We start from the raw sequence: 56,321 nt of genomic DNA, 5'->3' as shown, positions 1-56,321 counted from the left end.
ACCATCACCACAGCCCGCACCAGCAACCCGGAACCCACCGCCCTCTTCGACATCGTCCGCAACAGCCGGCGGCTGTGGGAACGGCGCCGCGGCAACGAAGACTTCCTGCAGGTCCGGATCGGCTCCGGCGAGCGGATCAGCCGGCAGATCACTGTGAACGAACAGGGCCCCGCCACCGCGCAGCGCGACACCTTCATGGACAACGAGGTGCGAATCCTGCAGCGGCGGTACGAAAGGTCGCCGGACCTGCCGCTGACCCTGCCGCTGGACTCGGCCGGCAATGTCAGCATCATTGGTTCCCGCGAGTTCGTGATCAACGCTGCCCGGAACCTGCTCATCGAGGCCTGTGCCTTCCACTCGCCGGAAGACCTGCAGGTGGGCCTCGCGGCCCGCGAAGACCGGCTGCGCGACTGGGACTGGACCCTCTGGCTGCCGCATCTGGCCGACCAGAAGCAGACCCATGCCACCGGCCCGGTGCGCCGGGTGGCGCGCTCCGTGGACGAACTCGGCGCCGTTCTGGCCGACGAGCTGAACCGCCGCGCCGTGGTGGCGGCCGAATCGTCCAAGAACCTCAAGGGCGCCAGCCAGCACCTTCCCCGGCTGCTGGTGTTGGCCGACTGCTACGGCACCCTGCCGGAAGACCTGGTGCTGCCGGACCGGCACGCCGGGCTGGCCCAGCTGGGCATCACCGTGGTGTATCTGGTGGCCGACCGCGGACAGGAACCCGGCGAAGTCAGCGTGCGCGTCAGCCAGGACGGCGCCGCTGCGGACCGCGGCCCGGCAGGCTCCCGCAGCTACCGCGCGCAGGCCGAACGCAGCCAGGCCGGTGCCGGCGCCAGGCCGGGCCGCGCGGCTGGCGACGCAGCAGCGGAAGCTGACGCCCCGCCGTCGGACGCGGGTTTCCTGATCCAGAACTATCGCCAGGATCCGGTGGAACCGGTCGAAGAACGCGGCACCTTGGACGGCCTGGCCGTGGCCACCGCCGAGGCGCTGGCCCGCGAGCTGGCGCCGATGCGGCTTTCCGCGGACTCGCTGGAACACAACACCGCCGCCGGTTCGGACAGCTTCCTGGAAATGCTGGGCCTCAGCCCGGCACTGGACGAAGCGGACATCAGGCGGCTCTGGAAACCGCGCAGCGAGGTGGACTTCCTGCGCATCCCGCTGGGGCCGGACGACCGCGGCCGCCCCGCCCTGCTGGACCTGAAGGAGTCCGCTCAGTTCGGCATGGGCCCGCACGGGCTCTGCGTCGGCGCCACCGGTTCCGGCAAATCGGAAATGCTGCGGTCGCTGGTGCTGGGCTTGCTGGCCACGCATCCGCCGGAGTTGCTGTCCATGGTGCTGGTGGACTTCAAGGGCGGCGCCACCTTCGCGCCGTTCGCCGACGCGCCGCAGGTCTCCGGCGTGATCACCAACCTGGCCGACGACGCCAGCCTGATCGAACGCATCTACTCCAGCCTCAACGGCGAGGTGGTCCGCCGGCAGGAAGTGCTCAAGGCCGCCGGCAACATCGCCAACATCACCGACTACCAGCTGCACCGGCAGGAACGGCTGGCCCGCGGCGAGGCGATGGACCCGCTGCCGCACCTGGTGGTGATCATCGACGAGTTCGGTGAGCTGCTCACCGCCCGGCCGGATTTTATCGACCTGTTCCTGTCCATCGGCCGGATCGGCCGGTCCATCGGCGTGCACCTGCTGCTGAGCAGCCAGCGGATCGAAGCCGGCAAGCTGCGCGGGCTGGAAACCTACCTGTCCTACCGGATCGGCCTGCGCACGCTCTCGGAGTCCGAGTCACGCACCGTGCTGGACACCCCGGATGCCTTCCATTTGCCGCCGGTTCCCGGCTTCGGCTACCTGAAGGTGGACACCACCGTCTACACCCGGTTCAAGGCCGGCTACGTGTCCGGCCCGCTGGAAGACGTCCAGATCCAGGAAGCGCAGGAAACCGCCGACGACGACGGCCCCCTGGTGCTGCCGATGCCCACCTACGCGGCCAGCCTGGCGAAGGCGAACGACGGCGCCCTCTCCGCAGGCAAGCCGGCCCGCACCGGGGCGTCCAAGCGGACCACCGGCCCCACCGTGATGTCCACGCTGATGGACACCCTGGCCCGGTTCCCGCGTGCGGTGGATCCGATCTGGCTCCCGCCGCTGCCGGCCGCGGTGGCGCTGGACACCGCCGCCGGTTCGGTGACCAGCACCAGCCAGGGCATCCGGCTGACCAGCGGAGGGTCGCTGAAGATCCCGGTGGGCCTGCTGGACGATCCGGCCAAGCAGTGGCAGGGCGTCTGGGAGCTGGACTTGAAGTCCGCCGGCGGCAACGTGGCCATCATCGGCGGCCCGCAGTCGGGCAAGAGCACCGCGCTGCGCACCATCGCGGCCTCGCTGGCCATGACCCACAGCCCGCAGGAAGTAGGCATCTACTGTGTGGACCTGATGGGGAACTCGCTGATCCCGCTGGAGGGCCTGCCGCACGTTGGCGGGGTGGCCGTGCGCACCAACCGGGAGGTGGTCCGCCGCACGGTGGAGGAACTCCTCGCCATGCTGACCGTGCGCGAGAACGTCTTCGAGAAATACCAGGTGGACTCGCTGGCCACGCTGCGCAAACTCTGCGCCCAGGGCAGGATTCCGGAGCTGCCCAGCGCCGACATCGTGCTGGTGCTGGACGGCTACGGCCTGCTCACCGACGAGTTCGAGGACATCGAGCCTGCCGTGCACGCCTTGATTGCCCGCGGCGGCGGCTACGGCATCCACGTGGTGACCACCGCCAACCGGCAGAACGAGATCCGGCTGGCCCAGCAGTCCTTCTTCGGCACCAAGATCGAGCTGCGGCTGGCCGACCCGGCGGACTCCTCCTACGGCCGCAAGCTCGCCGAGACCATGCCCGCGGACCGGCCCGGCCGGGCGCTGACCGATGCCAAGCTGTTCGGCCACTTCGCGCTGCCGCGCATCGACGGCGTGGCCGACGCGGACACCGCCACCCAGGGCACCCGGGACATGGTGGCCGCCGTCGCCGCCTCCACCGACGCCCGCGCCATGCGGGTTCGCATCCTGCCGCAGCTGGTGGAAGCCGCCGAGATCGAGGTTCCGCCGCTGCCGGGCTTGCTGCCGCTGGGCCTGCGCGAGACCGATCTGGGCCCGGAAATGCTGGATGTGGTCCGCGGCGAACACCACCTGATCGTGATGGGCGACGAGCAGTCAGGCAAGACCAACGTGGTCCGCTCGCTGGTCTCCTCGCTGGTGGCCCAGTATCCGTCCCGGGACCTGGTCTTCGCGGTCTTCGATCCGCGCCGGGCGCTGGCCGACGTGGTGCCGGACGTCTATTTGGGCGGCTACGCCCCCAGCGCCGCGCAAGCCGAACCGCTGGCCAACGCCATCGCCTCCGAGCTCTCCAAGCGGTCCGCCGGCGGCGACGCCATGCAGGACAGCATCGGCGAGCCGGACAGCATTCCGCGGATCGTGCTGCTGGCCGATGACTACGACATCCTCACCGCCGGCGGCGCCGGGCCGCTGCGGTCGCTGATCGAGTACCTGCCGATGGGCCCGGAACTACAGCTGAACGTGATCCTCACCCGCCGCGTGCGCGGTGCCGGCCGCGGCATGTACGAGCAGTTCTTTGCCGCGCTGCGCGACTCGGGCAGCACCGGCCTAATCCTCTCCGGCGACCGTTCCGAGGGCGGCCTGCTGAACAACGTACGGGCCCGCCGGCTGCCGCCCGGCCGCGGCCTGCTGGTCCGCTCCGGCGGCCCGGTGCAGACCGTGCAGACCCTGTGGACCCCTATGGAGGCAACTGCCGATGTCTAACACCGTCACCGTCGTCGCCCTCGACGAGCCGAACCAGGACGTGGTCATGGTCTCGCTGCTGGCCGTGGTCCCGCAGGAGTACGTCCGGCAGGCCGCGGACAGCACCCTGCTGGAAGTGGAAGACGGCAACGGCACCACCATGTTCGCCGTCGAGCTTCCCCGCCTGATCCGGGTGCCCGGCGAGGTCTCCCGGCTGCTGGCCGGCGCCAGCGTGAATGCCGTCGAAGGTGCGCCGATCCCGTCCGTGTTCTCCGACGACCCGGACTTCGCCGCCGCGGAGCATCAGGACCTGTGGTGGCAGGAGATCACCATCCGCAACGGCATCCCGGACGGCGAGCCGCTGGGCTACCGGCTGGCACAGAACATCGCCGTGCGCTGCCGCGGCGCCGTCGTGGGCCACCAACTGCCCGGATCCGGAGAACAGGGATGACCACGCACGCCTCGGCCTTCGATTTCCACACCGACCGCACCGCCGTCGTCTTCCAGGACAAGCCGATGGCCTTCCTCTCCCCCGCCCTCACCCGCGCGTACGTGGCCGCGCGCGAATCCGAGCGCCAGTTCGTGGTGATGACGCCCAGCGCCAGCAAACTGACCCTGCCGCTGTACCAGCTGCTGCAGCGCGAGGGCTGCATCTGGATGGCCAGCGCGGCCGACGGCACGTTCTACAACGGCTTCACCGGCCAGCAGTACCGCTGGAACGGCGACGTCTTCGCCGCCGAGGAACAGCTCGCACCGGACTACCTGCAGGCCCCGGCCGGATCCGACGGCGTGGTCCAGGGCCGCGGCGAGATCCTGCACCCGGCCAGCGAATCCACCCAGATTGGCGCGTTCACCGCGGCCCTGTTCCGTGAGCTCACCGGTTCCGAGCCGGCCGGCTGGGGCATCCACGAGCCGGTCAGCGAGCCGTGGGACACCGCCGAACTGACCCGCTACTGCTACGAGAACGCGCCGATGACCAGCAACATCATCGTGGTCGGCCGGCCCCGCCCCGGCACCGAGGTGCCCTCCATCGGCGTGCTGACCGTGACCCGATCCTCTACCGGCGTGCATGAGTCCGTAGAACTGTTCTGCGAGTCGGTGGACCCGCTGACCGAGGACGAACTGGCCACCTTCGGCTCCGCCATGCACCGCGCCCACGCCCGCACCGCATTGGCCGGCCACACCATGCTGCTGGACCAGCTGGCGTTTCCCGCCCGCTTCACCGGCGTCAGCGTCCCGGCTTGCTCGTTCTTCGGGCCGGAGGCGCTGCAACTGGTAGGCCCGCAGCAGGCCCTGGCCGCGGCCGGCGAGCGCGCCCGGCTGGTGGGTGTTCCGCCCCTTCAGTCCCTCGCCGTCACCTACCACCGCGACCCGTCCGGCGGGCGCCAACATCCGCTCGACGAGTTCACCGAACTGATTGGAAAGCTGGCCGGCGGAAAGTTCTGACCGCGGCGGCCACCTCGGGATACCGTTGGCAGAGAACCCAGCGGAATAGAACCACGTGACCGGAGGTTGTCCCAGCGTGTCAATGAACGACGGCGGTGCCTCCTCCCAGCCTTCTGCCCCTGCCGCTGTGGCTGCCGAGGCTCGCGCCCGCCGCGGACCCGGCCCTTTCCGCAAGCAGGGCGGCCGCCCCAGCGAGACCGGCGCCGGCATCGCGTACGGGCTCGCCGCCTACGGCCTCTGGGGCACCCTCCCGCTGTACTTCACCGCACTGATACCGGCCGGTCCCCTGGAGATCGTGGCCAACCGGATTGTCTGGTCGCTGCTGTTCTGCTTCCTGTTGATCACGGCGCTGCGCGGCTGGCGCAGCTTCCGGGCAGCGCTCACCAACTGGCGCATCTTCGGAACCCTGTCCCTGGCCGCCGGGCTCATTGCGGTCAACTGGTTCACCTACACATTCGCCGTGCTCAATAACCAGGCCATCGAAGCCTCCCTGGGGTACTTCATCAACCCGCTCGTTTCCGTGCTGCTAGGCGTCATCCTGCTCAAGGAACGGCTGCGCCCGGCGCAGTGGGTGGCAATGGGCGTAGCGTTCATCGCGGTGCTGGTGCTGGCGTTCGGCTACGGCAACGTGCCCTGGATCGCCCTGATCCTGGCCCTCAGCTTCGGGTTCTACGGCCTGGTCAAGAACCGCGTGGGCGGACGCGTCGATGCCGTGACCAGCCTCAGCGTGGAGACACTCGTGCTGGCCCCGGTCTCCGTGGTGATCATGCTCATCCTGTTGGCCGGCAGCCAGGCAACCCTGCTCTCCGAAGGCGCCGGCCACTTCTGGCTGATGGCGGCCAGCGGCCTGATCACGGCCCTGCCGCTCTTGTTCTTCGGCGCTGCCGCCCGCCGGTTGCCGCTGAGCACGGTCGGCATGCTGCAGTATCTAGCCCCGATCCTGCAGTTCATCACCGCCCTGGTCTTCCTGCACGAGCCCATGCCGCTGGAACGCTGGATCGGGTTCGGCCTGGTCTGGCTCTCGCTGGCCATCCTGACTGCCGACATGGTTGTCGCCCGGAAGAGAGCCCCCAAGGCCCGTGCCGCAACCGCCGGCGTGACGTCGCACTAGATATCCCGAAGGCCCTAGGCGCCTCACCCCGAATGATCCCCGGTGGCCCAAGGTGGGTTACAGCTTTGCGGCATCAAGGCCTTCTGGTCTCCGCGTCCAACCGATAGTCTCTGGGCGTTCGGACGCGGCGTCGGCCGCTGACAGCCGCAGGCGTGCCGCCCGGGCAGGTCACAGCCAACCATCTTCAGCTCCAGCAAGAAGCGACACATGACTGACGACCAGGTGGCAGCAAATCTTCAAAGCATGGACACCCTCGATTTCACCGGCTGGAACATCGCCGACTGAAGCCTACGTAGAGTCTGCCGGCGGAAGGACGGAGCGATCGCCGAGGAGTGCATCTGGGCCTAGGCGTCCAACCGTGGCGTCCTCTTCCCTCACGTTTCACTGGCCCGCAGGCGTCCCTGCGGGCTAATAGCGGATCGCGTCGATGACCTTCACGCGGACAGCCACCAGTGCGGGGATCAGGCCAGCCAGCGCGCCGACGGCGGTGGCGGCTCCGATGCCGATCAACGCTGCCTCCACCGGGAACGGCGGCAGTTCGCTGATGCCCTGGGCAATCAGGTCCTGGATCCACGGGCTCTTCACCACCGCGACGGCGAGCATCACCCCGACCACACCGGCCACGAAGGTCGCCACCACCGATTCGAGCATGACGCCGAAGAAGATGCGCCCCGACGTCGCACCGAAGCTGCGCCTGATGCCGATCTCCCGCACCCGGTACTTGACCGTAACCATGGAGATGTTGAGCAGCCCCACTGCCCCCAGCAGCAGCACCAAGCCGGCGATGCCGCCCACCGCCCACTGAATGCCCTCGAACGGGTCACCCCAGGCGGCATAGTCGCTGCGGTAGACCTGCACGTGGGCGGCGGGGAATTGGGCCTGCAGATCACCGGTGATCGCTGCCGTCAGGCCCGGTTCGGCGTCGACCGGGAGCCACATCTCCAACGCGGGAGGAGGCCCTCCTGCCCCGCCCAGGCCCCAGCGTTCGTACTGGGCGGTGAGCATCATGGCTGCCGGCATGGCGTTCTCGTGGCCATCCGGCGTGACACCGACGACCGTGGCTGCGATCGGCCGCTGCTGGAAAATCTGCACCACCGGGTTCACGGCAAGATCGGGTTCGCCCAACTGGCGGTGGAACGCTTCGTTGATGATCACCGCAGGCGCCATCGCCGCGGCGTCGGCCTCGGTGAACCAGCGGCCGGTAGCCAAATTTACCCGCCGCATCTCGCCGTAGCTTCTGTCCACCACCGTGGTTTCGGTCGCTATCACGCCATGCGGAAATTGGAAGGAGACCTGGCCGAACGCGCGCCGGCTCGCGTACTCCACGGCGTAGCGTTCCAGCAAAGAGTCGAAGGCAGCCTTGAGAACGGCCGGGTCCTCATTCCCTGTCTCCGTGAAAACTTCAACCGACACAGTGGCCGCACGGCCGCCGGATTGCTCCTGCGCCTGCACCATGCCCTCCCGGGCCATGTTGCCGAGCCCGACGACGGTGGTCAGCGCCGCGACCGACAGCGCCACCCCGATCAGTGCCAGAAGGATCCTGGTTTTGTGGATGCGCAGCTCGGCCCACGCCTCGACCAGCAGGGCAACGACGCCGGTCATGCCGCCTGCTCCGGGGCGTTGAGGATGCCATCACCCAGCCGGTAGTGCCGCTGGGCCAGCGCGGCAACATTCGCGTCGTGGGTGATGGTCACCAGCGCCGCGCCCGATTCCAGCGCCACTTCGTCCAACAGCGCCATCACGCGCTGTCCGGTCTCGATGTCCAAGGCGCCGGTGGGCTCGTCCGCCAGGATCAGCTTGGGCGAACGCACCAACGCCCGTGCAATCGCGATCCGCTGCTGCTCGCCGCCGGAGAGTTTGTGCGGCTTCTCGCGCAGCCGGTCGCCCAAGCCAACCCGCTCCAGCATCCTCGCGGCCAACCGCTCGCGCTGCCAGAACTGTGTGCCGCGTGCATACAACAGGGGCGTCATAACGTTCTCCAAGGCGGTGCGGCCGGGCAACAGGTTGAACTGCTGGAAGATGAATCCCACCTGGGCGCCGCGGGCGACGGCACGCTGCTTCTCCCCCATCGAGGAGACCGGCCGGCCGTCGAAGTACAGCTCGCCGCTGGTGGGCACATCCAACAGCCCGAGGATGTTCAGCAGCGTCGATTTACCGGATCCGGAACGGCCCTGGATCGAGACATGGTCCCCGATACTGATGCTCAGGTCGATGCCCTGCAGGATGTGCAGCGGGTCGCGGTCCGGGATGTGCACGCTCCGGGTCACACCGTGAAGTTCCAGCAGCGGTGCGCCAGTGGCCGCAGCACTCATCCGCCGATCATCCCGAAGCCGCCCTCCATACCGGGCATCATTTGCTCCCCGGGAGCCCCCGGGATGAACTGCAGAACCATGTCGCCCTCGGCGAGCCCGTCGACGATCTCCACCTGCACGCCGTCGTTCAGACCCAGGGTGACTGAGCGCTCGACCGGTTCTCCGCCGTCGTTGCCCACCACCCAGACCAGCCCGGTGTCCACAGATCCTTGGACGGCGGTGGTGGGAACAACCACCACGTTCTTCGCGGTTCCTGCGGTGATGTCGATGGTGGCGCCCAAGCCGGCGAAAACCTTGACGTCCGCGGGTACGGCGCAAATGACCGTGCCGGTTGCCGCGGCCGCCGGGGCTTCCGGCCCGAACGGACCGACAGCCGCAGGCCCCACCTGCTCCGGCTCCGTGCCGCCCCCGTCCGGCGCTTCCCCGACCGTCACTGCCTTGCAGTCAAACGGCGCCGGGCCGCCGTTGACCGTCACCGTGGCCGAGCTGGGGCGGTCCAGCAGCCGGAACTGCTGGTCGGCGGTTAACGTCCCGGTGACCGAGAACGTGCCGGGCGAAATCGTTGCTGCGTCGGCACCGACCGAGACCTGCTGGTCCACCAGCACGGACAACTCGGTGAGCTTGCCAGCCGCAGGGGAAACCACGTTCACGTACGTGTACACGGGGGCGGGCGGCGGGGCCGGTTCCTCATCCGGATCCGGCTCGACCGCCACCAGGGTGGGGTCAGGTTCCACCAGTTTCTGCACTTGGAACAGCGGGTCGCCCTTGGACACGTTCGCGCCGGCGTCGACAAACAGGAAGTTGACTGTTCCCTCGGCGGTGCTGCGCACGTGCACGGCCGGGTCGCTGGCCACCGACCCCTCGAGCTGCACCACATTGGTCACCGTGCCCACTGTTGCCGGGACGCTGGGCGTGACCAACTGGGCCGTGGGCTGCTCGGTGACCGCCTCGGCGCGCATGCCGTCCACGAAGGCGAGCTTGAAGAGCGCGACGGCGATGACGGCGAAAATCGCCAGCCAAGCCACCGGAAAGACGTAGCGACGCAGAGCGCGCATGCGGAATCCCCTTTGTACGATGCACGCCACGGCGGACGAGACTGCGGGTCTTTCAAGACAATGCCTGCGACAAACTCCGCTTGTGACGGAGGCTACCATTCACCGACAGTGCCGCCGGGACAAGGACACGGCACCCGCCGCGATCGTTACGGCGGGAAACGGCCATCCATCAGCCCGCACTTCGGTATCGATTGATATTCGATAGGAAAGCAGCGATACTCGATGGATGCGAAAGACATATCTGGCGGTCACCGCCCTCAGGATCCTGCTGGTGGTGGCGTTCGCCCTGCTCCTCCTCTTCCAGGTGATGTCGCTGCCGGGCCAATTCGCCCACATGGCGGCGGAGTCTCCGCAGCTGGCCTACCTGCAGTGGCCGTTGACGGTGTTCTCGATCGTGGAGCTGCTGTGCGTCCAGGCGGTGATCGTCAGCACTTGGAAACTGCTCACCTTGGTCAAGCACGACCGGATTTTCAGCAAGGCATCCCTGGCCTGGGTGGACGTCATCGTGTGGGCCGTGGTCGCCGCCTGGATCCTGCTGCTTGGGGTCTTCCTGTTCGTCGGGTTCAATGCCGACGACCCCGGGATGCCGCTGCTGATGTTCCTGTTTGTGGTTGCCGGCGCGGTACTCGGGCTGCTGTTGGTGGTTTTGCGGGCCGTGCTGCGGCAGGCCATCACCCTGCGGACCGACATGGACGCGGTGATCTGATGCCGATCGTGGTGCGCATCGACGTCGAGCTGGCGAAACGAAAGATGAGCGTCGGGGAGTTCGCCGAGCGGGTAGGGCTCACCCCCGCCAACGTGGCAGTGCTGAAAAACGGACGGGCCAAAGCCGTGCGATTCAGCACCTTGGATGCGATGTGCCGGGTGCTGGAGTGCCAGCCCGGGGACTTGCTTGAGTGGGTTGAGGAGTGAGCGGCATCGGCGCCGCGGCCACCGCTCCGCCGCTTCCGGTGCTCCGGCGTGCCGCGTCCGCAACGGGCCAACTGCTCCGGTTCGCCTGGCTTCAGGTGCAGTGCTGCCTGTTCGCCGCCGCGATTTTTGCCGGCCTCGCGGTGAGTACGGCGGTGCCCTTGCCGCTCCCCCGCTACGATGCCCTGCTGGTTTACGGCTTGGCCCTCACCACCGTCTTCTACCTGCTGCGGCTGGAAACGGGCCGCGAGGTGGCGGTGATCTTCGGCTTCCATCTGGTCGGGTTGGCGCTGGAATTGTTCAAGGTCCAGATGGGCTCGTGGTCCTATCCGGAGGAGGCTTGGACCAAGGTCGCGGGGGTGCCGCTCTACGCTGGTTTCATGTATGCGGCCGTGGGCTCCTACATCTGCCAGGCGTTCCGCCGGTTCGACCTGCGGATCAACAGCTTCCCGTGGGTTCCGGCCGCGGCACTGGCCGTGGCAGCCTACGCCAACTTTTACACCCACCATTACCTGCCCGACCTGCGCTGGCTGATTGCTGCCGGCTTCGTCGTGGTGCTCTGGCGCAGCCGGGTGCTGTTCACCGTGGGGACGCGCCGGTATGCCATGCCGCTGAGCCTGTCCTTTGTCCTCATCGGCTTTTTCCTGTGGGTCGCCGAGAACGCCGCCACCCTGCTGGGCGCCTGGCAGTATCCGGACCAGTCCCAGATCTGGCAGATGGTGCACGTGGGCAAGTGGGGTTCCTGGGCTCTGCTGGTCAGCCTCAGCTTCGTTCTGGTCGCGGCCGTGAAATCGCAGGAGGGCCGCTTCTACGGCGGGGCCGGCGCGGTGCCCTCTGTTGAACCGCCACGCTGACGGTAGCCTGTTCACACAGGCGCGCCGCTGATGGCCGCCCTGCCATCAGGAGGGGCAATGCGCGGATCCGGCGGCATCACTGCTTTGATGTTCGGAATCATCCTGGCCATCATCGGACTGCAGGTATCCGGCCATGGGGACTGGGCCGGGTTCGGCATCCAGGGCCTGATGATCCTTGCCGTGGCGACGACCGTGGTCCGCGCGGTCCGGGGCCGCAAGCATAAACCGGTCCGTCCGGTGGCGGACCCGGGAAGCGAGATCAACGATCTCTACCTAGGTACCGTCTACCGCGGGCCGCGGATTGTCGCGCCGCCGCAAGCAAAGCACGTTGAGCTGGTCATTGACGACGCTGAACGCCAGCAGTTCCTCAAGGCTCTCGACGACGCCGACCCTCGGTCCGCGCCGGGACGCACCCACGATGGCAGCCTCTGAGCTGAGCACCACGGTTGGCCTGTCCGCGGCCGGTTTGGGACCATGAAGCATGGTTGACGTCACTACCGGAATGATGATCGGCGTGCCTCGGGAACGTGTTGCCGAGTATGCCTCCGACCCGGACAATGCCCCCGACTGGTACCAGAACATCGATTCGGTCCGCTGGGAGACTCCCGGGCCGCTGTCGGTAGGATCCAGCGTGGCCTTTGAGGCCGCCTTCCTCGGCCGGCGCCTCTCCTACACGTACCAGGTCGTCGAGTTCCGCCCAGCGGAAAAACTGGTCATGCGTACCGCCCAGGGTCCGTTTCCCATGCAGACCACCTACGAGTGGACCGAGGCGGGCAGCCACCGCACGCTCATGACCCTGAGGAACAACGGAGAGCCAGCCGGTTTCTCCCGATTCCTTGCTCCGTTCGTCGGCTTCATGATGAAGCGGGCCAACCGCAAGGACCTGGCGCGGATCAAATCGATCCTCGAGTCGGGCGGACCGACCGAACGCTAGTCCCGCAGTCCGTCGACTTCCCGCGGCACCACCACCATCGGCACCGGCAGTGAGCGGAGGACCTTGTGTGCGGTGGCGCCGAGGAACAGCCGGTTGTGCTGGGCCAGCCGGCTGGAGCCGACCACCACCAGCTCGCCTTCCTCCCAGTCCAGCGAGTCGATGGCCTCCTCGATGTTCCGCCCATGCGCCACGGTCACCGTGGCCTTGCCCGGAGGCAGTTCCGTGGCCGCCGAGGCGAGCACCGAGTTGGCATGCAGGTGGGCGCTGTGGATGGCCTCGCCGCTGTCGGAATCCTCGCGCGTATCCAGTGATACCAAGGAGACCAGCCGCAACTGCAGGCCGCGGCGGGAAGCCGCGTTCAGGGCCACGTCGCGGGCTGCCTGGGCGCCCTGCCGCTCGCCGATGAATGCGGTCAACCGGGTCAAGGGCTCCGTCCGCTGATAACCGCGCGGGGCCAGCGCCACCGGAATGGGCGAGGCATGCAACAGCGCGTTTGCCACGCTGCCCACCGTGAAGCGCTTGAACAAACTGCTGCTGCTGGCCCCGATGACGATCAGCCGGGCACCTGTTTCCTCGCCGGCTGCGATCAGCCCCTCGGCGAAAGAATCGGCCGACCGCACCTTAAATTCGGCATGCACGTCGGACGGAATCAATTTCAGGGCCTCGCGCCGTGCCCTGACGACTTCCTGCTCGCTGGCGCTGACGCGCTTGCCTTCGGGGTTCAGCGCGGCATAGGGAGCACTGTCGGCCACCACATAGACAATATCCAGCCCAGTGCCCTGGGTCCGGGCGATGGCCACGGCCAGCGCCACGGCATCGGCCCCCCGATCGTCCGGCTGGTAACCCACCACATAGCGCATGCGACAACCCCTGTCCGTGTCCATAGAGCAGCGGATGCGACGGTTCCGGCACATCCGCATCCGCTGAGGCGACTGTGGTTCCGACTTTAGTCCGCGAGCGCCCACGGCAACAGGGCGGCACCGCGCGGGAGCCGATACGCCCCTTCCGGACGAATATCCGTCCGGCAGGACGAAGGGATCCGGCAGCCGCCCCGGCGGGACGTAGCGAAAGGCTAGGCCGCAGCTACCTTGCGGATGGCTGCTTCCAGCACGTCGAGGGCGTCGGCCAGCAGCTCGTCGCCGATGACCAGCGGCGGCAGCAGGCGCACGACGTTGCCGTAGGTGCCGCAGGTGAGGATGATGACGCCTTCCTGCAGGCAGGCCGCGGCGATCTCCTTGGTGGCCTCGGCGTTCGGCTCCTTGGTGGTGGCGCCGGTGCCCGGCTTGACGAACTCCATCGCCAGCATCGCGCCGCGGCCCCGCAGGTCGCCGATGATGTCCACTTCTTCGGCCAGCTTCCGCAGCCGGCCCATGACCTGCTCCTCGATGTGGCGGGCCCGGGCGCTCAGGTCCTGGGTTTCCATGGTCTCGATGGCGGCCAGTGCGGCGGCACAGGCCACCGGGTTGCCGCCGTAGGTGCCGCCCAGTCCGCCCGGGTGCACGGCGTCCATCAGTTCGGCGCGGCCGGTGATGGCGGACAGCGGCATGCCGCCGGCAATGCCCTTGGCCATCGTGATGATGTCGGGCACCACGCCGTCGTGCTCGGACGCGAACCAGGAACCGGTGCGGCAGAATCCGGACTGGACCTCGTCCGCAATGAAGACCACGCCCTTCTCCTTGGCCCACTCCGCCAGCGCCGGCAAGAAGCCCTCGGCCGGGACAATGAAGCCGCCCTCGCCCTGGATCGGCTCGATCAGGATGGCTGCCACGTTCTCGGCGCCCACCTGCTTCTCGATCATGGTGATCGCGCGGCGGGCGGCGTCCTCTCCCTTAATCTCAGCTTCCTCGCGGTACGGGTAGCTCATCGGCACGCGGTAGATCTCCGGCGCGAACGGGCCGAAGCTGCCGGCCGGGCTGGACTTGTACGGGTTGGCCTTGGCTGTCAGTCCCATGGTGAGGTTGGTCCGGCCATGGTAGGCGTGGTCGAAAGCGACGACGGCGGTGCGTCCGGTGGCGATGCGTGCCACCTTCACTGCGTTCTCCACTGCTTCGGCGCCGGAGTTGAACAGCACAGAGCGCTTCTCGTGGTCGCCCGGGGTCAGCTCGGCCAGCTTCTCGGCCACCGCAATGTAGCCCTCGTAAGGGCTGACCATGAAGCAGGTGTGGGTGAACTTGGCAACCTGATCCTGCACTGCGGCGACGACGGCGGGGTCCGAGGCGCCGACGCTGGTGACGGCAATGCCGGAGCCCAGGTCAATGAACGAGTTGCCGTCCACATCGGTGATGATGCCGCCGTCGGCGTCCGCCACGTAGACCGGGACGCTGGAGGCAACACCACCTGCCACCACCGCGCTGCGGCGGGCAGACAGTTCTGCAGATTTGGGGCCGGGGAAGCCCGCGGACACATCACGCTTCTGTGCAAGCCGGAACTGGGTCGTCTGAGTGGTCATGGTGTGCCTTTCAGGTTGGGGTGGGGATGCCGTTGGCCATCTGGATGCCCGGCGCACGCATGTCACCGCCGCAGACCAAGGTAAAGGCCGTCCAGCCGGCGAACAGCGCGTGCCAAGGGAAGCCGTGCTCTACAGCGAGATTACGGTTTCCGCGGGAGTGCTGCCTATGGCGGCCCGCACAGCCAATGCGCCATCCCGCCGTGCAATTGGCCAGACATGCGGACGGTGGCGCCCTCCGGCACATCGGCCGGAGGACGCCACCGGGGGAAACGGCAGCCGGGTCAGAGTTCCGGCGCGTGCTCCGCCGGCATTGCTCCATCGTCCTCGGGGTGGCGGTTGAGGTTGACCAGTGCCAGCGCCAACCCTCCCCACACGGTGAGGATGGCGATAATCAACATCACGATCGCTGCGGTGCTCATCGTTGTGCCTCCTGCAAGGTTGCGGAATCCAGTTCCGGATCGTTGGCGGCCGAGTTCCTGCCCCACGGAATCAGCGAGAGCAGGAACGCCACGATGATCAGGCCGCCGGCCATTCCCCAGCCGAAGACACCAACAAACCAGTCGGGCATGGCCGGATCGCCGTACCCTTCCTGGATCCTCTTGATCACTTCGCTGATCAGGATGTAGCCCAGCACAATCGGCGAGACGATGCCGACCATGATCCGCCACCATAGCCCCAGCTTGATGGACGATACCTCGCTGACGTGTCCGCCCAGCAGCGGCAACTTGCGGAAACCATAGGTCACCAGCAGCACCGTCACCAGGGCACACGCCATGATGCCAAAGTTGTTGACGAACGCGTCGGTGACGTCCAGCAGGTTCAGACCGGTGGTAGTCGGGAACAGCAGGATGGAAATCAATGCCAACGGGATGCCCACGCACCAGGTGGTCTTGATCCGACTCATGCCCAGCTTGTCCTGCACCGCCGCGATGATGACCTCGATGATGCTGATCAGCGAGGTGAAGCCGGCGAACACCAGCGAGCCGAAGAACAGCACACCCAGCAGTCCGCCCAGCGGCGCCTCGGAAATGATGGTGGGGAACGCGATGAAGGCCAGGCCGATTCCGCCGGCGGCAACATCGCCGACCTCGGCACCGGAACTGAAGGCCATGAAGCCCACCGCGGCGAAAACACCGATGCCGGCCAGGATCTCGAAGCCGGAGTTTGCGAAGCCCACCACGAAGCCGGAACCGGTCAGATCCGTCTTGTGCTTGAGGTAGGACGCGTAAGTGACCATGATGCCGAAGGCCACGGACAACGAGAAGAAGATCTGGCCGTAGGCCGCGGCCCAGACCGTGGTGTTCGTGAGCGCACCCCAGTCCGGAGTGAACAGGGCATTCAGCCCATCTGCGGCACCGGGCAGGAACAGCGACTGCACCACCAGGATCAGGAACATGACAAGCAGCAGCGGCAGGAAAATGATGTTCGCCCGGCCGATGCCCTTCTGTACGCCGGCGGCCAGCACCAGCAAGGTCACTACCCAGACGATGATCAGCGGGATCAGGACCATGGGCACGAAATCGAAGCCGATGTTCACATCCTCGCTCACCTGAAGGAAGGAGCCTAGGAAGAAACCGGCCGGGTCGTCGCCCCACGCCTCCGTGACCGAGAAGATCATGTACATCGCGGCCCACGCGATAATCACCGCATAGTAGACGCAGATGATGAAGCAGATGGCCACCTGCCACCAGCCCAGCCCTTCGGCGCCGCGGGCCAGCCGGCGGTAGGCCAGCGGGGCGGAGCCACGGTGGCGGTGCCCCACGGCGTAGTCGAGGAACAGCAGCGGGATGCCCGCCGTCAGCAGGGCCACCAGGTACGGAATGATGAAGGCGCCGCCGCCGTTTTCGTAGGCGACATACGGGAAGCGCCAGATGTTGCCCAGGCCGACGGCGGAGCCGATCGCCGCAAGGATGAACACCTTGCGGGTGGACCACATCTCGCGCTTGGGCTTGGCGCCCGGCACGGCCTGCGGTGTAGGGGTACTCATGAATGGACCTCAAAGGGTAGGGATTTCGGTGCTGTGACGGCTGTTACGCCGCGGACCATCCTAGCGGCGCTGCCCCGCCGCCGGAAACCGCGAAGGCCCGCCCGGTCGCCGTAGGGCGACGAATCCTTTCAGCAAGCAGCTACTGCCCTGTGCCACAGCCGCGGGGCGCCAGCGCCTGCATAGTGCGTCTGCACAACGGGCAGCCGTATAGTGGCAGCATGGCTGTCACTCTCGCCAAACTCCTGGCCTCCCCTGCGCTGCACCTGAAACTGGTGGGCACCGCGCAGGGCGATCCGGACGCGCCCATCACCTGGGTGGCTTCCACGGAACTGGAGGATCCGCTGCCTTTCCTGAGCGGCGGCGAGGTGGTGCTGACCACCGGTCTGCGGCAGAAGACCGCGGCCGCGCAGCGCAAATTCGTGGCACGCGTCCATCAGGCCGGCGCAGTGGGCATGGGCTTCGCGCTGGGGCTCACGCACCGCAAGGTGCCGCCGGGGGTGCTGGCGGCAGCCAATGAGCTTGAGCTGCCGGTCTTTGAAGTGCCCTACGAGACGCCGTTCGTGGCGATCAGCAAAATGGTGGCCGATGCGATTTCCGCCGATCACTACAACCGGTTGGAGCGCCTGCTCAAGGACCACCAGGCGTTGGCGGCCTCGTTGCTGGGCGGCGGTGGTCTCCCCGCGCTGCTGCGCAAGCTCGCCGCAATGGTGGGCACCGACGTCGTGCTTTCGCAGTACGGCACGCGGCTGTACGGAACCGGCGGCAAGCGCACCAACTGGCATGAGGTTCCGATCGCCACGGGGCTGAAGGACCGCTGCACGCTGGCGCTGGCCGAACCGTACGAGCGCAACGCCATCGTGGACTACGCGCAGAGCCTGATCAGCCTGGAGTTGAGCAACCAGGCCCACCGCCGCGCGGCCGACCGACGCTCCGTGGGACAGGTGCTGCTGGACGTGGTGGGAGGCGTGCTGCAGGGCGGGGACGCGTCGCTGCGGCTGAGCAACGTGGGGATCGACGCCGGACGGCGGCAATTGGTGGTCATGGTGCAGGTGGCCGGGGCCCAGCGCCGGGCATTGCCCACGTTGCCGCTGCCGGCCGCGTTCGACGGCGTGGTGACCGGCCTGGTGGACGAGCGACTGGTGCTGGTGGTGCAGGGCGCCGAATCGGGTGAATCGCTGGGCCGCGAGCTGAGCACCTACCTGCAGGACGCGGGCCTCACCGCAACCGTGGGCGTGGGCGGCAGCTACGCCCAGGCTAACGGGCTGCGTTGGAGCTACTTCGAGGCCAAGGAAGCGGTGGGCCGGGGCGGCCGGCTGAACGTGCCGCAGCGGCTCTCGCTGACCTCCCTGCTGCTGGCGTCCGAAGACGTTCCGCTGGGCGATCTGGCGGCCGAAGCACTGGACCCGCTGGCCGACTTCGACGCCGCGCATGATGCCGCCCTGCTGCCCACCTTGCAGACCTATCTGGAGCTGAACGGGTCGGTAGCCGCAGTGGCGGAGGAGCTGGGACTGCACCGGAACTCCGTTCGCTACCGGCTGTCCCAGATCGTGGAACTGACCGGCTACGACCCCGCGCTCACCGCGGACCGGGTGCACCTGTGGCTGGCCCTGACGGTGCGCCGGCTGGGTTCCGACTCGGGGTCGCAAGGCTAGCTACGTCGGCCGTCCCGAACCCTTGTCATAAGAGGGCGCAGGCACAAGGCTGGGGGGCATGGGACACGAGACGCACGAGAGCCGCACGGTGACCTGGCTGGGAACCGATGATCCGCAGCGCGCCGACACGGCCACCATCAACCTGGAACCCGAACGGCTCAGCGCCCACGGTGCCTCGCGCACCGCCGACTACGCCGCGAGCTGGTCCCTGACCACCACCGGCAATTGGTTCACCGAGAACCTCACGGTCTCCGTGCACGGTCAGGGCTGGAGCCGGTATCTGGTGCTGGACCGCGCCACCGACGGCAGCTGGCGCGCGGCCACGAAGGTGTCCGGCGACGCCCACCTGCCGGAGCCGGGCATCGACGATCCGGCATCGCTGACCGGGGCGGTGGACTGCGACCTGGGCCTGTGCCCGGCCACCAACACCATGCCGATCCTGCGCCTGGGACTGGTCCACGACGCCGAGGCCGCCGCGGAGCTGACGGTGGCGTGGGTGGAGATGCCGAGCCTGCGGGTGCTTGGCCGGCAACAGATCTACAGCGGCTCCCGCGCGTACGACGACGGCACCGGCACGGCCGCTGTCACCTACAGTTCCGGCGACTTCAGCGCCGAGCTTGAGGTGGACTCCGACGGCATCGTGATCGACTACCCCGGCCTGGCCACCCGCCGCCGGGACTGACGGGGCTAATGGGCTGACAGGACTGAACGACGCGAGGTAAGCACCGTCGTCGTCATCGGTTCGAGCCAGTCGGTGCCGCCACATAGGATGGTAGCCAAGCCCGCCTACCAACCGTTCCAGGGAGAAACCATGCCCGAAATGTTCGTGGACAAGTTCCGTGCCCTCGTGCCCAAGTACCTGGACCGGACGTGGACCGAAGACGACGGCATCTCCTACGACGAACTCGAGGGGCTGCTGGGCGAGCACAAGTTTCAGGTCCCGCAGGCGCTGGTGGAGTTCTACCACGCGCTCGGCGGCTGCGAAGACCTGATGGAAGCCCACGATTTCTTCTTCGATCCGAACGAGCTCGAGATCGAGGACGGCTACCTGCTGTTTCTGGACGAGATGGACGAAGAAGCGAACTGGGGTTTCAAGTCCGAGCACCTGGATGTGCCCGACCCCATCGTCTGGATCCGCACCAACGGCCCGAAGCAGCGGTGGCAGAGCGAAGACGCCACCTTCAGCGAGTTCGTCTTCGACATGTTCGAGTGGGTCTTCGGGGACGAGGAAGAAGAAGAGTGAGCAACTCCGCCTAGCGCGCCTCCGCCGCCAGCGCCACGCCGAAGCCGACCAGCACGGTGCCGGTGATCCGGTCGATCGCGCGCACCACGGTCGGGGTGCGGAGCCATTGGCGGGCAACATGCGTGCCCCAGATGATGGCCGAGAAGAACACCAGCCCCTCCAGGTTGTGCACCATGGCCAGCGCGGTGCCCATGAGCGCCGGCGAGACATCCGGCGGGATGAACTGCGGGATCATCGCCATGTAGAACACGCCGACCTTGGGGTTCAGCAGGTTGGTGCCCATACCGGTGAGCCACGCCTGGGCGTAGGAGCCTGGAACCTCCGGCTCTGCCGCTTCGGGCGCGTCTGCGGGCCGCCCGCGGAACGACTTCCACAGCATCCGGCCGCCCAGCCAGACCATGTAGGCGGCGCCGGCAACCTTCAACACAGTGAACGCAGTCTCCGAGGCGGCCAGCACGGCGGATGCCCCGACCGCTGCCGCGATGCCCCAGACCAAGGCCCCGGTATTGATGCCCAGCGCGGTGGCGTAAGCCCTGCCCCGACCTTGGCTGACGGCCGATCGGAGCACCAGCGCGGTGTCCATCCCGGGCACCAGGGTCAGCAGTCCGGCCACCAGGGCAAAGGACAGCAGCGCCTGTTCCACGCTCATCGGCTCACCGGTTCACTCACCGGCAAAGGTCGGAGCGCGCCGCACCGGTTAGACCTCGCGGTCCACGACGGCTTCGGCGAAGGCCGTCAGCGCGAACTTCACCGTGCTCTCCGGCAGCGGGTCCAGCGATGCCTTGGCGGCGTCGGCCCATTCGCCGGCGATGGACCAGGCCTTCGCGGTGACCGGGTGTGCGCGCAGTGCGGTGACCGCCTCGGCCAGGGCGTCGTCGGAGGTCAGATCGGCGTCCACCAGTGCCAGCACCGAGGCGGCGGAAGCATCGCCGTCGGCCGCGGCCTGGCGCAGCAGCAGCACCGGCAGCGTGGGCACGCCCTCGCGCAAGTCGGTCCCCGGGGTCTTGCCCGACTTGACCTTGAGCCCGGTCACGTCGATGACGTCGTCGGCCAACTGGAAGGCAACACCCACCTTCTCGCCGTATTCCAGCATCACGTTGACGGCCTGCTCGCCGGCGCCGGAGAACATGGCGCCCAGCTGGCCCGAGGTGGCAATCAGCGAGGCCGTCTTGTCCGCGATGACGGACAGGTAGTGCTCCACCGGGTCTTCGTCGTCGCGCGGGCCGACGGTTTCGTGCAGCTGGCCCAGGCAGAGCCTCTCGAAGGTCCGGGCCTGGATGCCCACAGCCTCCGGGCCCAGCTGGGAGACCAGCAGCGAGGCGCGGGCAAAGATCAGGTCGCCGGCCAGGATGGCCACCTGGTTGCCCCACACCTCGTGCGCGGTCGGGGCGCCGCGCCGGTACGGGGCCGAGTCCATCACGTCGTCGTGGTAGAGCGTGGCCAGGTGCGTCAGTTCAACCACGACGGCGGCCTGCACCACTTCGGGGACCGAGCCGTTGCCCAGCTGCGAGGCGAGGATGGTCAGCAGCGGGCGGATCCGCTTTCCGCCGGCTTCCACCAGGTGTTTGCTAGTGGCATCGGCGAACGGATCGGAATGCGCAATGGCCGCGCGCAGCTGCTTCTCCACCCGGGCCAGCGCGGTGGAGACCTCGGGACCGAGCACAGCGTCTTGGGCCACCGGGTCGAATCCGGCCGGCAGGTTCAAGCTGGTGGCAAGGGCGGCGGTTGCTGTATCCAGCTCCGGCGACTCCGGCGGGTTCTGGCCGGCAGGAGTCCAACTCGGTTTAGCGTCAGTCACGGTTCAACACTAACTAATCGTCGGGGCGGTATGGCTGATCGGCTTGCGGCCGCCAGTCTGGTTGGATGCCGGCGGCGTGAGCTGCTCCAGCAGATGAATAACTCTATCCTCAAATCCCTTGCCGCCTGAGTCTGTCAGATTGGCCAGCATCCGCACCACAAAGCGCATCAGCGGCGGGACCGGCATTCCGGTTCGCAGCGCCAGCTTCATGACGGCCGGTTTGCCGATCAGCTGGGCGAAAATCCGGCCCAGGGTGAAGTGGCTGCCCCAGTGGCCGCGGATGATCGCAGGGTAGGCGGACAGTGCGGCGTCGAATCCGGCCCGGCTGAGCAGCTGGCCGCCGGATCCGGACAAGCGGGAATGGGCGTCGGCAATCAGCTCCGCTGCGTAGCGGGCCGACTCCATCGCGTAGGAGATACCCTCGCCATTGAACGGGCTGACCATGCCGCCGGCGTCGCCCAGGAGCAGCAGTCCGGGGCTGTAGTGCGGAGTGCGGTTGAAGCCCATCGGCAGCGCCGCGCCGCGGATCTCGCCGACCTGGTTCTCCTCGGTGAAGCCCCAGTCCGCGGGCATTCCGGCGGTCCACTCGCGGAGCACTTGCTTATAGTCCAGCTTGCCGAAGGACTTGGAGGAGTTCAGAATGCCCAGGCCCACATTGGAGGTGCCGTCCCCCACGCCGAAAACCCAGCCGTAGCCGGGCAGCGGGTTGCCGGCTGCGTCGGGCAGTTCCAGCCAGCCTTCCATCCAGTCGTCGTCGTGCCGGGGCGAGTTGAAGTAGGTGCGCACGGCCACACCGAGCGGCCGGTCGTCGCGCTTCTCGATGCCCAGGCTCAGCGCGGTGCGGGTGGAGTTGCCGTCGGCGGCGAGCACCACGTCGGCGAAGAAGTCCTTGGTCACGCCGGTCTTGCGGCCGCGCTCGTCCAGCAGGTTGGCGCGCACGCCGATGACCCGTCCGTCGCCGTCCCTTAAAGCGGTGGAGACAGAATGGCGTTCCAGCACCACGGCGCCGGCCACCTCGGCATGCCGGGCCAGTGCCTCGTCAAAGCCCAACCGGGTGCGGATCAGCCCGTAGTCCGGGAAGTCGCTCAGTTCCGGCCAGGCAAGCTCAAGCTGCCGGCCGCCGGCGATCAGCCGCAGCCCCCGGTTCCGGCGCCAGCCGGCCGATTCCTCGTGCGGCAGGCCCAGCAATTGCACCTCGCGCACCGCGCGCGGCGTCAACCCGTCGCCGCAGACCTTTTCGCGCGGGAAAGCCGTCTTTTCCAGCACGGTCACTTCAACGCCGGCCGCCGCCAGGTAGTACGCCGCGGTGGCTCCTGCCGGACCGGCCCCAACAATCAGAACTGACATGGCTACAGGGTGCGCCTGCTGCTTTGGTGCTTCAGCGAAGCCTGCGCACCGGTGTTGGCCACATCGTCCCTGCCGGGCTTGGTGGCCCGGTGGACGGCCACGATGCCGCCGGACAGGTTACGGTAGGCCGCGGCCTGCCAGCCTTCGCCGGTGATCCATTCGGCCAACTGGTCCTGGTTCGGCCAGGCGCGGATTGACTCGGCCAGATAGACGTAGGAGTCCGGGTTGGACGAGATCTTGGAGGCGATCGCCGGCAGCGCCCGCATCAGGTACTCGGTGTACACGGTGCGCCACGGCGCGAAGGTCGGCTGCGAAAACTCGGCGATCACCATCCGGCCGCCGGGCTTGGTGACGCGCAGCATCTCGCGCAGCGCCAGCTTCGGATCGCTGACGTTGCGCAGGCCGAAGGAAATGGTCACCGCGTCGAAGGAGTTGTCCGCGAAGGGCAGCGCGGTGGCGTCGCCGGCCACAAAATCGATGTCCGGGCGGCGGCGCTTGCCCACGCGCAGCATGCCCAGTGAGAAATCGCACGCCACTACATGGATGCCGGCGTCGGCGTATGGCTCGCTGGACGTGCCGGTTCCGGCAGCCAGGTCCAAGACCTTCTGGCCGCGCTCGGCGCCCACCGCCTCCACCACGATCCGGCGCCACCGGCGGGTCTGGCCCATCGACAGCACATCGTTGACCAGGTCGTACTTCGGCGCCACGTCATCAAACATGGCGGCTACTTCATCCGGGCGCTTCTCCAGCGATGCACGATTCACCGCTTCATTGTCTCAAAGACCGGCACCCGCCCGCGAACCCGGGCGGGCGCGCCCGGTGTCCGCCGGCGTTCTGTGCGCGGCCGGGGTTCTCGGCGGGGCAGAGTAGGCTTAATGTCCATGACCTCCGCGCTCTCCCCCTCGTCCGGCCTGCCCGGAACCCGGCCGGCCGCCGCTGCCGTCGGCACGGCCCCTGAGGCGGCGGCGCCATCGCGTTCAGGCATCCTGCGCGGCATTACGGTTGAGTGGCCTGCGGTCCCGGACACCCAGGGACTGCTGGAGTATCTGGTGCGCGACGATGTGCTCTGCTGGGTGCGCCGCGAGGGCGGCCTGGCCGGCTTCGGCGAGGTTGCGCGCTTCACGGCCAGCGGGCCGGACCGTTTCCAGCAGGCGGCCGCGTGGTGGCGAGGCCTTCAGACCGGAGCGGACATCGACAACCAAGTGGGCGGCCCCGGCACCGGACCGGTTGCCTTCGGCTCCTTCGCCTTCTCCTACACCTCGGCCCACAGCTCCCGTCTGGTGGTGCCGGAGGTGCTGGTGGGCCTGGACGGGGACCGAGCCTGGCTCACCTATCTCACGTACGACGGCGATGCCCACCTCAGTGCCGCGACCGCCGAGGCCGCGCTGGCGGCGTGGGTGGAGGAAATCTCGGTCGAACGCAGTCCGGACCCGGCCGACTCTTTGGTGCCGGGACAGGTGTCCGAGCAGGCCTACATGGAGGCCGTGGCGGCGGGCGTTGAGCGCATCCAGGCCGGGCAGCTGAGCAAACTCGTGGTGGCCCGGGACGTGGTGGCCAACCTGTCCACGCCCATCGCCACCGCGCAGGTGCTGCGCGAACTGGCCGCACGGTACACAGACTGCTGGACGTATTCGGTGGACGGGCTGATCGGTTCCACCCCGGAGATGCTGATCAAGGTGGAGAACAACGTGGCCCGCGCCCGCGTACTGGCCGGCACCCTGGACCGCTCGCGGACGCAGAACCAGGCCGGTGAGTCGGACACCGACTACGCCCAGCGGGTGCTGGCCGGTTCGGAGAAGCAGCGGCGCGAGCACCAGATCGCCATCGACTCGCTGACCCGCAAGCTGGAGCCATTCACCACCGCGATGACCTCGCACAGCGAGCCGTTCGTGCTGGAACTGCCCAATGTGTGGCATCTGGCCTCCGATGTCTCAGCTGAGCTGGCACACGACGGCGGGCAGCCGCCGTCGTCGTTGGAACTGGCCGAAGCGGTGCACCCCACTGCAGCCGTCTGCGGCACACCCACCGAGGTTGCCGGAGCCCTGATCCGCGAACTGGAACAGATGGACCGCGGCCCCTACGCCGGTCCGGTCGGCTGGACCGACAGCGCGGGCAACGGCGAATGGGGAATCGCGCTGCGCGGCGCCGTCGTGGAAAGCCCGCAGCAGGTCCGGCTGTATGCCGGATGCGGCGTCGTGGATGGCTCCGATCCGCAGGCCGAATTGGCCGAGACCTGGGCGAAGTTCCGGCCGATGATCGAGGCGCTCGGCCTGCGCCGCTGATAACTATTCGCAGACAATCGGCGCAGCCGAATCAAAGTGCCCCCTTGGGCGACTACGCTGTTTCCCTATAGGCAAATCCTGTAGCCTGTGGTGTATATCACTTGCGACGGATGTGTTCCCGCTACACTTAAGCCGGATTTCCAACGAGACAAAGGTAGTAACTATGCGCAAGAAGGCATCCAAGGCGGTCCAGGGGCTCTCCCTCCTGGCCGTCGCGGCACTCGCATTGACCGCCTGCGGCGGTTCTGACAACGCCGGCGGCAACGGCGGCACCGGCAGCGCCAGCGGCGCGGCTAGCGACCTGCCCCTGGTTCAGGCCGGCACGCTGACCGTCTGCTCAGACATCCCCTACCCGCCCTTCGAGTTCGAAGAAGGCGGGAAGTACACCGGCTTCGACATCGATCTGATCACGGACATCGCTTCCGAAATGGGCCTTGAGGTGTCCGTCCAGGACGTCGGCTTTGATGCCCTGCAGTCCGGTGTCACCCTGGCCGCCGGCCAGTGCGACCTCGGCGCCAGCGCGATGACCATCACCGAGGACCGCAAGAAGAACATCGCCTTCTCCGACCCGTACTATGACTCGCTGCAGTCGCTGCTGGTTCCGGAGGGCTCGGACATCAAGTCAATCGACGACCTCGCCGGCAAAAAGGTAGGTGTCCAGCAGGGCACCACCGGCGAGTCCTACACCCGGGAGAACGCGCCCAGCGACGCCGAGATTGTAGCGTTCCCGTCCGACGCCGAGATGTACCAGGCCATCCAGGCCGGACAGGTCGACGCTCTGCTGCAGGACCTTCCGGTGAACATCGGCCACACCAAGGACGGCAAGTTCACCTTGGTGCAGGAGTACAAGACCGACGAGACCTACGGTTTCGCGGCGAAGAAGGAAGGCTCCGAGGCCCTGATCTCGGCGGTCAACGATGCCCTCACGACGCTGCGCGACAACGGCAAGTACCAGGAAATTTACGACAAGTACTTCACCGAGTAGTACGCCGCCCTCCGGCCCTCGTCCCCGAGCCTGATCGCCGGGGACGAGGGCCGCCGACTTACAGCTGGAAGGCATCACCAGTGAAACCTTCGACCCGCCGCCGACTTTTCCGCGGGGTCCTCTACGCCATCTTCATCGCCGCCGTGGCGGCCGTCGTCCTGGTCGCCGATTGGCAGGCTATCCAGACGAACTTCCTCAATCCGGAAATCTTCAGCGAGCAATTCCCGGCGATCATTACCACCGCGGCCAAGAACACGATCGTCTACACGGTCATCGCCTTCATTGGCGGCCTGCTGCTGGGCCTGACCCTGGCACTGATGAAGCTCTCACCGGTCGCGCCCTACCGTTGGGTGGCCACGGCTTATATCGAGCTGTTCCGTGGACTGCCTGCCCTGCTGGTCATTTTCGGCTTCGCCTTCGCGGTCCCGATCGCTTTCCAGTGGCGTCCGCCGGGAGGCAGCGCAGGTGCGGGCCTGATCGCGCTGATCATCGTCTCGGCTGCCTACATGGCAGAGACCATCCGCGCCGGCATCGAGGCTGTTCCGAGCGGCCAGCGGGAGGCCGCACGCTCGCTGGGCATGAACCCGAGCTGGACCATGGTCTCCGTGGTGCTGCCGCAGGCGGTCCGCATCGTTACACCGCCACTGACGAACGAGCTGGTCATCCTGATCAAGGACACATCGCTGCTCTTCATTGCCGGCATGGCCCTGAACCAACGCGAGCTCACCACCTTCGCGCGCGACGGCGTATCCCAATTCGCCAATGCCACTCCCCTGGTTGCCGCTGCCCTCATGTACCTGATCATTACCTTGCCGCTCACCCAGCTGGTCGCCTGGCTGGAACGCCGCAACAAGAGAAGCCGGTAACCGCCATGACTGAACAATCCCTGCGCCCGGATGCACCCGCCATCGAGGTTAAGGACCTCTGCAAGAACTTCGGCAGCAACGAGGTCCTCAAAGGCATCGACTTCCACGTGAACCAAGGCGAAGTGGTCTGCGTGATCGGACCGTCGGGGTCGGGCAAGTCCACGCTGCTGCGCTGCGTGAACCGGCTCGAAGAGCCCACCAGCGGCACCATCCTGGTGGAAGGCGTGGACATCACCGACCCGGAGACGGACCTGGACAAGATCCGTACCCGAATCGGCATGGTCTTCCAGCAGTTCAACCTGTTCCCGCACCTCAACGTCCTGGGCAATCTCACGCTGGCCCAGCGCCGAGCGAAGAGTCGTGGCAAGGCAGAGGCTATGGACGTTGCCCGGAAGAACCTGGAGAAGGTGGGCCTGGCCAACCGCGAGAACGCCTACCCCGCCCAGCTCTCCGGCGGCCAGCAGCAACGCGTCGCCATCGCCCGCGCCTTGTCCATGAACCCGGACATGATGCTCTTCGACGAGCCGACGTCCGCGCTGGACCCCGAACTGGTGGGCGACGTCCTGGGCGTCATGCGCCAACTGGCTGACGAAGGCATGACCATGATGGTGGTGACCCACGAAATGGGCTTCGCCCGCGAGGTCGGCGACCGCGTGGTCTTTATGGACGGCGGCGTGGTGGTGGAGCAGGGCAAGCCCGAGGATGTGCTGGGCAACCCGCAGCACGAACGCACCAGGGCGTTCCTCTCGAAGGTTCTCTAGGCCAGCTCAGCTCAGCGGCTCAATGGTTCAGCTCAGCTCGGCTCGCTCAGGCCCATAGCTACGTCTCAACCAGCTACACCTCAACTCAATAGCTCGGACGTGGCGGCCGCAATAGCGGCCGCCACTTCTGCATGCAGGCTGCGCAAGCGGCTGCGGTCCGTCCGGACTTCCACCACGCTGCGCCCGATCACCGGCTCGGACAGGACGGTGTCCAGCTCGTCCGAGTCCTTGACCAGCCGGTGCTGAACGCCATAGCCTGCTGCCAGCGAGGCAAGGTCCGCCCGGTGCGGGGTGCCGAAGAGGCGCTCGACGGCGGACGTGTACGACGCCTGCTCCCCCACCTTCCCGTGTTCCAGGGTCGAGAAGATCCCGCCGCCTGAATCGTTGAGCACCACTATCTGCAGGTCGGGCTCGGGCTCCCCTGGTCCGAGCAACAGCGACCCGGCGTCGTGCAGGAACGTCAGGTCTCCCATGAGTGCCCGGGTCCCGGTTGCCGTTCCCAGCGCGATGCCCGACGCCGTGGCCACCGTGCCGTCGATGCCAGCCAGCCCGCGGTTGGCGTGTACGAAGGCATCCGGTGTGTCGATGGGCGTACCCGCCAAATCCACGTCGCGGATCGGGTTGGAGGAACCCAGCAGCAACCGGCCGCGGGTATTCAGCCACACCGACCGGCCCACCCGCAGCCCGGTCAGTCCCGGTTCGGCATCCAGCACGTGGATCAAGGCAACATCGGCTGCTCCGGCCGCCTGCCGCCACAACTGCAGCCAGTCGTCCGGGCCCGAACCGGCGAAAAGGGACAGGTCCTCCGGCTCGGAGATGACACGCTCGCGGCGCCGCCCCGGCTCGTACCAGGCGACAGGTTCGGGCTGGTACAACGCGGTTTGTACGTCCCGGCGGGCCAGCAGCGCGGCGACCGGGCGGGACAGCGTGGGCCGTCCAAAGACCACAGCCCGCTCAATCTGTGTTCCGAAACGGCCCAGTAGCATGCGGTAGGGACCAATCGCGTTCGGTCCGAAGCGGGCGTTGGAGGACGGCTCCGCCAACAACGGCAGGCGGTGGGCCCGGGCGAAGGCCTCGGCCACCGCTCCGGCACCGTGACCGGCGACCACCACGGTGCGGCGTTCCTCGGTGGCGTGGACGGCCGGTTCGATCAGGCTCACAGGCCAGATGGTGGCCCAGCCGGGTTCCCCCGCATCCTTTGTCGGCGGCACGTCGCCCGTGGCATTCCCGCCCGGTTCCGCTGCCGCCGTGACCGAAGCACCGACGTCGTTCTGGCCGTTGACGTCGAGTCGCTGCTGGTCCGGTTCGGTCACCGATGCCAGGTCCTGCTCCGGCTCTGGCTCTGGCTCTGGCTCTGTCTCTGGCTCTGGCTCTGGGAACAGGGGGTCGCGGAACGGCAGATTGATGTGCACCGGACCTACGGCGCCCTGGTGCGGGCCCAGGTCTGCCGACGCCATGAGCTGTCCTGGCGACGGTGTGGCCGCCATCGCGCGAAGGTCGTCCAGCAACGGAGCCAGCGGGATGCCTTTGGCGCTGAGCAGGCTGGTGCGGATGGCATCCGTCGGATCGTCGCCGGCCGGAATGTCAACGGCGGAGCGCACGTGGATGCCGAAGAGGCCGGGTTGGACCGTGGTCTGGTTGGCGCCGGTGCCGCGCATTTCCTCCGGCCGGTCGGCGGAGATCACCAGCAGTTCAACACCGGCGTGGTTGGCTTCCATCACGGCCGGCAGCAGCTCGCCCACGGCCGTTCCGGAGGTGGTGACTACCGGGACCGGGCGCAGCGATCCCAGCGAGAGCCCGAGCGCCGTGAAGGCCGCCCCGCGCTCGTCAATGCGTACGTGCAGCCGCAGCTCGTCCCGGGCTTCCGCTTCGGCGAGCGCATAAGCGAGCGGTGCGCTGCGGGAACCGGGGGCTATGACGACGTCGCGCACGCCGCCCCAGACCAAGGCACTCACGGCCAGTCGGGCGGCTTCCATGGAGCTCAGCTGCGCAGTCACCCCCTCATGGTAAGCAGACGGCCATGTCCGGGTGGACATGGCCGTCTGTTATCTCTTGTCGCTGCTGGCAGTGTCTGGCTGCCGCTTCACTGCTGTGTGGGCTAGCGCTTCACGTGCCCGTTCTTGCCCTTGAACATCTGGATCACGGCCGGGCGGGGCAGCGCCGCGTCGCCACGCTTGGCACGGCGGCCTTCCTGGACGTAGTCCGGGAACAGCGAGCGCTGGGCTCCCCAACTGCCGTCCTCGCCCGGGTGCTGGACCGCGACGAAAACCAGTCCGTCGTCGTCGTGAATCAGCGGGCCGCAGGTCTCGGCATCGATCGGCACAGCCATGAACTGCTCCACCTTGCCGCGTTCGCGTCCTTCCAGCGTGACGCGGAAGAGGGCGTCATTGCGCTGGATGGTGCCGGGCTGGCCGTCGGTGGAGACCCACAGGTTGCCGGCCGAATCGAAGGCCAGGTTGTCCGGGCAGGAGATCGGCTGCACCTGATCCGCCGGGTAGCCGCTGAAGTAGACGGATTCGTCCACTGCCGGGTCGCCGGCCACCAGGATCACGCTCCAGGTGAACTCGGTGGAGGTCTGGTCGCCGGTCTCGGTCATTTCGACGATGTGGCCGTGGCGGTTGTTGGCCCGCGGGTTCGGCTCGTCCACCTGCGCACGCGTGCGGGAGGTGTTGTTGGTGCACGCCATGTAGATCTTGCCGGTCGCCGGGTTGATCTCAACGTCCTCCGGGCGGTCCATCTTGGTGGCGCCCATCGCGTCGGCGGCCAGGCGGGTGAAGACCAGCACCTGGTCGATGCCCATGCCCGGCACCATGGAATCGCCGTCGCGGGTCAGCTGGATCCAGTGCCCGGTGCCGTCGAACGCGCCGTCGGAGGGCAGCACGCCGGAACCGTCGATCTGGTTCTGCGGCGAGTTGCCCTTGAAGCTGGCCACAAACAGGTCGCCCTCGGTCAGCAGGGTCATGTTGTGCTTCTTGTCGCCCTCGCGATATTTGCCCTTGGAGACGAATTTGTACAGGTAGTCGAAACGCTCGTCGTCGCCGGAGTAGGACACCGCGTGGCCGGAGGCCGCGATGGTCACGTTGGCGCCCTCGTGCTTGAAGCGGCCCAGTGCGGTGTGCTTGCGCGGGGTGGACGTGGGATCGAACGGATCGACCTCCACGATCCAGCCGAACCGGTTGTCCTCGTTCTTGCCCTCCGGACGGTCGGTGTCAAAGCGCCGTTCCGGAACGTGCCAGCCGCGCGACGGGTTGGCCGAGGTCAGTCCGTACCGGCGCTGCTCAGCGGTTGGCGCCGACACCTTGAAGTACTGGTTGAAGTTCTCTTCGCCCGACAGGACCGTGCCCCAAGGGGTGGTGCCGCCCGCACAGTTGTTCTGCGTGCCGAGCACCCTGCGGCCCGTGGGGTCGGCCTCGGTCTTGAGCAGGTCCGAGCCGGCGGCCGGGCCAGTCAGTTCGTATTCGGTGTCCATCAGGAACCGGCGGTTCAGCTCGGCGCCGCGGACGTACCGCCACGGCTGGCCCTTGCCCTTGCGCTCCAACTCCACCACGGACAGACCGTGCGCGGCCATAGCCACCTCGCGCTGGCGTTCAACCGGCATTTCCGGCGGGAACATGATGCCCTCGTTGGTGTATTCGTGGTTAGCGAACAGCACCGCGCGCATACCCTTGCTGCCCGGAATCTCGATGATGTCCAGGTAGTCGTTGTTGTAGCCGAACTGGCCAGACTGGGACTCCTTGGTCTGATTCTCCGGATCGAACTCCGGGGTGTCATGGAACAGCGGGTCGCCCCAGCGAATCACCGGGTCCCAGTTGTAGCCCTTGGGAACCACCACGTCGTCCACGTTGTTCGGCACTGCCTTGATGCCGTCGAACTTCAGCTTGCTGCTGTTCCCCGGGCCCTTTCCGGCCTTGGCGGCCGGAGCCAGCCCGACCTGCGCCTCGGCGGCCGCTGCCCCGCCACCGAACATCAGCGCCAGCGCACCTGCGCCGCCCAGCCCCATCATCCGGCGGCGGGAGTACTCGGCCGAGACAATGTCCCGGAAGTAGTTGTTCTCCGACGTGTTGCAAACGCCCTTGGAGCAGGCGTTGTCACACTTGAGCGCGCAGGTCACGGCGCTGCGCTTCCCGGCCACATGGCCCAGCATCGGCAGGTAGCGCTTCTTGGTTTCGGTCACGATTTTCGCCTTCCACATTCAATCTGTCGGTTCCCTCCCTCAGCGTTTCGATTGAAATCGACCGGAAGGCCGAGTGCTGGTGAATTCTTGGCCAACAGTGGGCAAAACACCTGCCCCTCTACTCCCCTTCTCGCGGCGGGAGAAGCGTTGACGTGCGGTACAACGACAGGGTCAGAACGGTGGTCGTGCGTTCGGGTCGGTGTCCTCATCGTCGGGCAGTTCGATCCCGCCGAGGGTTCGCTTGGGCTTCCCCTGCCCTGCTGCGGCGGAAGTTTCTGCGCTGTTGGCCGTGCCATTGCCTTCGCCCTGGGCTTGGGCTTCGCCCTCGGCTTGGCCTTCGCTCTGGGCTTGGCCTTCGCCCTCGGCTTGGCTTTCGCTCTCCCCCGCGTGACCGCCCTCGCCGTCGTCTTCGCCTTCACTACCACCGCCATCGCCACCGGCAGCGCGGGGAACGAGTGTGTCCCAGCCTTCATCCGGAAACGTGGTCTTACGGTGGCCCGTCCGCGTGGTCCAGGTGATCTCACCCTTCGGGCCCGCCTCAGCGCTGGATGCACCGGCGGTCTTTGCCGCATGGTGCGCTTTGCACAGGCATTGCAGGTTCTCCAGCACGGTCCATCCGCCGTCTTCCCACGCGATCACATGATCGATCTCGCAGTACCGAGCAGCCCGGCGGCACCCTGGGAACCGACAGTGCCGGTCCCGGATGCGGACGAGCCGTTTCAGCCATTCGGGCGGGATCCGCAGCTTCTTGGCCGCCGCGATGGCTCGGCCTTGGTCGTCAGTGAGCACCAGCAACCATGATTTCGCCAATTGGGAGAGCTGCCGGCCCATGTCTGGCGGAATCGGTCCGTACCCGGCCAGATCGCCCGGCTCCTCGCTGAGCCCCAGCAGGCTGGTCAGCGACATCGTGACCAGCATCCCCGGCCCAGCGCTGCCGGGCCGCGCCTGCCCGAGCGGAGGAACAAGGTTCGTGCCGGCGGCCGGTGCTGAGTGTTCGCCATCCGGCGTCGTCGGTACGGCGCCGGAAATCATGCCAGCAACCGGTGCCGTTGGTTCCGCCACCGCTGCGTCGGCCAGCAGCAGATCCGAGAACACATCGGCCCTCAGTTGCGGCAAGGTCCGTTCTTCCCCGGGACCTTGGAGGGACCGGGCAGTGGACTGGATCCGGTCGAAGACCAGATGTGCCCTGTCAGCGCTCATACGGATCCACAGTTCGGCCATTCCGTCATCCTGATCCGTCACCTGCACATCCCGGGATTCGTTCGCCCGCCGGTGCCGCTCTGATAGCGACTCCGGGTGCAGCCGGTCGCGCATCCTCCGGGCCCGCGCCCTTACGGAGTCTAGGGTGATCTCCCCCGCTCCAGGCAGCACCGCTGCTTCAAAATCCTGAAGACATTCCGCCGGGAGATCGGCGGAGCCCCTGGCCAGGGCTTTCGCCCGAGGCAGGTCCAAGTCACCGGAGCTCATCGCATGGAGCGTTCGCGGCAAGTTCGTGCAGATCTGGCGGGCGTCTGCCAGCATTACCCTCGCTGCGGTGTCCCCGGTGGACAGGTGCGCCGAAATCTCCTGCGGCGCGAACCGGGAGAAGCCTTCTGGATCCCGGTCGCCGCCCTGTCCCGTCCGCAGCTGCGCGAAGCGGTTCAGCGCCTGCACTCGGCACGACTGCACCCAAGCTTCCACCCGAGCGGCAGCCTTCAGGTAATCGATCGCCTGCGCATCGTCCAGCGCCGCAGGGTTCAGTATGGCGAGCAGACTGGCCAGCTCAGCCGGCACACCTGCGCCATCCTCCGGTATCAACGGATCATCGCCAGCGACTTCCGGAGCCGAGGACGCAGTGCTATCCGCTTCGGCGGCCAGCTGTGTTGCGTTGGCGGCAGGCCATTCAGCGTCGGCGGGGCGGCCTTCCACAGCTGGCGAGACGTCGTAGCGGCGCAGGAGTGCATTCGCCATAACCTGCTGCAGCAGCGCCTCCAGCAGCGAGCTATCCGGACGCGCCGGAACACCAAGATCCATCACCAGTCCCTGCCCCGGGACCGGAAGCTGAAGCTGAAGCTCGATGCCTTCGCTTGCCATAGACCCAGGCTATCGGCCGCCTCGGACGTTTTAGCCGCCGAACATTCAGGTCCTTGGAAACGGGGTCGGGAGGCGGGAGGAGCGACTTCCCGCGTTGACACCCATAGACCACCGTCCCTACACAGGACGGCGCGGCCTCACGGCTAGGGCCGCATTGTCACCGCCCGATGCTTCATCGCCGCCCGGATTCCTTCGCCGCTGGCGCCGATTCGGTCTTGGCCCCAGTAAAGCGGGCGGGTCACGGTCCCAGCAGCGGCAAGATCACTGCTCCAGCAGCCGGTAGGTCCGGGCCAGCCGGTCCAGCCACCACTGCCGGCGGTCCTCCGGTGCGGCGAAGCCGTCCAGCAGTGCCGGATCCGGCACCACCTCTCGGACCGGCAGCCGTCCGGCCTCCGGCACCAGCGATTCAGTGGTAACGTCGCCGCCCATCAGGGACACCGTCGCCAGGCCGCAGGCGTATGGAAGCTCCGGCAGCGCCGCGGCCAAGGCCACCCCGGCGCGGATCCCTACCGAGGAATCCAGGGCAGAACTGACGACGGCGGGGAGCCCGGCTTGGGCGACAATGTCCAGTGCCCGGCGCACTCCCCCCAGCGGCTGCACCTTGACCACGATCAGGTCCGCTGCCTCTTCGCGGGCCACCCGCAGCGGGTCGGAGGCTTTTCGCACGCTCTCGTCAGCGGCGATGGGCGTGTTGATGCCGCGCCGGCGCAGTTCGGTCCGGACGGCCCGCAGTCCGGCAATATCCGGCACCGGTTGCTCGGCGTATTCCAGCGAGTACTCGGCCAGCCTGGTCAGCGCTTCGACGGCCTCCGCGACGTCCCAGCCGCCGTTGGCGTCCACCCGCAGCACCGCGTCGGGAGCGGCGGTCCGCACAGCGGCCACGCGGGCCACATCCTGGGCGATGTCCTGGCCGGCCTCGGCGACCTTGATCTTCACGGTCTGTGCCCCGTCGTAGCGGGCCAGCACGCCGGGCACCTGCTCCGGCGTCACGGCGGGAACGGTGGCGTTCACCGGAACGCTGTCACGGACCGGGGCCGGGAAGCCCTGCCAGCCCGCTTCCACCGCAGCGGCCAGCCACGCGGCGGCCTCGGCGTCGTCGTACTCAAGAAAAGGCGAGAATTCCGCCCACCCCGCCGGACCTTCCAGCAGCAGCACTTCGCGCTCCGTCACCCCGCGGAAGCGGACCTTCATCGGCAGCGCAACCACGCGAGCGGTGGCCAGCAGATCGGCGAGCTCGGGCAGATCGCGGTGTCCGGAAAAGTCAGGAAGCTGGTGCGGCATCATCAATCCCACTGTACGGCTGGCGGCCCCTCCCCGGATGCTGCCAGCATTGTGTGCGACCCTTGAATCGATGACTTCGCAGCGTTCCAGCCTCCGCCCCCGGACCGCCTCCCGCCGTCCGGCAGCGCATGCTCCTGCCCTTTTCTGGCTGGGGGCGCTGCTGTGCGCGGGCGCGTTTGCGCTCAACTACTACGCCTTCGTCCGGACCACCACCGGGCAGTTCGCGGATGAATCGGCCTGGGCCGAGGCCGAGTCCGGCTGGCGGCTGGGCCGGGGCGTGTTCTTGGACTTCCTGGACCTGCTGCCAGACGTCTCCGTGGCCGTTGCGGCCGCCGTGCTGCTGGTGGTGGCCTTGGTACGACGGCGGTGGTTCCCCGCCGTGATCGGCGTCGGCGTGGTCGCGGCGTCGGCAGCCACCACGTGGATCCTGAAGAACTTGATCCTGGACCGGCCCGACCGTGGCGTGCCAACGCTGGAACACAATTCGTTGCCATCCGGGCACACGACCATCGCCGCGGCCGCTGCCCTAGCCATCTTCCTGGTGGTATCGCCGCGCTGGCGCCCGTTCGCCGCGGCAGCGGGTGGTCTGTATGCCGTGCTGGCCGGCGCGGCCACCCTGATCAATGGCTGGCACCGGCCGTCTGACGTGGTCGCTGCCTTCCTGGTGGCCGGATTCTGGGCCTTGGCCGCCGGTCCTTTGGTGCTGCGGCGCGGCAACGACTGGAACGTCTGGTCGGGCTACGGAAGTTTTTGGGCGGCGTCCGTCTGGTGGCCGCGGCTGTGCTGGCTGCTGGCCGTGCTGGGCATCGGCATGGCCGCTGGCCTGTACCTGCTCGCGCAACAGCTCGGTGCAGCCGCTGTTCCGGGCGAGGGCAGGATCCCGTTCTTCTTCTGGGCCGGCATGGGGATGATCGCCGGCACGGGCATGCTGCTGAGCGCCCTGCTGACGTGGCTGTTCGGCTTCCAGTCCCGCAGGCACTAAACGGCGCAAGGATCAGACGCTAAAGGCCTTCGCTTGGTTGGCGCCAGAGGCTCGAACCCGTGAATAGGCTGTACGGATGGACGCCCTCCTCGACGATGAACAAGGCCGATGGCTGCTTCCCCGGCTGACCGCTGGATCGTCTACCATCCATGTGGCCGTACCGCGCGGCTACCCTGCCTACGCAAGGATCTTCCACCCGGCCGAGCGCGACCGGCCGGCGCCGCAGGATAGTCAGCAGGGGCACGTTGGGGCCGGCGAATTCCATCTCACCTCGGAGCAGGTGTCATGGACCACGGTCGCCGAGGCGTTCGGAACCATCATGCATCCGCTGGCGCAGTTCCACCGTCTCATCGGTTCCCCGCAGGATGCGGGAAATGGTGTTAGCGACGCGGCCGGCTGGCGCTATTTCGAGCCAATGCCAGGCAACCTGGACGCGGGAGTTCTCGCCGCCGTCGCCGGTCACCTCGCTGATCACACAACCACCCCCACCGACGGCGTCGCAGCCGTTTGGGAAGGTTGGGGCGGTCTGACCAGCTCGGCCGGACACGCCGTGCTGGCCGCGTCCGACGGGCCAAAACCGGCCGGCTGGGGATACTTCGTGCCCGACGGCGGACCCGGCTCCGGCATCCTGCCGAAGGACGTGGTCAACGGCCCGGTTCTTGAACTGCCTGGCCGTTCCTATTACCTGTTCGGCGCCGGGACGCGGTCCTTCGCTCGAAGCGGGTGGCCCGGCGTCGCCCCGTGGAACGACGGTTCGGCCGTCCCACAGTCACCCAGCATCGTGTGGCCGGACGACCACAGCTGGGTGCTGGTCACGGAGATCGGTTGGGACTCGACGATCGTTGCCGGAAGCTTGGATCTCATCAAGGCCCTGGCATCCGATCCAGCAATCGAAGCCCTGCCGATCCGCGAAGGCGCCGACCTGCGGTGGGACTCCGACAACGCAAACCGGCCGCCAAATCCCTCGGCGTAGCAGCCCATCACGCGGCCGGGCTGGCGCCCCCGCGTGCTGAGGCCCGGCTGATCCCTCCGGGGGCATCCGTCGGCCGGGTCCTCGGGATCCAATAGCCCAGGGCGACTGCGCCCAGGATGGCGAGCCCCGCCGTCGTCCATATCCCCACCGAGAGGGACACGAGGGCGGTGACGGCGCTGAGCAGCGCCGGGCCGCCCATGACGCCGGAGTCCGTGACCAGCCGCCACAGACCCAGGAACTGCGGCCGTCCCGACGCCGGAGCGTGGTCAGCGCCGAGCGTCATCACGATCCCGGAGCCCATCCCGTTGCCCACGCCCATCAGCAGCGCAGCGAGCAGCAGCGCGGTGAAGCCGGTGGTGAACGGGATCCAGATGAGGCCCGCAGCCATGATGGCCATGCAGGGCACCGCCGTCCAGATCCGGCCTTTCACGTCCATCAGCTTGCCGGCCGGGTAGAACAGCAGCATTTCCACTGCGCCGGACATGCCGTAGATCAGCGACGCCGCCAACGCATCCAGGCCCAGGTTTTCGGCCCAGAGCGGCAACACGGCCTGCCGCGAGGCGCGGACGGCCCCGACCAGCATCACCCCGATCCCGATGGTGGCGAAGGTCCGCCAGTGGCTGGTGAAGATGCTCCGGATGGTTACCGGCGGGGCGTCCGGCTCCGTCGTCGCCGGTTCGAAGTCGGGCACGGTCAGCGAGAGCGCCGCCGCCAGCACCATGGTCACCGCGCCCAGCCAAAACGCCGCGGGGATGCCGCCCAGCGCGATGGCCGCGGCGGCCAGGAACGGTCCGGCGAAGATGCCGATCCGGTGGGTCCCGCCGAGGGTGGACATGGCACGGGCGCGCAGGTGGTGCGGTACGGCAGCGGTCAGGTAGGACTGCCGGGCCAGGTTGAACACGGATCCCGCCATCCCCACCATGAAGATGGCCGCGGCGAAGACCGGCAAACTGGTGGCGGTCGCCCCGAGAACCATGGCCGCCATCGCCCAGACGGCTGCCGCGACCAGCGCAGTCCGTTCGCCGAACCGTGCCGTGAGGGACGACGCCGGCAGGTTGGTCAGCAGCGAGGCGAACCCGACGACGGTGGTCACCAGGGCGGCCACCGCGAAGCTGGCACCGAGGTCGTGGGCCCGCAGCGCGATCACCGGGGAGATGGCGCCCATGCCGACGCCGTACAGCACCGACGGCCCGAAGGCCGGGAGCGCTATCTGGCGGAGGCTGAATTCGCCTGCGCCGCTCACCTGCTGGCTTTGAGCCGCTGCAGCAGGGAGCGGGACTGCACCGGGCCGTAGGGCAGGATCGGGATGGCCTTGGTGGCGTCCGCGGGCATGTCACGGCTGGCCTGTTCCCCCATCCGGACGGCCAGCGCCATGGTCTCGCACATGTTCTTCACGAAGGCGTCGCTGACGGTCTGGCCGTGGCCGGGCACCAGCACGTCGTACTCATGGCGCAGTCCGGAGATCCGCCGCAGCGTCTCAACCCAGTCGCGGGGGTAGGAGTCCTCGAAGGCGGGCGGCGCGCCTTGCTCCACCAGGTCGCCGGCGAACAGTGTGCTGGGCGAGCCGACCAGCAGGTCGCCGTCGGTGTGGCCCAGGCCCAGGTGGAACAGCTTGACGCTGACCCCGCCCAGGTCCACGGTGCTCTCCGTGTCCACCAGCCTGGTGGGGATCCTGATGGCGGTGTACTGGCCCTCGGCCGCAGCCATTTCCGGTTCCGTTGCCGCGACAGCGGCCCGTTGCAGCGCACCGTTTTCGGCGATGTCGTGCGCGCAACTGCGGTGGGCATAAAAATCCTGCACGCCTTGGGCGGCGAAGTAGTCGTTGCCGAAGACGTGGTCATAGTGGAAGTGCGTATTGACGACGGCGAGCGGCAGCTTGGTCAGCCGGCGTACCGCGGCGTAGATCCGCCGGGCCTGCCGCGGGCCGGCACCGGTATCCACCACCAGGGCCTTGTTCTTGCCGATGACCAACCCGGTGTTGAGCAGGTACTCCGGGGTCCGGATGAGATAGTTCCCGGGCGCAACCTGTACGGTTTCCACCGGCTCGCCGGTCGTGTCCTCTGATCGGGCGGCATCACTCATCCGGCCGTCACCCTCCATCGCCTCGCACGGCCGCACGGATGGCGCGGCCTTTCCCTGCTACCGTACCGCGCCGGCCGCGCCCACCGAGCGGTGGCACACAAGGAAGCCGGGTCGCGGCTACCGGCCGCGGCCCACACGCAACGGGCCCCAATAATCAGAACTCGTGGACGTTGCGGAGCACCTCGCGGACTTCGCCGAACGGCACGGAGTCGTCGACGTACGCCTGCACATGCTTCGAGCCCATGCCACGGATCATGATGCCGTGTTCTCCATCGGCAGCCGACTCGAGGAACACCGGCCGGAGCGCCTCGGCATGGTGTGCAGACAACCCGGAGAGATACTTTTGGTACGCCTCTGGCAGAGTGATCATGCCTAAGGGTAGCGTCCGGCGGAACGGGTCAGCTAGGGAAATTTTCCGCAGCTTTCCCTCGGCATTGGCGGGAAGCCCGGGCCCGCGATCAGCTCGCAGGCCCGGCGTCCGTCAGAGATCGGCGAGCACGCTGCCGGGGTTTTCGATGGCGTCCGCGACGTAGCGCAGGAAGCCGCCGGCCGTGCCGCCGTCGCACACGCGGTGGTCGAAGGCCAGCACCAGTTCGGTGACCTTCCGGACGGCCAGCTCGCCGTTGACCACCCAGGGCTTGTCGATGATCCGGCCGACGCCGAGGATCGCCACCTCGGGGTAGTTGATGATGGCGGCGCTGCCGTCCACACCGAAGACGCCATAGTTGTTAAGCGTGAAGGTGCCGCTGGTCAGCTCGGCGGGAGTGGCCTTGCCGTCACGCGCGACGGCGGTGAGCCGCCTGATCTCGGCGTCCAGTTGGCGGGCGCTGAGCTTGTGCGCGTTGCGGACGCTCGGCACCATCAGCCCGCGGTCGGTCTGGGCGGCGAAGCCCAGATTGACGCCGTCGAAGCCGACGATCTCCTCGCCTTCCAGCCGGGTGTTCAGCTCCGGGTACTTGGCCAGGCCGGCCAGCACGAACCGGGCGATAAAGGCCAGCAGCCCCGGGGTGTTCTCCGGGTCGCGGCGCTTCAGGTCGGCGCGCATTTGCAGCAGCGCGGTGGCATCCACGTCTACCCAGACCGTGGCTTCGGGGATCTCCATGCGGCTGCGCGACATTGCCTGCGCCACCGTCTTGCGGACGCCCTTCATCGGCGTGCGGGCCGAAATGCCGAGGCCGGTGCGGGCGTCGGCGCCCAGGGCGGCGCCGGCGGTGGTCGAAGGAGGCGCGCCGGCGCCGAGTAGAGACCGGTCGGCCACCGCAGCGCCGGCGAGTGCGGCCTCGACGTCCTTGCGCAGAATCATCCCATCGGGGCCGGTGCCGGAGATGTCGGCCAGGCGAAGGCCGGCGTCGCGGGCCAGTTTGCGGACCAGCGGCGAGACGACCAGCGGGGCTGAGCCGATGTTGCGGGTCTCCACGCGGGTCTCCACGCGGGTCTCCACGCGCTCGCTGGCGCTCGCTTGGTCGACCACCGGGGTGATCTCGGTGGTCGAAGGAGGCGCGCCAGCGCCGAGTAGAGACCCGTGGACCGCCGGAACGCTTGCCACGGCAACGCGGCCGGTCTTGGGCTTGCGGGTGCGCTTGGAGCCGGCCGATCCGCCGGGGGTCCCGTAGCCGATCAGCACGTTGCCGGAGCCGGATTCTGCCGTTTCCGGGTGGGCCGCTTCCGGATGGGCCGGCTCCTTGATGCCGGCTCGTTCCTCGGTGCGGTAGGCCTCGCCGTCGGGGTGGGCGGGAGTCTCCCCCGCCCGCGGTGCCGATCCGGCGGGACCCGAAGCACCGTCGTCGTGCACGTAGCCGGGTGCATCCACCGAGATCAGGGGCTTGCCGACGTCCAGAGTGTCCCCGGCGGCACCGTGCAGCACGGCGACCGTCCCGGCGTAGGGGCTGGGCACCTCCACCATGGACTTGGCGGTCTCCACTTCGGCCACCGGCTGGTCCACGCGGATCTCGTCGCCCACCTTGACCAGCCAGTTGACCAGCTCAGCCTCGGTCAGTCCCTCGCCGAGGTCCGGCAGCTTGAATACTTGTCGCGTCATGGCTAAGCGTCCTCCCACTGCAGTTCGTCCACGGCGTCCAGGATGCGGTCCACGCTGGGCAGGTAGAAGTGCTCCAGCTTCGGCGCCGGGTACGGAATATCGAAACCTGTCACGCGCAGCACCGGGGCGGCGAGCGAGTGGAAACAGCGTTCCTGCACCCGGGCCACGATCTCCGAGGCGACCGAGGCGAAGCCGGGGGCTTCGGCGACGACGACGGCGCGGCCTGTCTTGCGCACGGAGGCCATCACCGTCTCGTCGTCGAACGGGACGATGGAGCGGATGTCGATGACCTCCAGCGAACGCCCTTCCTCGGCGGCGGCCGCCGCTGCCTTCATCACCGTGGGCACGGAGGGCCCGTAGGTGATCAGGGTGGCGTCGGTTCCCTCACGGGCGATGACGGCGCGGCCAATGCTTGAGTCGGCGGGCGCAGCAGTCGGCTCCGGTCCGTCGGTCCGGTCCAGCGCCGGGGTTCCCCAGCGCGACTGCAGGGCCTCCAGGTCCAGCTGCTCCTTGGAGAAGTACAGCTTCTTCGGCTCCAGGAACACCACCGGGTCCGGGAAGCGGATCGCTTCGCGGAGCATGGTGTAGGCGTCCTCCACGGTGGCCGGGGCCACCACGGTCAGCCCGGGGGTGTGCGCATAGTAGGACTCGGAGGAGTCGCAGTGGTGCTCCACTCCCCCGATCCCTCCGGCGTACGGAATCCGGATGACCATCGGCAGCTTGACCTTGCCGCGGGTGCGGTTGGGCATCTTGGCCACATGCGAGACCACCTGCTCGAACGCGGGGTAGGCGAAGGCGTCGAACTGCATCTCCACCACCGGGCGCAGGCCGTTCATCGCCATGCCGATGGCCATGCCCATGATGCCGGATTCGGCCAGTGGGGTGTCGAAGCAGCGTTCCTCGCCGAATCGTTTAGTCAGCCCGTCGGTAATGCGGAAAACCCCGCCCAGCGGGCCCACGTCTTCGCCGAAGACGACGACGGAGCCGTCGGCTTCCATTTCATCGGCCAGGGCCGTGTTCAGCGCCTTGGCGAACGTCATTGTTGTGCTCATGGTGTGTCCTTCGGTGGGCGGAGGTCAGGCCGACTCGCGCGAGAGTTCTTCGCGCAGCATGGCGGCCTGCTCGCGCAGCTGGCTGGTCTTTTCGGTGAAGACGAACCGGAACAGGTCCTCCGGGTCCACTTCGGTCTCGGCATTGAGGCCGTCGCGCATCTGGGCGGCCACGGCTTCGGCCCGGCCGGCGATCTCCTCTTCCAGCTCCTCGGTCAGCACGTTCAGCTCCTTCAGGTAGGCCCGCAGCCGCACCAGCGGGTCCTTGGGCGCCCACTCGGCCACTTCGTCGTCGGTGCGGTAGCGGGTGGCGTCGTCGGCGTTGGTGTGCGACTGCATCCGGTATGTGTGCGCCTCCACCAGGGCCGGGCCGCCGCCGTCCCGGGCGCGGTCCACGGCCTTGCCCAGCACGGCAAGCAGTGCGGCGGTGTCGTTGCCGTCCACGCGCTCGCCCGGCATTCCGTAGCCGATGGCCTTGTGCGCCAGCGACGGCGCCACGGTCTGCTTGTTCAGCGGAACGGAGATGGCGTACTGGTTGTTCTGCACAAAGAACACCACCGGGAGGTGGAACACGGCGGCGAAGTTCAGTGCCTCGTGGAAGTCGCCTTCGCTGGTTGCCCCGTCACCGCAGAGCGCGACGACGACGGTGTCCTCGCCCTTGAGCTTGGCCGCGTGGGCCACGCCCACGGCGTGCAGCAGCTGGGTGGCCAGCGGCGTGGCCTGGATGGAGACCTTGTGCTCGTACGGGTCGTAGCCGCCGTGCCAGTCGCCCTGCAGCAGGGTCAGGGTCTGCACCGGGTCGACGCCCTTGGCGATCACGGCCACGGTGTCGCGGTAGGTCGGAAACAGCCAGTCGTCCGCGCCGATGCAGAGCGCGGAGGCCACCTGGCAGGCCTCCTGCCCGTGCGAGGAGGGGTAGACAGCCAGCCGGCCCTGGCGGACCAGGGCGTTGGCCTGGTCGTTGACGCGGCGGCCCACCACCAGCTCGCGGTATGCCTTCAGCAGGGCGTCGCCGTCCGGCAGCGGGTACTTGTCGTTGTGCACGTGCAGGCCGTCCGGATCCACCAGCTGCACGGGCTGACCGGAGGGCAGCATGTAGGTCTCGGCGGTGACCGGATCGTCCATGCCGGCGCGGCGGGACGGATCGGCCATCGATCCCTCGATCGGGTTACCGGTTGAGATAGTCATGGTGTCTCCCTCGAATCCTTGGTCGGCCGCGGCGGTGGTGCCGCCCCTGCCGGGCCGCCGGGCCATACTGCGGGCGCGTCTGCCCGAAGAAACTGTGTAGCTTTAGTATGGGATTGGGCTACTTTTCGTATCCACTTCTGCGGCAAAGCGTGGATAATTTGCCGGATTGGCCGTACGCTTGGAGACAAATTGTAAGTGTGAGCTGGATAACCCCACGAGGTGTAGACGTATGGCAGAGGCCGCCGCGGTGAAAGTCCCGCAGTTGGACGAGATTGACCGTCGGATCTTGGCGGAGCTGACCCGGGACGGCCGGCTGTCCGTGACCGCAGTGGCCGAGAACGTGCACATCTCCCGCGCCCACGCCTACTCGCGGATCTCCCGCCTGACCGAGGCCGGCGTGCTGACAAAATTCACCGCCCTGGTGGACCCGATCAAGGCCGGCTTGAAGGCCTCCGCCTACGTGACGTTGAAGCTGCGGCAGCACTCCTGGCGCGAGTTGCGCGAGGCGCTCCGGTCCATCCCCGAGGTGCACCACATTGCCTTGGTCGGCGGGAACTTCGACGTCATCCTGCTGGTCCGCGCGGTGGACAATGTGGACTTGCGCCGGGTCATCTTCGACCAGATCCAGTCCATGCCCGGCATCCTGGACACTCAGACGTTCCTGGTCTTCGAGGACTTGGATACCCGCTGACCCGGCCGGCAACGTCAGCGGTTGCTGCGCCTGCTGTCAGCCGCCCTCGCTCCGGCGCGCCTCGACCTCGTCAATGTTGCCCGTCTCAACGTCGCCCGCACGCTCGTAGACCAGCCCCACCGCGCCCTTCTCGAAGGTGCGGGCCGGGCCGACCAGGCGGAACGACGCCGGAATCGTGCCGGAGCCAAAGAGCCGCTTCCCGCTGCCCAGCGTGAGCGGATAGAGCCACAGGTTGAGGCGGTCCACCACGTCCTCGGTGAACAGCGACTGCAGCAGGTCGCCGCTGCCGAAGAGGTGCACCTCGTCATGCCGTTCTCGTAGGTGCGCGGCCGCCATGGCGTTGGGCAGGGCGGTGGTGCCCGTCCAGGACGGCTCGCTCAGCGTGGTGGACACGACGTACTTCGGCACCGCGTTGAATTTCACCGCGATCGGAGAGTCCTCGCCCGCCTTCGGCCAGTAGGCCGCGAAGATGTCGTACGTCTTCCGGCCGAGCAGCAGCGCGTCGATGCGGTCGATGACGGCGCCCATCGCTTCCCCGGATTCGTCGTCGAAGAACGGTGCCTGCCAGCCGCCATAGCCGAAGCCGTCCTCCTGGTCCTCCTCGACCGCTCCCGGCGCCTGGTACACGCCGTCCAGGGTGAGGAACATGTTGGCCACGATGATGCCCATCGGTCATCCCTCCTCCGGCGCTGGGCGGCTGCCCGACGCGCCGTTTCCATCCTGCTCGCGCCGCGGCACGGTTGTCCAGAGCCCCAGCGCGCCGCGGCCGCGCTCGCATGACCTCCATGGCAGCCTCCGCAGTCGGGCGTGTTTGCCAGTGCCCGCGGCTAATGCCGGTAATCTTCGAAACCAACGAGCCCGTCAGCGGCCCGGCCCTTACTCCGAACGCCACGACAGAAGGAGCCCTATGAACGCCGACGACGTCTGGAACCGCGCGTTGGATTACGAGTACGACGGTCCGCTGGCCGAGGGCGACCGTGCGTTGCGGGATCTGCTGCTGCTGGACGGCATGGTGCAAAACGGCGGCTTGCTCCATGCCGTGGAAGGTCTGGAGCCCCCAGAACTGGCGGCCGCTCTGGCTGGCTACCGGTGGTTCGGACTTGAGGTGCTGGCGGACGGGATCGCAGCGACCGCAGCCGAGGCGGCCCAAGCCGAGACGCTGGCGCAGCAGGAGGCTTTGGAAGAACGGGCCGATGACCTCTACTCCGGAGAGCACGGCAGCGACCAGATCGACCCAGCGTTTAGCACCAAGTTGGCCGAACGTCCCGACGCCTTCGCGGCGACAGCCAGGTAATGGCGACAGCCCGGTGGGGCCGGCCAACCGGCGCCGTCCCCTGACCGGCGCTGAAGATTGCGCCAGACCGGTTATCCGCCGTTCTCGTCCTTGCCGGCTGAGTCACGCCGGAAACGGCCAGGCTGCACTAGGTTCTGCGGTGTTTTGCCGTCGGCGACAGCCGCAAACTGCTGCTGGAGGAGGCGGACGATCCGCGGTTCAAACGCCGTGGTGTCGCCGCCCAGGTGTGGGGTAATCAGCGCGTTGGAGGCCCGCCACAACGGATGGTCCGGCGGCAGCGGCTCGGGATCGGTGACGTCCAGCGCGCAGTTCAACCGGCCGGAGACTACCTCGGCGGTCAGGGCCTCGGTGTCCACCACCGCCCCGCGGGCAACGTTGACCACCAGCGCCCTGTCCGGGAGGGCCGCCAGTACCGCAGCGTCGATCAATCCGTGAGTGTCGTCGGTCAGCGGTGTGATGACGACCAGCACCTCGTGGGACGCGGCAAGCTGCTCCAACTCCGCGGTGCCGTGGACATGGCCCTCGCTGTCGTCGCGGGCGTGGGTCCCGACGCGGGTCAGCTGCACCTCGAACGGCTCCAGCCGGCGGGCGATTTCCCGGCCGATGCCGCCGACGCCCACCAGCAGCACCTTCCGGTCGGCCAGCGAGAGCCGGCGCTCATGGCGCCAGCAGCCCTCTGGCTGGTCCCGCGCGGCCACGTCGATCCCGCGCAGCGAGGCGAGCATCAGGCCGACGGCGAGCTCGGCGGTGGAGGCGGCGTGCACTCCGGCGGCACTGGCAATCGCGACATCCGGACCGACGGCGGCGGCGACGCCGTCGACGCCGGTGGTCTGGGTCTGCACCAGCTTCAGGTTTCTCAGCTTGGCCAGCTGCGGCAGGGCTCCGGCTGTGTCCGGATACGGCAGCACCACGGCGTCGATCTGATCCAACGGCGCCCCCTCGGGTTCGCTGTCGAAATCCCAGGGGACGGCCCTGAGTCCGGCAGGCAGCGGGCCCAAGGCCGCCAGCAGATCCCGGTTCGGGACGGCAACGGTCCAGTCAGCCGCCATTGCGGCGGTCGGTTTGGTGCTCATGGAGCCATCCTGCCAGAGCCTGCGGGTCAGGCAGGAGTCGGACCGTCAGCCCTTGAAGACCGGCTTGCGCTTCTCCTGGAAAGCCTTGAAACCCTCGGCGTAGTCGTCGCTCTTGCAGAGCCGGCCCTGGGCGGCATTCTCCTCTTCGGTGGCCAGCCACAGGCCCAGCCGCTGGTCGCGGATGTTGGCCACCAGGTCCTTGGACGCACGGAACGCGCCGGTGGCACCTTGGGCGACCTTGCCGACAATGCCGCGGGTGGTCTCCAACAGTTCGTCCGCCGGCATGGCGCGGCTGAACAGCCCGGCCTTGACCGCCTCCTCGCCGCTCATCAGCTCGGCGGTGTAGATCAGGTCCAGAGTGCGGTGCGCGCCGAGCCGCTCGGTGAACAGCCAGTGCCCGCCGGAGTCCAAGGTGGCCCCGAGATTGGCGAACGGCGAACCGATCTTCGCCGAATCGGCAACGTACACCACGTCCGTGGCGATCAGCAGGCCAAGCCCGACGCCGAGCGCGGCGCCCTGCGCGGCGGCGAAGGTGGGGGCGGGGAATTCGGCCATCTTCCGCAGCACCGGGGTGACAACGCCGGAGAGGTAACCGTAGGCATCGTCGGTGGAGGGATCCACCTGCGAGATGTCGCGGCCGGCACAGAACCCGCGGCCCTCGCCGCGAAGCAGCAGCGCGCGGACGCCGGCGGCAGCGGCGTCGTCGTACGCCTTGCCCAGATCCTTCACCGCCTGCTCATCCAGGGCGTTCATCTTGCCCGGCGCGTTCAGCACCACTTCGGCAACGTTGTCCTCGATGGAAAGTTCGATCATGCTCATGCGTGGTTCCTCTCGGGTCCGCTGGCGTGGTCTCCACGCGCTCGCTGGCGCTCGCTTGGTCGACCAACGGTACGCTAGGCGGCTCCGGTGGTCGATGGAGGCGCGCCAGCGCCGAGTAGAGACCGGTCGACCGCCGGGGTGGAGTCGTTGCTAGGCGTCGTAGTCGACGGTGATTTCTTCGCTGGTCGGGTGGGTCTGGCAGGTGAGCACATAACCGCGCTCGATCTCGTCCGGCTCCAGCGCGTAGTTCTCCTCCATGGTGAACGTTCCGGAGACCACCTTGGCGCGGCAGGTGCCGCAGACGCCGCCGGCGCAGGCGAACGGGACGTCCGGGCGGACCCGCAGCGCCGCGTTGAGCACCGACTCGCGGGCGTGCTTGGGCGAAGCGACCTTGCCGGTGAGTCCGTCGAGGGTGAAGGTGATGTCGTAGTTGTCCGCGCTGGGATCTACCTGCACCGGGCGGCCGATGTTGCCCTGCGGCTTGGTTGGCTCGCCGGTGGAGAACAGCTCGTAGCGGATTTTGTCGGCCGGCACGCCGCGTTCGGCCAAGGTGTCGCGGCACAGCTGCACCAGCTCGTACGGGCCGCAGAGGAACCATTCGTCCACGTCGTCGGTCCGCAGCACGTTGTCGAACAGGCTGGTGAGCTTTTCGGCGTCGATCCGGCCGGAGAGCAGCGGCGAGATGCGCTGTTCGCGGGACAGCACATGGTGCAGCGCGAACCGGGTGGGGTACTTGTCCTTCAGATCCGCTAGTTCCTCCACGAACATCACGTCCATGGCGGCCTTGTTCGCGTACACCAGGTCGAATCGGACGTTGGTGTTGGCGGCCAGCACGGTCCGCGCAATCGAGATCACCGGGGTGATTCCGGAGCCGGCCGCGAACGCCACGAAGGTGGCCTCGACGTCGGTGTTGATCTGTTCCGGGTGGTTGATTTCCGTCATCTGGTGCTTGGAAATGAACGCGCCCGCGGGGCTCATCACGTCCAGCACGTCTCCGGCCGCGAGGTTGTCGTTGGCCCAGTTGGAGAACAGGCCGCCGATGTCCCGCTTGATCGCCACGCGGATCTCGCCCGGCTTCGGTTCGGCACAGATGGAGTAGCTGCGGCGGATTTCCTGCTCCTCCAGCGTGGTCCGCAGCGCCACGTACTGCCCGGGCACGTAATCGAACTGCCCCTGAAGCTCCTCCGGCACGGCGAACGTGACTTCCACGGCCTCGTCCGTGAGCTTGCGGACCTCGGCGACGGACAGCGGGTGGAACGTGCCGCGGCGCTTGGCTGCCGGGGCCTCCGTGGTGGAAGTAGTCATCTAGAGCACCTTGAAGTAGTCGAAGGGTTCGTGGCAGTCATTGCACTGGTACAGCGCCTTGCAGGACGTGGAGCCGTAGCGGGAAAGCTCGCGGGTGTTGAGCGAATCGCAGAGCGGGCACTTCACGCTCAGTCCCAGCTTGACCGGTCCGGTGCGGATCGGCGCGGAGCCCGACGGCGGCGCGATGCCGTATTCGTTCAGCTTCGCCTTGCCCTCGGCCGTCATCCAGTCCGTGGTCCAGGCCGGGGCCAGCTCCAGCTTCACGCGAACGTCGGCGTAGCCGTGGGTTGCCAGTGCGCTGGCGACGTCTTCGCTGATGGCATCCATCGCGGGGCAGCCGGAATAGGTCGGGGTGATGGTCACCTCGACAGCCGGGCGGCCGCCGTCGTCGGTTTCATCCAGCACTGACACGGACCGCAAAATTCCGAGATCCTCGATGGTCAGCACCGGGATCTCTGGATCGCAGACGGTTGCCGCGACATCCCAGGCGCGGGCCGCCTCGGTTTCGGCGGGCCGCTGCGCGGTGTTAGTGGACATGAATTGCTCCGTTGTTCCGAAAAGGACTGTTCCGAAAGGACCGGCCGCTGTTACCAGCTGGCGCCGGGATGTTCGCGGGCCAGCACCTGCATCTCGGCCAGCAGGTAGCCCAGATGCTCGCTGTGCTTGACGCGGGTCTTGTCCGTCATCGCGGGCTGGACGTCTGGAACCTCCAATGTGGCCTCCGCGAAGACAGCGGCGATGTAGGCATCGAAGCTTGCACGCAGTTCCGAGGGCCGCACGGCGATCCCGCCCAGACGGTCGAACAGGTCGTCGTCCTCGAACAGTTGCTGCACGTACGGCCAAACGGACATGAACCCGGCCGCGATCCGGCGGTGCGACTCTTCGGTTCCGTCGCCCAGGCGCACGGTCCACTGCTCGGCGTGGTCGCGGTGGTAGTCCACTTCCTTGACAGCCTTCGCCGCGATAGCCGCCAGGGTTTCGTCCTGCGAATCGACCAGCCGTGAGTAGAGTTCGTGCTGGTAGGCGGCGATGACCAATTGGCGGGCGATGGTCCTGCCGAAGTCACCGTTGGGCTGTTCCACCAGGTAGCTGGAGCGGAACTCGCTCTCGCCACGCCAGTAGGCCAGGTCGTCTTCGGACTTGCCCCAGGCGGAGCCGGCGTAGGTCAGGAAGGACCGGGCATGGCCGATCTGGTCCAGGGCAATGTTGCCCAGTGCCACATCCTCTTCCAGCTCCGGCGCGCGGGAAATCCACCAGCCCAGGCGCTGGGCCAGGATCAGGGCGTCATCGCCCAGGCGCAGGGCGTATTCGGCGATGTCCTCGCTGGCCTTGCTGCCTTCGGTGACCTGCTGCGCGATGTCTTCGGGCCGCAGGGCATTGCCCGGCGTGATCCGGGTAGCGCTCTCGCCGCTCACAGGTGCTTCACCCCTTCGCTCTTGGTGTAGTACGTGGCGTGGCGGTAGTCCTTGCCCTTGGGCGACTCGAAGAACTCACCCTTGGCGTCCGGATCGCTGGCCACAATGGCCGACGCCGGCACGACCCAAAGCGAGACGCCTTCGTTGCGCCGGGTGTACAGGTCCCGGGCGTTGCGGACGGCCATCTCGGCGTCCGGCGCGTGCAGCGAACCTGCGTGCACGTGGGAAAGCCCGCGGGAGGAGCGGACGAAAACTTCCCACAGCGGCCAAGGCTGCTTGTCCGACAATTCCGAGGTCTCCTCGGGCGCCGGCTTGACGGGCCGGGCCATTGCGGTCTGGTCTCCTGTTGCCACTTAGGCCACCTGTGCTTTCTGTGCCTTCTTGGCCGCGTAGGCCGCTGCTGCTTCGCGCACCCAGGCGCCGTTCTCATGTGCCTCGCGGCGGCGTTCCATCCGCTGCGCGTTGCAGGGGCCGCGGCCGGCGAGGACTTCGTAGAATTCGTCCCAGTTGAGTTCGCCGTGCTCCCACAGACCGGTTTCCTCGTTGTAGCGGATCTGGTCATCCGGCAGGGTCAGGCCCAGGACCTTGACCTGCTCGTGGATCATGCCGACAAACCGCGAGCGCAGCTCGTCGTTGGAGAATCGCTTGATGTTCCAGGCCATCGACTGCTGCGAGTTCGGCGAATCGGTATCGGTGGGGCCGAACATCATCAGCGCCGGGGCGTAGAAGCGGTTGACCGCGTCCTGGGCCATCTGCTTCTGCGCCGGGGTGCCGTTGGCCAGTTCCAGCAGAATCTCGAAACCCTGGCGCTGGTGGAAGGACTCTTCCTTGCAGATGCGGACCATCGCGCGGCCGTACGGGCCGTAGGAAGCGCGGCAGAGCGGCACCTGGTTGGCGATAGCGGCGCCGTCGACCAGCCAGCCGATGGCGCCCATGTCCGCCCAGCTGTTCGCCGGGTAGTTGAAGATGGAGGAGTACTTGGCCTTGCCCGACATCAGCTGCTCGTTGAGCACGTGGCGCGGGGTGCCCAATGTCTCGGTCGCCGAGTAGAGGTAGAGCCCGTGTCCGGCCTCGTCCTGCACCTTGGCCATCAGGATGGCCTTGCGCTTCAGGCTGGGGGCGCGTGTGATCCAGTTGGCCTCCGGCTGCATGCCGATGATCTCGGAGTGCGCGTGCTGCGACATCTGCCGGGTCAGCGTCTTGCGGTACTTCTCCGGCATCCAGTCGGCCGGCTCGATGCGGGAATCCTCGGCAATGATTTTGTCAAAGTAGGCCTGTCCGGCCTCGTCCTCAGCGGACGGCACGGCGTGCAACTTCTGGTCGCCGGCGTCGGTCTGCGTTGCCACGATGGTCACCTCACTGTACGTAGTCCGGCCGCGAAATAATTACCGACCGTTCGTTCAGAATATATGGGCCTCCCGGGAGCGTCAAGGCTGAGGACAGATCAGGCCGTCACACGCACAGGCTGTAGTTACAGCCGGCTTAGAGGAGAATCCGTGCCGCAACACAATGAAGCCTCTACCGTCCAGCGGTAGAGGCTTCATCGTCAAAGACTTAAAGAGAGACGGGCTTAGATGGCCGAAGCGATCCATATGATCAAGGCAATCGCTGCCAAGACGCCCACAATTGTCCAAATGAGGTTGCTTCCACGCATTTGTTTACTCCCTTCTGTCCAGTTATCCCCAATACACACGAGAAATGAACACGGGGCAAGAGGCACAACCGCCTGATGGCTCCCTGTGCCGCCTTCTCCGACCGGCCCCGACAGGTGCAATCGCGCGGAAAACGAAGCTCGCAGCCTCACGAATTCGTCCGTCAAAATTGGTCGCCGATTTCCGGGGCTTTGTTGTCCACTGTGAGCCAAAGCGGGGCCGCTGCCGGTCAGCCCGTCTATATATTGGTGCCATGACGCACACCCCTGCCGAAACCGTCCATGCTTCCTCCACGGCATCTTCTCCGGCAAACCGGCCCGAACCGCCGGTGGCCCGCAAGGTGGCCATCGAGCGCTCCCACCACGGCGACACCTTCGTAGACCACTACGAATGGCTGCGGGACAAGGAGAACCCGGACGTCGTGGCCCACCTGCAGGCGGAGAACGCCTACACGGAAGCCGTGACGGGACACCAGCAGCCGCTGCGTGAAGCGATCTTCCAGGAGATCAAGAACCGCACCCAGGAAACGGACCTGTCCGTGCCGGTGCGCAAGGACGGCTGGTGGTACTACGGCCGCATGGAAGAGGGCAAGCAGTACGGCATCCAGTGCCGGGTCCAGGCCTCGGACACCGGCGATCCGGCCGCCGACTGGACTCCCCCGCAGGTTGAAGCCGGCCGGCCGGTACCCGGCGAGCAGATCCTGCTCGATGGCAACGCGGAGGCTGAGGGCAAGCCGTTCTTCTCCCTGGGCGGCTCGGCCGTCACCAAGGACGGCAGGCTGTACGCCTACGCCGCGGACTACGACGGCGACGAGCGGTTCACCCTGCGGATCAAGGATCTGGACAGCGGCCAACTGCTGGACGACGTGGTGGAGAACGTCTTCTACTCCCTCGCCTTCGACCCCGACGGCAGCCGCGTGTTCTACACGGTGGTGGACGAGTCCTGGCGCCCGTACCAGATCAAGGCGCACGCCATCGGCACATCGGTGGACGCCGACGTCGTGATTTATCAGGAAGACGATCCGGCCATGTGGATGGGCTTCGACCTCTCCGCCGACCGCCGCCACCTGGTCATCGGCATCGGCTGCTCCGAATACTCCGAGACGCGGCTGCTGGACTTCGCCCATCCGGAGGCCGGGCTGCAGACGCTGATTCCGCGCACCGAGCGGGTGCTCTACGACGCCGAGCCCTTCCTGCTGGACGGTGCGCGGAAGGTGCTGCTCACGCACAACAGGGACGCCGTCAACTCGATGGTCTCGCTGGCGGACGTCTCGGAGTTCTCCCGGCCGCTGGAAGCTCAGCACTGGGACACCGTTGTGGAGCACGACGACGAGGTACGGGTCAACGGCGCGGGCGTCACCTCCACGCACGTGGTGCTGTCCATCCGCAAGGACACCATCGAACGCGTGCAGGTGCTGCCGCTGGCCGGTCTGGGAACCACAGCGCAGGCAGCCCCGGTGGAGCCGGGCTTCGACGAGGAGCTGTTCACCGCAGGCGTGGGCGGTTCCGACTACGAGGCGCCGGTGATCCGCCTGGCCTACACCTCGTTCCTGACCCCACCCCGGATCTACGACTACGAGCTGGCCACCGGCACGCTGCACCTGCGCAAGGAAACGCCGGTGCTCGGCGGCTACGACCCGGCCGACTACGTGGCCGAACGGGAATGGGCCACGGCGGCCGACGGCACCAGAGTCCCGCTCTCGGTGGTCCGCAAGGCCACGGTGCAGCGCGACGGCGGCAACCCCGCGCTGGTTTACGCGTACGGCAGCTACGAAGTGAGCATGGACCCGGCCTTCAGTACCGCGCGGCTGTCACTGCTGGACCGCGGAGTGGTCTACGTGGTGGCCCATGTACGCGGCGGCGGCGAGATGGGCCGGCACTGGTACGACGACGGCAAGAAACTGCACAAGAAGAACACCTTCACCGATTTCGTGGACGCCACCGACTGGCTGGCGGCCTCCGGCTGGGCGGACCCGGCGCGGATCGCAGCGATGGGCGGCTCGGCGGGCGGCCTCCTGATGGGCGCCATCGCCAACCTGGCACCGGAGAGGTACGCCGCGATCGTGGCGCAGGTGCCGTTCGTGGACCCCCTGACCTCCATCCTTGATCCGGACCTGCCGCTCTCGGCACTGGAGTGGGAGGAATGGGGCAACCCGATTACCGACCCCGAGGTCTATGCCTACATGAAGTCCTACTCCCCGTACGAGAATGTGCGGCCGGCGGCCTACCCGAAGATCGCTGCGGTGACCAGCTTCAACGACACGCGGGTGCTCTACGTCGAGCCGGCCAAATGGGTGGCGGCCCTGCGGGAGATCGGAACCGGCTCTGATCCGATCGTGCTCAAGACCGAAATGGACGCCGGCCACGGCGGCGCGTCCGGCCGGTACGAGGCGTGGAAGGACCGGGCCTGGGATTACGCTTTCGCCCTCGATGCGATCGGCGCCGCCGAGCCGGCTTAACGACGGCGCGACGGCACCGTCCGCGCCCCGAGGGCGCCGGCCTAAGCCACCGGTCCGCGCTGCCGGCCCCCTCGGGCCCGCCTTGACTTGGATCACAATTCAGGATTACCTAATGAACATTCGGTATTAAAAGCAAGGGGCCTCCATGACGGACATCGACGTCGACATTTCCCGCGACAACCCGGCGGACAGCAACGACCTGCAGCCGGGAGAGCGACCCATGCATCCCGCCTTTATCGATGACCAAGCCGCCCGGTGGATGGGCGTGGAAGTCCTGAAGGCGGAGTTCGGCGACGTCGTCATCCAAATGCGGCTGCGCGAGGAAATGCTCAATGGCTTCGGCATGGCGCAGGGCGGCATGGTGTTCGCTTTTGCCGACGTGGCCTTCGCGCTGGCGTGCAACGACCCGGACGGCGACGGCAGCACCATCACGGTGGCCTCCGGCGTCGACGTGAATTTCCTCAACCCCGGATTCGCCGGCCGGCTGCTGACCGCCAACGCCCGGCTAGTCAACCAGACCGGCCGCAGCGGCCTGTACGACATCACCGTCACACAGGAGAATCCGAAAGGCACCGCCGACGTGCTCCTCGAGTTCCGGGGCCGTTCCCGCACCGTGCCCAACCCTGCCCGCAAGCCCTCCGCCCACTGACCCAGCCGCCCCCAGCCACCCGCCGAGCAGCACAGCCCGACCCGCATCGAAGGACCGTTCCATGACCGCCATCATCGGCACCAAAGCCCGCAAGACCACTCCCGCCGCCGAGGACACCCTCGACCCCGAGGAGTTGATGAGCCGGGACGAACTGGAAGCCCTGCAACTGCAGCGCCTGCAGCACACCGTCGCCTACGCCTACGAGCGGGTGGCGATGTACAAGAAGAAGTTCGACGACGCCGGCGTGCGGCCCGAGGACCTCAAGGAACTGTCCGATCTGGCCAAGTTCCCGTACACGGACAAGGAAGACCTGCGCCAGGCCTACCCGTTCGGCATGTTCGCGGTGCCGCAGCAGGAAGTGGCGCGCATCCACGCCTCCTCCGGCACCACCGGCCGCGCCACCGTGGTCGGCTACACCCGCAAGGACATCCAGAACTGGGAGACGCTGTTCGCCCGCTCCATCCGGGCTTCCGGCGTGAAGAAGGGCTGGAAGGTCCACAACGCCTATGGCTACGGCCTGTTTACCGGCGGACTCGGCGCGCACTACGGTGCGGAGAAGCTCGGCTGCACGGTGATCCCGATGTCCGGCGGCCAGACCGAGAAGCAGATCCAGCTGATCCAGGACTTCGAACCGGACGCCATCCTCTGCACCCCGACGTACCTGCTGACCATCGTGGACGCGATGGAGCGTGCCGGACTCGACCCGACCAAGACGTCCCTGAAGGTCGCCGTGCTCGGCGCCGAACCGTGGACCGACGAGATGCGCCACGAACTGGAGAACAAGCTGGACATCGACGCCTGCGACATCTACGGGCTCTCCGAGGTCATGGGCCCCGGCGTGGCCGGTGAATGCGTGGATTTCAAGGACGGCTCCACCATCTGGGAGGACCACTTCCGCCCGGAGATCATCGACCCGCTGACCGACGCGGTGCTGGACGACGGCCAGGCCGGTGAGCTGGTGTTCACCTCGCTGACCAAAGAAGCAATGCCGGTGATCCGCTACCGCACGCACGACCTCACCCGGCTGCTGCCCGGCACCGGCCGCCCGAACATGCGCCGCATCGGCCGGATCACCGGCCGTTCCGACGACATGATCATCCTGCGCGGCGTGAACCTCTTCCCCACCCAGATCGAGGAGATCGCCCTCCGGATCCCCGGCCTGAGCCCGCACTTCCAGCTGGAAATCACCCGGCCGCACCGGATGGACGAACTGACGGTCAAGATCGAGCGCCGCGAGGACTGCACCGCTGCGATGGCAGTCGAAGCGTCCCGCGAGCTGCAACGGCAAATCAAGATCCACGTTGGTTCCAGCTGCAAGATCGTGATCGCCGACCCCGGCACCCTGGCCCGCTCCAGC

General features: G+C 67.5%; 52 protein-coding genes (2 of these 52 only partly in view). 23 read left to right on the top strand and 29 right to left on the bottom strand.

The window, feature by feature from the left end; all coding sequences use genetic code 11:
- The 4 genes from eccCa to rarD form a co-directional block, all read left to right on the top strand.
- On the top strand, window positions 1-3,798 hold the 3' portion of the coding sequence (eccCa, locus tag AB0N75_RS01335; RefSeq protein WP_364643986.1) for a type VII secretion protein EccCa. The gene continues 351 nt to the left of window position 1, outside the view; the window shows 3,798 of its 4,149 coding nt (coding positions 352-4,149); its start codon lies off the left edge, out of view; its stop codon occupies window positions 3,796-3,798.
- Window positions 3,791-4,228, top strand: a complete 438-nt coding sequence (locus AB0N75_RS01330) for a hypothetical protein (protein ID WP_364643983.1) — start codon at window positions 3,791-3,793, stop codon at window positions 4,226-4,228. The genes eccCa and AB0N75_RS01330 overlap by 8 nt, the downstream gene beginning before the upstream one ends.
- Complete coding sequence (locus AB0N75_RS01325; protein WP_364643980.1) at window positions 4,225-5,223, top strand: DUF6177 family protein; 999 nt, start codon at window positions 4,225-4,227, stop codon at window positions 5,221-5,223. The genes AB0N75_RS01330 and AB0N75_RS01325 overlap by 4 nt, the downstream gene beginning before the upstream one ends.
- Before the next feature lie 82 nt (window positions 5,224-5,305).
- On the top strand, window positions 5,306-6,334 hold the full coding sequence (gene rarD, locus AB0N75_RS01320; RefSeq protein WP_364644808.1) for an EamA family transporter RarD: 1,029 nt from the start codon (window positions 5,306-5,308) through the stop codon (window positions 6,332-6,334).
- 408 nt (window positions 6,335-6,742) lie between these two features.
- Here the strand turns inward: rarD and AB0N75_RS01315 are convergent, their stop codons facing one another.
- The 3 genes from AB0N75_RS01315 to AB0N75_RS01305 are packed head-to-tail and all read right to left on the bottom strand — an operon-like array spanning window position 6,743 to window position 9,701.
- Window positions 6,743-7,936: an ABC transporter permease gene (locus AB0N75_RS01315; RefSeq protein WP_364643977.1), complete on the bottom strand. Its 1,194-nt coding sequence runs from the start codon at window positions 7,934-7,936 to the stop codon at window positions 6,743-6,745.
- A complete protein-coding gene (locus AB0N75_RS01310; protein WP_364643974.1) occupies window positions 7,933-8,646 on the bottom strand; it encodes an ABC transporter ATP-binding protein in 714 nt (237 codons plus the stop codon). Before AB0N75_RS01310 ends, AB0N75_RS01315 begins: the two co-directional genes overlap by 4 nt.
- The gene (locus AB0N75_RS01305) at window positions 8,643-9,701 is read right to left on the bottom strand and encodes a secretion protein HlyD (RefSeq protein ID WP_364643971.1); all 1,059 of its coding nucleotides are present in this window, start codon (window positions 9,699-9,701) and stop codon (window positions 8,643-8,645) included. Before AB0N75_RS01305 ends, AB0N75_RS01310 begins: the two co-directional genes overlap by 4 nt.
- Before the next feature lie 226 nt (window positions 9,702-9,927).
- Here AB0N75_RS01305 and AB0N75_RS01300 point away from each other — a divergent pair, with 226 nt between their 5' ends.
- Genes AB0N75_RS01300 through AB0N75_RS01280 form a run of 5 tightly spaced genes read left to right on the top strand, consistent with a single transcriptional unit; the run spans window position 9,928 to window position 12,398 of the window.
- Complete coding sequence (locus tag AB0N75_RS01300) at window positions 9,928-10,407, top strand: DUF2975 domain-containing protein (RefSeq protein ID WP_364643968.1); 480 nt, start codon at window positions 9,928-9,930, stop codon at window positions 10,405-10,407.
- The gene (locus AB0N75_RS01295; protein WP_127512832.1) at window positions 10,407-10,613 is read left to right on the top strand and encodes a helix-turn-helix transcriptional regulator; all 207 of its coding nucleotides are present in this window, start codon (window positions 10,407-10,409) and stop codon (window positions 10,611-10,613) included. The genes AB0N75_RS01300 and AB0N75_RS01295 overlap by 1 nt, the downstream gene beginning before the upstream one ends.
- A complete protein-coding gene (locus AB0N75_RS01290; protein WP_364643965.1) occupies window positions 10,610-11,464 on the top strand; it encodes a DUF817 domain-containing protein in 855 nt (284 codons plus the stop codon). The genes AB0N75_RS01295 and AB0N75_RS01290 overlap by 4 nt, the downstream gene beginning before the upstream one ends.
- A gap of 57 nt (window positions 11,465-11,521) precedes the next feature.
- Complete coding sequence (locus AB0N75_RS01285) at window positions 11,522-11,896, top strand: hypothetical protein (protein ID WP_364643962.1); 375 nt, start codon at window positions 11,522-11,524, stop codon at window positions 11,894-11,896.
- A gap of 49 nt (window positions 11,897-11,945) precedes the next feature.
- Window positions 11,946-12,398 (top strand): SRPBCC family protein, encoded by a 453-nt coding sequence (locus tag AB0N75_RS01280; protein WP_364643959.1) that lies wholly within the window; start codon window positions 11,946-11,948, stop codon window positions 12,396-12,398.
- Here the strand turns inward: AB0N75_RS01280 and AB0N75_RS01275 are convergent.
- From AB0N75_RS01275 to AB0N75_RS01260, 4 genes are all read right to left on the bottom strand, one after another.
- Entirely contained in the window at window positions 12,395-13,258 is an 864-nt protein-coding gene (locus AB0N75_RS01275) for a universal stress protein (protein ID WP_364643957.1), read from the bottom strand. The two genes, AB0N75_RS01280 and AB0N75_RS01275, sit on opposite strands and share 4 nt — an antisense overlap.
- A 212-nt stretch (window positions 13,259-13,470) precedes the next feature.
- The gene (gene gabT, locus AB0N75_RS01270; RefSeq protein ID WP_364643954.1) at window positions 13,471-14,847 is read right to left on the bottom strand and encodes a 4-aminobutyrate--2-oxoglutarate transaminase; all 1,377 of its coding nucleotides are present in this window, start codon (window positions 14,845-14,847) and stop codon (window positions 13,471-13,473) included.
- Between the two features lie 281 nt (window positions 14,848-15,128).
- On the bottom strand, window positions 15,129-15,266 hold the full coding sequence (locus AB0N75_RS01265) for a methionine/alanine import family NSS transporter small subunit (protein ID WP_127512836.1): 138 nt from the start codon (window positions 15,264-15,266) through the stop codon (window positions 15,129-15,131).
- Window positions 15,263-16,834, bottom strand: coding sequence for a sodium-dependent transporter (locus tag AB0N75_RS01260; RefSeq protein ID WP_364643950.1), 1,572 nt, complete (start codon window positions 16,832-16,834; stop codon window positions 15,263-15,265). The genes AB0N75_RS01265 and AB0N75_RS01260 overlap by 4 nt, the downstream gene beginning before the upstream one ends.
- Before the next feature lie 218 nt (window positions 16,835-17,052).
- Between AB0N75_RS01260 and AB0N75_RS01255 the strand changes: the two genes are divergently transcribed.
- From AB0N75_RS01255 to AB0N75_RS01245, 3 genes are all read left to right on the top strand, one after another.
- Entirely contained in the window at window positions 17,053-18,486 is a 1,434-nt protein-coding gene (locus AB0N75_RS01255) for a PucR family transcriptional regulator ligand-binding domain-containing protein (RefSeq protein WP_364643947.1), read from the top strand.
- A 58-nt stretch (window positions 18,487-18,544) separates the two neighbouring features.
- Window positions 18,545-19,168: a putative glycolipid-binding domain-containing protein gene (locus AB0N75_RS01250; protein WP_364643944.1), complete on the top strand. Its 624-nt coding sequence runs from the start codon at window positions 18,545-18,547 to the stop codon at window positions 19,166-19,168.
- Window positions 19,169-19,297: 129 nt separating this feature from the next.
- Window positions 19,298-19,729, top strand: coding sequence for a hypothetical protein (locus AB0N75_RS01245; protein WP_364643942.1), 432 nt, complete (start codon window positions 19,298-19,300; stop codon window positions 19,727-19,729).
- A 10-nt stretch (window positions 19,730-19,739) separates the two neighbouring features.
- On the opposite strand, the gene AB0N75_RS01240 is transcribed toward AB0N75_RS01245, so the two are convergent.
- The 4 genes from AB0N75_RS01240 to AB0N75_RS01225 are packed head-to-tail and all read right to left on the bottom strand — an operon-like array spanning window position 19,740 to window position 23,638.
- On the bottom strand, window positions 19,740-20,378 hold the full coding sequence (locus AB0N75_RS01240; protein WP_364643939.1) for a LysE family translocator: 639 nt from the start codon (window positions 20,376-20,378) through the stop codon (window positions 19,740-19,742).
- A 48-nt stretch (window positions 20,379-20,426) separates the two neighbouring features.
- Entirely contained in the window at window positions 20,427-21,527 is a 1,101-nt protein-coding gene (locus AB0N75_RS01235) for a polyprenyl synthetase family protein (protein ID WP_364643936.1), read from the bottom strand.
- Between the two features lie 9 nt (window positions 21,528-21,536).
- Window positions 21,537-22,874 (bottom strand): geranylgeranyl reductase family protein, encoded by a 1,338-nt coding sequence (locus AB0N75_RS01230; protein WP_364643933.1) that lies wholly within the window; start codon window positions 22,872-22,874, stop codon window positions 21,537-21,539.
- A gap of 2 nt (window positions 22,875-22,876) precedes the next feature.
- On the bottom strand, window positions 22,877-23,638 hold the full coding sequence (locus AB0N75_RS01225) for a demethylmenaquinone methyltransferase (RefSeq protein WP_364643931.1): 762 nt from the start codon (window positions 23,636-23,638) through the stop codon (window positions 22,877-22,879).
- Between the two features lie 117 nt (window positions 23,639-23,755).
- Here AB0N75_RS01225 and AB0N75_RS01220 point away from each other — a divergent pair, with 117 nt between their 5' ends.
- From AB0N75_RS01220 to AB0N75_RS01205, 4 genes are all read left to right on the top strand, one after another.
- Entirely contained in the window at window positions 23,756-25,156 is a 1,401-nt protein-coding gene (locus AB0N75_RS01220; RefSeq protein ID WP_364644805.1) for an isochorismate synthase, read from the top strand.
- 163 nt (window positions 25,157-25,319) lie between these two features.
- Window positions 25,320-26,141: a basic amino acid ABC transporter substrate-binding protein gene (locus AB0N75_RS01215; protein WP_364643929.1), complete on the top strand. Its 822-nt coding sequence runs from the start codon at window positions 25,320-25,322 to the stop codon at window positions 26,139-26,141.
- Window positions 26,142-26,221: 80 nt separating this feature from the next.
- Window positions 26,222-27,007 carry an amino acid ABC transporter permease gene (locus tag AB0N75_RS01210; protein WP_364643926.1) on the top strand — a complete coding sequence of 262 codons (786 nt, stop codon included), beginning with the start codon at window positions 26,222-26,224 and terminating at the stop codon, window positions 27,005-27,007.
- A 5-nt stretch (window positions 27,008-27,012) separates the two neighbouring features.
- Window positions 27,013-27,768: an amino acid ABC transporter ATP-binding protein gene (locus AB0N75_RS01205; RefSeq protein WP_364643923.1), complete on the top strand. Its 756-nt coding sequence runs from the start codon at window positions 27,013-27,015 to the stop codon at window positions 27,766-27,768.
- Window positions 27,769-27,848: 80 nt separating this feature from the next.
- Here the strand turns inward: AB0N75_RS01205 and AB0N75_RS01200 are convergent, their stop codons facing one another.
- From AB0N75_RS01200 to AB0N75_RS01185, 4 genes are all read right to left on the bottom strand, one after another.
- Window positions 27,849-29,765, bottom strand: coding sequence for a thiamine pyrophosphate-binding protein (locus AB0N75_RS01200; RefSeq protein ID WP_364643920.1), 1,917 nt, complete (start codon window positions 29,763-29,765; stop codon window positions 27,849-27,851).
- Between the two features lie 101 nt (window positions 29,766-29,866).
- Entirely contained in the window at window positions 29,867-31,960 is a 2,094-nt protein-coding gene (locus tag AB0N75_RS01195) for a PhoX family phosphatase (protein ID WP_364643917.1), read from the bottom strand.
- 153 nt (window positions 31,961-32,113) lie between these two features.
- Window positions 32,114-34,015, bottom strand: a complete 1,902-nt coding sequence (locus AB0N75_RS01190; RefSeq protein ID WP_364643914.1) for a DUF222 domain-containing protein — start codon at window positions 34,013-34,015, stop codon at window positions 32,114-32,116.
- Between the two features lie 261 nt (window positions 34,016-34,276).
- On the bottom strand, window positions 34,277-35,299 hold the full coding sequence (locus AB0N75_RS01185) for an o-succinylbenzoate synthase (protein ID WP_364643912.1): 1,023 nt from the start codon (window positions 35,297-35,299) through the stop codon (window positions 34,277-34,279).
- Between the two features lie 67 nt (window positions 35,300-35,366).
- Here AB0N75_RS01185 and AB0N75_RS01180 point away from each other — a divergent pair, with 67 nt between their 5' ends.
- Together AB0N75_RS01180 and AB0N75_RS01175 are read left to right on the top strand one after the other, a co-directional pair.
- A complete protein-coding gene (locus AB0N75_RS01180) occupies window positions 35,367-36,278 on the top strand; it encodes a phosphatase PAP2 family protein (protein WP_364643909.1) in 912 nt (303 codons plus the stop codon).
- Between the two features lie 76 nt (window positions 36,279-36,354).
- A complete protein-coding gene (locus AB0N75_RS01175) occupies window positions 36,355-37,251 on the top strand; it encodes a hypothetical protein (protein WP_364643906.1) in 897 nt (298 codons plus the stop codon).
- A 7-nt stretch (window positions 37,252-37,258) separates the two neighbouring features.
- On the opposite strand, the gene AB0N75_RS01170 is transcribed toward AB0N75_RS01175, so the two are convergent.
- The 6 genes from AB0N75_RS01170 to pdhA form a co-directional block, all read right to left on the bottom strand.
- Entirely contained in the window at window positions 37,259-38,494 is a 1,236-nt protein-coding gene (locus AB0N75_RS01170; RefSeq protein WP_364643903.1) for an MFS transporter, read from the bottom strand.
- Window positions 38,491-39,333: an MBL fold metallo-hydrolase gene (locus AB0N75_RS01165; RefSeq protein ID WP_364643900.1), complete on the bottom strand. Its 843-nt coding sequence runs from the start codon at window positions 39,331-39,333 to the stop codon at window positions 38,491-38,493. The genes AB0N75_RS01170 and AB0N75_RS01165 overlap by 4 nt, the downstream gene beginning before the upstream one ends.
- Window positions 39,334-39,487: 154 nt before the next feature.
- Window positions 39,488-39,703 (bottom strand): hypothetical protein, encoded by a 216-nt coding sequence (locus tag AB0N75_RS01160; RefSeq protein ID WP_364643897.1) that lies wholly within the window; start codon window positions 39,701-39,703, stop codon window positions 39,488-39,490.
- A 111-nt stretch (window positions 39,704-39,814) separates the two neighbouring features.
- On the bottom strand, window positions 39,815-41,371 hold the full coding sequence (locus AB0N75_RS01155; protein ID WP_364643895.1) for a dihydrolipoamide acetyltransferase family protein: 1,557 nt from the start codon (window positions 41,369-41,371) through the stop codon (window positions 39,815-39,817).
- A gap of 2 nt (window positions 41,372-41,373) precedes the next feature.
- On the bottom strand, window positions 41,374-42,423 hold the full coding sequence (locus AB0N75_RS01150; RefSeq protein ID WP_364643892.1) for an alpha-ketoacid dehydrogenase subunit beta: 1,050 nt from the start codon (window positions 42,421-42,423) through the stop codon (window positions 41,374-41,376).
- A 24-nt stretch (window positions 42,424-42,447) separates the two neighbouring features.
- A complete protein-coding gene (gene pdhA / locus AB0N75_RS01145; RefSeq protein WP_364644802.1) occupies window positions 42,448-43,572 on the bottom strand; it encodes a pyruvate dehydrogenase (acetyl-transferring) E1 component subunit alpha in 1,125 nt (374 codons plus the stop codon).
- Between the two features lie 265 nt (window positions 43,573-43,837).
- Between pdhA and AB0N75_RS01140 the strand changes: the two genes are divergently transcribed.
- Window positions 43,838-44,299: an Lrp/AsnC family transcriptional regulator gene (locus AB0N75_RS01140; RefSeq protein ID WP_364643889.1), complete on the top strand. Its 462-nt coding sequence runs from the start codon at window positions 43,838-43,840 to the stop codon at window positions 44,297-44,299.
- Window positions 44,300-44,335: 36 nt separating this feature from the next.
- Here the strand turns inward: AB0N75_RS01140 and AB0N75_RS01135 are convergent, their stop codons facing one another.
- Complete coding sequence (locus tag AB0N75_RS01135) at window positions 44,336-44,968, bottom strand: dihydrofolate reductase family protein (RefSeq protein ID WP_364643886.1); 633 nt, start codon at window positions 44,966-44,968, stop codon at window positions 44,336-44,338.
- A gap of 238 nt (window positions 44,969-45,206) precedes the next feature.
- Here AB0N75_RS01135 and AB0N75_RS01130 point away from each other — a divergent pair, with 238 nt between their 5' ends.
- Window positions 45,207-45,593, top strand: coding sequence for a hypothetical protein (locus tag AB0N75_RS01130; RefSeq protein WP_364643884.1), 387 nt, complete (start codon window positions 45,207-45,209; stop codon window positions 45,591-45,593).
- Window positions 45,594-45,664: 71 nt separating this feature from the next.
- On the opposite strand, the gene AB0N75_RS01125 is transcribed toward AB0N75_RS01130, so the two are convergent.
- From AB0N75_RS01125 to paaA, 7 genes are all read right to left on the bottom strand, one after another.
- Window positions 45,665-46,666, bottom strand: a complete 1,002-nt coding sequence (locus AB0N75_RS01125) for a 2-hydroxyacid dehydrogenase (protein WP_364643881.1) — start codon at window positions 46,664-46,666, stop codon at window positions 45,665-45,667.
- 45 nt (window positions 46,667-46,711) lie between these two features.
- Window positions 46,712-47,479, bottom strand: coding sequence for an enoyl-CoA hydratase-related protein (locus AB0N75_RS01120; protein ID WP_364644799.1), 768 nt, complete (start codon window positions 47,477-47,479; stop codon window positions 46,712-46,714).
- Window positions 47,480-47,635: 156 nt separating this feature from the next.
- Window positions 47,636-48,790 (bottom strand): 1,2-phenylacetyl-CoA epoxidase subunit PaaE, encoded by a 1,155-nt coding sequence (gene paaE / locus AB0N75_RS01115; RefSeq protein ID WP_364643878.1) that lies wholly within the window; start codon window positions 48,788-48,790, stop codon window positions 47,636-47,638.
- Window positions 48,791-49,327, bottom strand: a complete 537-nt coding sequence (paaD, locus tag AB0N75_RS01110; RefSeq protein WP_364643875.1) for a 1,2-phenylacetyl-CoA epoxidase subunit PaaD — start codon at window positions 49,325-49,327, stop codon at window positions 48,791-48,793.
- A gap of 50 nt (window positions 49,328-49,377) precedes the next feature.
- On the bottom strand, window positions 49,378-50,205 hold the full coding sequence (gene paaC / locus AB0N75_RS01105) for a 1,2-phenylacetyl-CoA epoxidase subunit PaaC (protein ID WP_364643872.1): 828 nt from the start codon (window positions 50,203-50,205) through the stop codon (window positions 49,378-49,380).
- Window positions 50,202-50,534 carry a 1,2-phenylacetyl-CoA epoxidase subunit PaaB gene (paaB, locus tag AB0N75_RS01100; RefSeq protein ID WP_364644797.1) on the bottom strand — a complete coding sequence of 111 codons (333 nt, stop codon included), beginning with the start codon at window positions 50,532-50,534 and terminating at the stop codon, window positions 50,202-50,204. The genes paaC and paaB overlap by 4 nt, the downstream gene beginning before the upstream one ends.
- Before the next feature lie 24 nt (window positions 50,535-50,558).
- Window positions 50,559-51,551, bottom strand: coding sequence for a 1,2-phenylacetyl-CoA epoxidase subunit PaaA (paaA, locus tag AB0N75_RS01095; RefSeq protein WP_364643869.1), 993 nt, complete (start codon window positions 51,549-51,551; stop codon window positions 50,559-50,561).
- Between the two features lie 559 nt (window positions 51,552-52,110).
- On the opposite strand from paaA, the gene AB0N75_RS01090 reads away from it, so the two are divergent.
- The 3 genes from AB0N75_RS01090 to paaK form a co-directional block, all read left to right on the top strand.
- Entirely contained in the window at window positions 52,111-54,315 is a 2,205-nt protein-coding gene (locus AB0N75_RS01090; RefSeq protein ID WP_364643866.1) for a S9 family peptidase, read from the top strand.
- A 220-nt stretch (window positions 54,316-54,535) separates the two neighbouring features.
- Window positions 54,536-54,964, top strand: coding sequence for a hotdog fold thioesterase (locus tag AB0N75_RS01085; protein ID WP_364644794.1), 429 nt, complete (start codon window positions 54,536-54,538; stop codon window positions 54,962-54,964).
- 61 nt (window positions 54,965-55,025) lie between these two features.
- Window positions 55,026-56,321 carry the 5' portion of a phenylacetate--CoA ligase PaaK gene (paaK, locus tag AB0N75_RS01080; protein ID WP_364643863.1) on the top strand. It continues 42 nt past the right edge of the window, so 1,296 of the gene's 1,338 nt are visible here — the first part of the coding sequence; its start codon is at window positions 55,026-55,028; its stop codon lies beyond the right edge, outside the window.

It is taken from the genome of Arthrobacter sp. NPDC089319 (assembly GCF_040684925.1).
Taxonomy (GTDB): Bacteria; Actinomycetota; Actinomycetes; order Actinomycetales; family Micrococcaceae; genus Crystallibacter.
This window is presented reverse-complemented; position numbering and strand designations above follow the sequence as displayed.

Excerpts from the sequence above, each read along its gene's own strand:
- AB0N75_RS01330 (WP_364643983.1), top strand. The coding sequence starts at position 3,791 with ATGTCTAACACCGTCACCGTCGTCGCCCTCGACGAGCCGAACCAGGAC.
- AB0N75_RS01325 (WP_364643980.1), top strand. The coding sequence starts at position 4,225 with ATGACCACGCACGCCTCGGCCTTCGATTTCCACACCGACCGCACCGCC.
- rarD (WP_364644808.1), top strand. The coding sequence starts at position 5,306 with ATGAACGACGGCGGTGCCTCCTCCCAGCCTTCTGCCCCTGCCGCTGTG.
- AB0N75_RS01315 (WP_364643977.1), bottom strand. The coding sequence starts at position 7,936 with ATGACCGGCGTCGTTGCCCTGCTGGTCGAGGCGTGGGCCGAGCTGCGC.
- AB0N75_RS01310 (WP_364643974.1), bottom strand. The coding sequence starts at position 8,646 with ATGAGTGCTGCGGCCACTGGCGCACCGCTGCTGGAACTTCACGGTGTG.
- AB0N75_RS01305 (WP_364643971.1), bottom strand. The coding sequence starts at position 9,701 with ATGCGCGCTCTGCGTCGCTACGTCTTTCCGGTGGCTTGGCTGGCGATT.
- AB0N75_RS01300 (WP_364643968.1), top strand. The coding sequence starts at position 9,928 with ATGCGAAAGACATATCTGGCGGTCACCGCCCTCAGGATCCTGCTGGTG.
- AB0N75_RS01295 (WP_127512832.1), top strand. The coding sequence starts at position 10,407 with ATGCCGATCGTGGTGCGCATCGACGTCGAGCTGGCGAAACGAAAGATG.
- AB0N75_RS01285 (WP_364643962.1), top strand. The coding sequence starts at position 11,522 with ATGCGCGGATCCGGCGGCATCACTGCTTTGATGTTCGGAATCATCCTG.
- AB0N75_RS01280 (WP_364643959.1), top strand. The coding sequence starts at position 11,946 with ATGGTTGACGTCACTACCGGAATGATGATCGGCGTGCCTCGGGAACGT.
- AB0N75_RS01275 (WP_364643957.1), bottom strand. The coding sequence starts at position 13,258 with ATGCGCTATGTGGTGGGTTACCAGCCGGACGATCGGGGGGCCGATGCC.
- gabT (WP_364643954.1), bottom strand. The coding sequence starts at position 14,847 with ATGACCACTCAGACGACCCAGTTCCGGCTTGCACAGAAGCGTGATGTG.
- AB0N75_RS01265 (WP_127512836.1), bottom strand. The coding sequence starts at position 15,266 with ATGAGCACCGCAGCGATCGTGATGTTGATTATCGCCATCCTCACCGTG.
- AB0N75_RS01260 (WP_364643950.1), bottom strand. The coding sequence starts at position 16,834 with ATGAGTACCCCTACACCGCAGGCCGTGCCGGGCGCCAAGCCCAAGCGC.
- AB0N75_RS01255 (WP_364643947.1), top strand. The coding sequence starts at position 17,053 with ATGGCTGTCACTCTCGCCAAACTCCTGGCCTCCCCTGCGCTGCACCTG.
- AB0N75_RS01250 (WP_364643944.1), top strand. The coding sequence starts at position 18,545 with ATGGGACACGAGACGCACGAGAGCCGCACGGTGACCTGGCTGGGAACC.
- AB0N75_RS01245 (WP_364643942.1), top strand. The coding sequence starts at position 19,298 with ATGCCCGAAATGTTCGTGGACAAGTTCCGTGCCCTCGTGCCCAAGTAC.
- AB0N75_RS01240 (WP_364643939.1), bottom strand. The coding sequence starts at position 20,378 with ATGAGCGTGGAACAGGCGCTGCTGTCCTTTGCCCTGGTGGCCGGACTG.
- AB0N75_RS01230 (WP_364643933.1), bottom strand. The coding sequence starts at position 22,874 with ATGTCAGTTCTGATTGTTGGGGCCGGTCCGGCAGGAGCCACCGCGGCG.
- AB0N75_RS01220 (WP_364644805.1), top strand. The coding sequence starts at position 23,756 with ATGACCTCCGCGCTCTCCCCCTCGTCCGGCCTGCCCGGAACCCGGCCG.
- AB0N75_RS01215 (WP_364643929.1), top strand. The coding sequence starts at position 25,320 with ATGCGCAAGAAGGCATCCAAGGCGGTCCAGGGGCTCTCCCTCCTGGCC.
- AB0N75_RS01205 (WP_364643923.1), top strand. The coding sequence starts at position 27,013 with ATGACTGAACAATCCCTGCGCCCGGATGCACCCGCCATCGAGGTTAAG.
- AB0N75_RS01195 (WP_364643917.1), bottom strand. The coding sequence starts at position 31,960 with ATGTGGAAGGCGAAAATCGTGACCGAAACCAAGAAGCGCTACCTGCCG.
- AB0N75_RS01190 (WP_364643914.1), bottom strand. The coding sequence starts at position 34,015 with ATGGCAAGCGAAGGCATCGAGCTTCAGCTTCAGCTTCCGGTCCCGGGG.
- AB0N75_RS01185 (WP_364643912.1), bottom strand. The coding sequence starts at position 35,299 with ATGATGCCGCACCAGCTTCCTGACTTTTCCGGACACCGCGATCTGCCC.
- AB0N75_RS01180 (WP_364643909.1), top strand. The coding sequence starts at position 35,367 with ATGACTTCGCAGCGTTCCAGCCTCCGCCCCCGGACCGCCTCCCGCCGT.
- AB0N75_RS01175 (WP_364643906.1), top strand. The coding sequence starts at position 36,355 with ATGGACGCCCTCCTCGACGATGAACAAGGCCGATGGCTGCTTCCCCGG.
- AB0N75_RS01165 (WP_364643900.1), bottom strand. The coding sequence starts at position 39,333 with ATGAGTGATGCCGCCCGATCAGAGGACACGACCGGCGAGCCGGTGGAA.
- AB0N75_RS01160 (WP_364643897.1), bottom strand. The coding sequence starts at position 39,703 with ATGATCACTCTGCCAGAGGCGTACCAAAAGTATCTCTCCGGGTTGTCT.
- AB0N75_RS01155 (WP_364643895.1), bottom strand. The coding sequence starts at position 41,371 with ATGACGCGACAAGTATTCAAGCTGCCGGACCTCGGCGAGGGACTGACC.
- AB0N75_RS01150 (WP_364643892.1), bottom strand. The coding sequence starts at position 42,423 with ATGAGCACAACAATGACGTTCGCCAAGGCGCTGAACACGGCCCTGGCC.
- pdhA (WP_364644802.1), bottom strand. The coding sequence starts at position 43,572 with ATGGCCGATCCGTCCCGCCGCGCCGGCATGGACGATCCGGTCACCGCC.
- AB0N75_RS01140 (WP_364643889.1), top strand. The coding sequence starts at position 43,838 with ATGGCAGAGGCCGCCGCGGTGAAAGTCCCGCAGTTGGACGAGATTGAC.
- AB0N75_RS01135 (WP_364643886.1), bottom strand. The coding sequence starts at position 44,968 with ATGGGCATCATCGTGGCCAACATGTTCCTCACCCTGGACGGCGTGTAC.
- AB0N75_RS01130 (WP_364643884.1), top strand. The coding sequence starts at position 45,207 with ATGAACGCCGACGACGTCTGGAACCGCGCGTTGGATTACGAGTACGAC.
- AB0N75_RS01125 (WP_364643881.1), bottom strand. The coding sequence starts at position 46,666 with ATGAGCACCAAACCGACCGCCGCAATGGCGGCTGACTGGACCGTTGCC.
- AB0N75_RS01120 (WP_364644799.1), bottom strand. The coding sequence starts at position 47,479 with ATGATCGAACTTTCCATCGAGGACAACGTTGCCGAAGTGGTGCTGAAC.
- paaE (WP_364643878.1), bottom strand. The coding sequence starts at position 48,790 with ATGACTACTTCCACCACGGAGGCCCCGGCAGCCAAGCGCCGCGGCACG.
- paaD (WP_364643875.1), bottom strand. The coding sequence starts at position 49,327 with ATGTCCACTAACACCGCGCAGCGGCCCGCCGAAACCGAGGCGGCCCGC.
- paaB (WP_364644797.1), bottom strand. The coding sequence starts at position 50,534 with ATGGCCCGGCCCGTCAAGCCGGCGCCCGAGGAGACCTCGGAATTGTCG.
- AB0N75_RS01090 (WP_364643866.1), top strand. The coding sequence starts at position 52,111 with ATGACGCACACCCCTGCCGAAACCGTCCATGCTTCCTCCACGGCATCT.
- AB0N75_RS01085 (WP_364644794.1), top strand. The coding sequence starts at position 54,536 with ATGCATCCCGCCTTTATCGATGACCAAGCCGCCCGGTGGATGGGCGTG.